This is a genomic window from Tsukamurella serpentis, from assembly GCF_054780975.1.
The window spans coordinates 740,229-795,705 of the sequence record NZ_BAAGVH010000002.1 but is presented as its reverse complement, the minus strand read 5'-3'; the positions used below and the strand labels follow the sequence as shown (position 1 = coordinate 795,705).

Annotated in this window: 57 protein-coding genes and 4 tRNA genes; 32 read left to right on the top strand and 29 right to left on the bottom strand. The window is 69.1% G+C overall.

Annotated elements, in window-relative coordinates; genetic code table 11:
- Positions 1-62 precede the first annotated feature (62 nt).
- Both purF and purM read left to right on the top strand, forming a co-directional pair.
- Positions 63-1,631, top strand: coding sequence for an amidophosphoribosyltransferase (gene purF, locus ACYVHG_RS06275; RefSeq protein ID WP_461166542.1), 1,569 nt, complete (start codon positions 63-65; stop codon positions 1,629-1,631).
- Positions 1,632-1,751: 120 nt separating this feature from the next.
- A complete protein-coding gene (purM, locus tag ACYVHG_RS06270) occupies positions 1,752-2,828 on the top strand; it encodes a phosphoribosylformylglycinamidine cyclo-ligase (protein ID WP_461166541.1) in 1,077 nt (358 codons plus the stop codon).
- Positions 2,829-2,940: 112 nt separating this feature from the next.
- On the opposite strand, the gene ACYVHG_RS06265 is transcribed toward purM, so the two are convergent.
- The 3 genes from ACYVHG_RS06265 to ygfZ form a co-directional block, all read right to left on the bottom strand.
- A complete protein-coding gene (locus tag ACYVHG_RS06265; RefSeq protein WP_461166540.1) occupies positions 2,941-3,144 on the bottom strand; it encodes a DUF3073 domain-containing protein in 204 nt (67 codons plus the stop codon).
- Positions 3,145-3,279: 135 nt separating this feature from the next.
- A complete protein-coding gene (locus ACYVHG_RS06260) occupies positions 3,280-3,912 on the bottom strand; it encodes an MOSC domain-containing protein (protein WP_461166937.1) in 633 nt (210 codons plus the stop codon).
- Positions 3,913-3,917: 5 nt separating this feature from the next.
- The gene (gene ygfZ / locus ACYVHG_RS06255; RefSeq protein ID WP_461166936.1) at positions 3,918-4,940 is read right to left on the bottom strand and encodes a CAF17-like 4Fe-4S cluster assembly/insertion protein YgfZ; all 1,023 of its coding nucleotides are present in this window, start codon (positions 4,938-4,940) and stop codon (positions 3,918-3,920) included.
- Between the two features lie 93 nt (positions 4,941-5,033).
- Between ygfZ and ACYVHG_RS06250 the strand changes: the two genes are divergently transcribed.
- The 5 genes from ACYVHG_RS06250 (at position 5,034) to cydC (ending at position 11,800) form a co-directional block, all read left to right on the top strand.
- Positions 5,034-5,897 carry an aminodeoxychorismate lyase gene (locus tag ACYVHG_RS06250; RefSeq protein ID WP_461166539.1) on the top strand — a complete coding sequence of 288 codons (864 nt, stop codon included), beginning with the start codon at positions 5,034-5,036 and terminating at the stop codon, positions 5,895-5,897.
- A 210-nt stretch (positions 5,898-6,107) separates the two neighbouring features.
- Entirely contained in the window at positions 6,108-7,610 is a 1,503-nt protein-coding gene (locus ACYVHG_RS06245; protein ID WP_461166538.1) for a cytochrome ubiquinol oxidase subunit I, read from the top strand.
- Positions 7,611-7,619: 9 nt separating this feature from the next.
- Entirely contained in the window at positions 7,620-8,651 is a 1,032-nt protein-coding gene (gene cydB, locus ACYVHG_RS06240) for a cytochrome d ubiquinol oxidase subunit II (protein ID WP_461166537.1), read from the top strand.
- Complete coding sequence (gene cydD / locus ACYVHG_RS06235) at positions 8,644-10,248, top strand: thiol reductant ABC exporter subunit CydD (RefSeq protein ID WP_461166536.1); 1,605 nt, start codon at positions 8,644-8,646, stop codon at positions 10,246-10,248. The genes cydB and cydD overlap by 8 nt, the downstream gene beginning before the upstream one ends.
- Positions 10,241-11,800 (top strand): thiol reductant ABC exporter subunit CydC, encoded by a 1,560-nt coding sequence (gene cydC, locus ACYVHG_RS06230; protein ID WP_461166535.1) that lies wholly within the window; start codon positions 10,241-10,243, stop codon positions 11,798-11,800. Before cydD ends, cydC begins: the two co-directional genes overlap by 8 nt.
- Here cydC and ACYVHG_RS06225 read toward each other — a convergent pair.
- Positions 11,790-12,362, bottom strand: a complete 573-nt coding sequence (locus tag ACYVHG_RS06225) for a TetR/AcrR family transcriptional regulator (RefSeq protein ID WP_461166534.1) — start codon at positions 12,360-12,362, stop codon at positions 11,790-11,792. The genes cydC and ACYVHG_RS06225 overlap by 11 nt on opposite strands.
- A 79-nt stretch (positions 12,363-12,441) precedes the next feature.
- Between ACYVHG_RS06225 and ACYVHG_RS06220 the strand changes: the two genes are divergently transcribed.
- A complete protein-coding gene (locus tag ACYVHG_RS06220) occupies positions 12,442-13,137 on the top strand; it encodes a DUF899 family protein (protein ID WP_461166533.1) in 696 nt (231 codons plus the stop codon).
- Between the two features lie 226 nt (positions 13,138-13,363).
- Here the strand turns inward: ACYVHG_RS06220 and ACYVHG_RS06215 are convergent, their stop codons facing one another.
- The 4 genes from ACYVHG_RS06215 to ACYVHG_RS06200 all read right to left on the bottom strand — a co-directional run bounded on the left by ACYVHG_RS06215 (position 13,364) and on the right by ACYVHG_RS06200 (position 16,458).
- Positions 13,364-14,032: a heme-binding beta-barrel domain-containing protein gene (locus tag ACYVHG_RS06215; protein ID WP_461166532.1), complete on the bottom strand. Its 669-nt coding sequence runs from the start codon at positions 14,030-14,032 to the stop codon at positions 13,364-13,366.
- A 203-nt stretch (positions 14,033-14,235) separates the two neighbouring features.
- A complete protein-coding gene (locus ACYVHG_RS06210; RefSeq protein ID WP_461166531.1) occupies positions 14,236-14,541 on the bottom strand; it encodes a DUF1416 domain-containing protein in 306 nt (101 codons plus the stop codon).
- 26 nt (positions 14,542-14,567) lie between these two features.
- Entirely contained in the window at positions 14,568-15,395 is an 828-nt protein-coding gene (locus ACYVHG_RS06205; protein ID WP_461166530.1) for a sulfurtransferase, read from the bottom strand.
- Positions 15,396-15,642: 247 nt separating this feature from the next.
- Positions 15,643-16,458: an LmeA family phospholipid-binding protein gene (locus ACYVHG_RS06200; RefSeq protein ID WP_461166529.1), complete on the bottom strand. Its 816-nt coding sequence runs from the start codon at positions 16,456-16,458 to the stop codon at positions 15,643-15,645.
- 104 nt (positions 16,459-16,562) lie between these two features.
- On the opposite strand from ACYVHG_RS06200, the gene ACYVHG_RS06195 reads away from it, so the two are divergent.
- The 7 genes from ACYVHG_RS06195 (at position 16,563) to ACYVHG_RS06165 (ending at position 23,515) form a co-directional block, all read left to right on the top strand.
- Complete coding sequence (locus tag ACYVHG_RS06195) at positions 16,563-17,306, top strand: winged helix-turn-helix transcriptional regulator (protein WP_461166528.1); 744 nt, start codon at positions 16,563-16,565, stop codon at positions 17,304-17,306.
- Positions 17,306-18,292 carry a mycothiol synthase gene (gene mshD, locus ACYVHG_RS06190; protein ID WP_461166527.1) on the top strand — a complete coding sequence of 329 codons (987 nt, stop codon included), beginning with the start codon at positions 17,306-17,308 and terminating at the stop codon, positions 18,290-18,292. Before ACYVHG_RS06195 ends, mshD begins: the two co-directional genes overlap by 1 nt.
- 102 nt (positions 18,293-18,394) lie before the next feature.
- On the top strand, positions 18,395-19,522 hold the full coding sequence (gene pstS, locus ACYVHG_RS06185; protein WP_461166526.1) for a phosphate ABC transporter substrate-binding protein PstS: 1,128 nt from the start codon (positions 18,395-18,397) through the stop codon (positions 19,520-19,522).
- Between the two features lie 220 nt (positions 19,523-19,742).
- Positions 19,743-20,651, top strand: coding sequence for a phosphate ABC transporter permease subunit PstC (gene pstC, locus ACYVHG_RS06180; RefSeq protein WP_461166935.1), 909 nt, complete (start codon positions 19,743-19,745; stop codon positions 20,649-20,651).
- Entirely contained in the window at positions 20,648-21,562 is a 915-nt protein-coding gene (gene pstA, locus ACYVHG_RS06175) for a phosphate ABC transporter permease PstA (protein ID WP_461166525.1), read from the top strand. The genes pstC and pstA overlap by 4 nt, the downstream gene beginning before the upstream one ends.
- 29 nt (positions 21,563-21,591) lie before the next feature.
- On the top strand, positions 21,592-22,368 hold the full coding sequence (gene pstB / locus ACYVHG_RS06170) for a phosphate ABC transporter ATP-binding protein PstB (protein WP_461166524.1): 777 nt from the start codon (positions 21,592-21,594) through the stop codon (positions 22,366-22,368).
- A 55-nt stretch (positions 22,369-22,423) separates the two neighbouring features.
- A complete protein-coding gene (locus ACYVHG_RS06165) occupies positions 22,424-23,515 on the top strand; it encodes an FHA domain-containing protein (protein WP_461166523.1) in 1,092 nt (363 codons plus the stop codon).
- A gap of 15 nt (positions 23,516-23,530) precedes the next feature.
- Here the strand turns inward: ACYVHG_RS06165 and phoU are convergent, their stop codons facing one another.
- The 9 genes from phoU to ACYVHG_RS06120 all read right to left on the bottom strand — a co-directional run bounded on the left by phoU (position 23,531) and on the right by ACYVHG_RS06120 (position 31,791).
- Positions 23,531-24,202: a phosphate signaling complex protein PhoU gene (gene phoU / locus ACYVHG_RS06160; RefSeq protein ID WP_461166522.1), complete on the bottom strand. Its 672-nt coding sequence runs from the start codon at positions 24,200-24,202 to the stop codon at positions 23,531-23,533.
- Positions 24,203-24,267: 65 nt separating this feature from the next.
- On the bottom strand, positions 24,268-25,482 hold the full coding sequence (dusB, locus tag ACYVHG_RS06155; protein ID WP_461166521.1) for a tRNA dihydrouridine synthase DusB: 1,215 nt from the start codon (positions 25,480-25,482) through the stop codon (positions 24,268-24,270).
- Positions 25,483-25,553: 71 nt separating this feature from the next.
- The gene (locus ACYVHG_RS06150) at positions 25,554-26,540 is read right to left on the bottom strand and encodes an acyl-ACP desaturase (protein WP_461166520.1); all 987 of its coding nucleotides are present in this window, start codon (positions 26,538-26,540) and stop codon (positions 25,554-25,556) included.
- A gap of 161 nt (positions 26,541-26,701) precedes the next feature.
- Positions 26,702-27,679 carry an acyl-ACP desaturase gene (locus ACYVHG_RS06145; RefSeq protein ID WP_461166519.1) on the bottom strand — a complete coding sequence of 326 codons (978 nt, stop codon included), beginning with the start codon at positions 27,677-27,679 and terminating at the stop codon, positions 26,702-26,704.
- Positions 27,680-27,883: 204 nt separating this feature from the next.
- On the bottom strand, positions 27,884-28,540 hold the full coding sequence (locus ACYVHG_RS06140) for a response regulator (RefSeq protein WP_461166518.1): 657 nt from the start codon (positions 28,538-28,540) through the stop codon (positions 27,884-27,886).
- Entirely contained in the window at positions 28,537-29,709 is a 1,173-nt protein-coding gene (locus ACYVHG_RS06135) for a sensor histidine kinase (RefSeq protein ID WP_461166517.1), read from the bottom strand. Before ACYVHG_RS06135 ends, ACYVHG_RS06140 begins: the two co-directional genes overlap by 4 nt.
- Entirely contained in the window at positions 29,706-30,581 is an 876-nt protein-coding gene (locus ACYVHG_RS06130) for an ABC transporter permease (protein WP_461166516.1), read from the bottom strand. The genes ACYVHG_RS06135 and ACYVHG_RS06130 overlap by 4 nt, the downstream gene beginning before the upstream one ends.
- On the bottom strand, positions 30,578-31,516 hold the full coding sequence (locus ACYVHG_RS06125) for an ABC transporter ATP-binding protein (RefSeq protein ID WP_461166515.1): 939 nt from the start codon (positions 31,514-31,516) through the stop codon (positions 30,578-30,580). The genes ACYVHG_RS06130 and ACYVHG_RS06125 overlap by 4 nt, the downstream gene beginning before the upstream one ends.
- A complete protein-coding gene (locus tag ACYVHG_RS06120; protein WP_461166514.1) occupies positions 31,513-31,791 on the bottom strand; it encodes a hypothetical protein in 279 nt (92 codons plus the stop codon). Before ACYVHG_RS06120 ends, ACYVHG_RS06125 begins: the two co-directional genes overlap by 4 nt.
- Before the next feature lie 182 nt (positions 31,792-31,973).
- Between ACYVHG_RS06120 and ACYVHG_RS06115 the strand changes: the two genes are divergently transcribed.
- The 4 genes from ACYVHG_RS06115 to ACYVHG_RS06100 all read left to right on the top strand — a co-directional run bounded on the left by ACYVHG_RS06115 (position 31,974) and on the right by ACYVHG_RS06100 (position 36,240).
- The gene (locus ACYVHG_RS06115; protein ID WP_461166513.1) at positions 31,974-32,906 is read left to right on the top strand and encodes a carbohydrate ABC transporter permease; all 933 of its coding nucleotides are present in this window, start codon (positions 31,974-31,976) and stop codon (positions 32,904-32,906) included.
- A gap of 23 nt (positions 32,907-32,929) precedes the next feature.
- The gene (locus ACYVHG_RS06110) at positions 32,930-33,733 is read left to right on the top strand and encodes a carbohydrate ABC transporter permease (RefSeq protein ID WP_461166934.1); all 804 of its coding nucleotides are present in this window, start codon (positions 32,930-32,932) and stop codon (positions 33,731-33,733) included.
- A gap of 66 nt (positions 33,734-33,799) precedes the next feature.
- Entirely contained in the window at positions 33,800-35,116 is a 1,317-nt protein-coding gene (locus ACYVHG_RS06105; protein WP_461166512.1) for an ABC transporter substrate-binding protein, read from the top strand.
- Between the two features lie 53 nt (positions 35,117-35,169).
- Positions 35,170-36,240, top strand: a complete 1,071-nt coding sequence (locus ACYVHG_RS06100) for an ABC transporter ATP-binding protein (RefSeq protein WP_461166511.1) — start codon at positions 35,170-35,172, stop codon at positions 36,238-36,240.
- On the opposite strand, the gene ACYVHG_RS06095 is transcribed toward ACYVHG_RS06100, so the two are convergent.
- Positions 36,154-37,380 carry a glycosyltransferase gene (locus ACYVHG_RS06095; protein WP_461166510.1) on the bottom strand — a complete coding sequence of 409 codons (1,227 nt, stop codon included), beginning with the start codon at positions 37,378-37,380 and terminating at the stop codon, positions 36,154-36,156. The genes ACYVHG_RS06100 and ACYVHG_RS06095 overlap by 87 nt on opposite strands.
- 101 nt (positions 37,381-37,481) lie before the next feature.
- Here ACYVHG_RS06095 and ACYVHG_RS06090 point away from each other — a divergent pair, with 101 nt between their 5' ends.
- The 6 genes from ACYVHG_RS06090 to ACYVHG_RS06065 all read left to right on the top strand — a co-directional run bounded on the left by ACYVHG_RS06090 (position 37,482) and on the right by ACYVHG_RS06065 (position 39,183).
- Positions 37,482-37,898 (top strand): VOC family protein, encoded by a 417-nt coding sequence (locus tag ACYVHG_RS06090; protein ID WP_461166509.1) that lies wholly within the window; start codon positions 37,482-37,484, stop codon positions 37,896-37,898.
- A 38-nt stretch (positions 37,899-37,936) separates the two neighbouring features.
- A tRNA-Lys gene (locus ACYVHG_RS06085) sits at positions 37,937-38,009 on the top strand.
- A gap of 270 nt (positions 38,010-38,279) precedes the next feature.
- Positions 38,280-38,352, top strand: a tRNA-Glu gene (locus tag ACYVHG_RS06080).
- Positions 38,353-38,376: 24 nt separating this feature from the next.
- A tRNA-Asp gene (locus ACYVHG_RS06075) sits at positions 38,377-38,453 on the top strand.
- Between the two features lie 46 nt (positions 38,454-38,499).
- Positions 38,500-38,576, top strand: a tRNA-Phe gene (locus ACYVHG_RS06070).
- 169 nt (positions 38,577-38,745) lie between these two features.
- Entirely contained in the window at positions 38,746-39,183 is a 438-nt protein-coding gene (locus tag ACYVHG_RS06065; RefSeq protein WP_461166508.1) for a B-4DMT family transporter, read from the top strand.
- On the opposite strand, the gene ACYVHG_RS06060 is transcribed toward ACYVHG_RS06065, so the two are convergent.
- From ACYVHG_RS06060 to ACYVHG_RS06015, 10 genes are read right to left on the bottom strand one after another with little or no spacing between them, the layout of a single operon-like run.
- A complete protein-coding gene (locus ACYVHG_RS06060) occupies positions 39,170-39,892 on the bottom strand; it encodes a hypothetical protein (protein WP_461166507.1) in 723 nt (240 codons plus the stop codon). The two genes, ACYVHG_RS06065 and ACYVHG_RS06060, sit on opposite strands and share 14 nt — an antisense overlap.
- Positions 39,889-40,572 carry a hypothetical protein gene (locus ACYVHG_RS06055; RefSeq protein ID WP_461166506.1) on the bottom strand — a complete coding sequence of 228 codons (684 nt, stop codon included), beginning with the start codon at positions 40,570-40,572 and terminating at the stop codon, positions 39,889-39,891. The genes ACYVHG_RS06060 and ACYVHG_RS06055 overlap by 4 nt, the downstream gene beginning before the upstream one ends.
- Positions 40,569-41,831, bottom strand: coding sequence for an MCE family protein (locus ACYVHG_RS06050; protein ID WP_461166505.1), 1,263 nt, complete (start codon positions 41,829-41,831; stop codon positions 40,569-40,571). The genes ACYVHG_RS06055 and ACYVHG_RS06050 overlap by 4 nt, the downstream gene beginning before the upstream one ends.
- Positions 41,828-43,045: an MCE family protein gene (locus ACYVHG_RS06045; protein WP_461166504.1), complete on the bottom strand. Its 1,218-nt coding sequence runs from the start codon at positions 43,043-43,045 to the stop codon at positions 41,828-41,830. The genes ACYVHG_RS06050 and ACYVHG_RS06045 overlap by 4 nt, the downstream gene beginning before the upstream one ends.
- Positions 43,042-44,409, bottom strand: a complete 1,368-nt coding sequence (locus tag ACYVHG_RS06040; protein WP_461166933.1) for an MCE family protein — start codon at positions 44,407-44,409, stop codon at positions 43,042-43,044. Before ACYVHG_RS06040 ends, ACYVHG_RS06045 begins: the two co-directional genes overlap by 4 nt.
- A 17-nt stretch (positions 44,410-44,426) precedes the next feature.
- Entirely contained in the window at positions 44,427-45,485 is a 1,059-nt protein-coding gene (locus ACYVHG_RS06035; protein WP_461166503.1) for an MlaD family protein, read from the bottom strand.
- Positions 45,482-46,573 carry an MCE family protein gene (locus ACYVHG_RS06030; protein WP_461166502.1) on the bottom strand — a complete coding sequence of 364 codons (1,092 nt, stop codon included), beginning with the start codon at positions 46,571-46,573 and terminating at the stop codon, positions 45,482-45,484. The genes ACYVHG_RS06035 and ACYVHG_RS06030 overlap by 4 nt, the downstream gene beginning before the upstream one ends.
- The gene (locus ACYVHG_RS06025; protein WP_461166501.1) at positions 46,570-47,901 is read right to left on the bottom strand and encodes an MCE family protein; all 1,332 of its coding nucleotides are present in this window, start codon (positions 47,899-47,901) and stop codon (positions 46,570-46,572) included. Before ACYVHG_RS06025 ends, ACYVHG_RS06030 begins: the two co-directional genes overlap by 4 nt.
- Positions 47,901-48,737, bottom strand: coding sequence for an MlaE family ABC transporter permease (locus ACYVHG_RS06020; RefSeq protein ID WP_461166500.1), 837 nt, complete (start codon positions 48,735-48,737; stop codon positions 47,901-47,903). Before ACYVHG_RS06020 ends, ACYVHG_RS06025 begins: the two co-directional genes overlap by 1 nt.
- A gap of 3 nt (positions 48,738-48,740) precedes the next feature.
- Positions 48,741-49,475 carry an MlaE family ABC transporter permease gene (locus ACYVHG_RS06015; RefSeq protein WP_461166932.1) on the bottom strand — a complete coding sequence of 245 codons (735 nt, stop codon included), beginning with the start codon at positions 49,473-49,475 and terminating at the stop codon, positions 48,741-48,743.
- Positions 49,476-50,053: 578 nt separating this feature from the next.
- Between ACYVHG_RS06015 and ACYVHG_RS06010 the strand changes: the two genes are divergently transcribed.
- Both ACYVHG_RS06010 and fdhD read left to right on the top strand, forming a co-directional pair.
- A complete protein-coding gene (locus ACYVHG_RS06010; protein WP_461166499.1) occupies positions 50,054-50,749 on the top strand; it encodes an LppP/LprE family lipoprotein in 696 nt (231 codons plus the stop codon).
- Positions 50,750-50,752: 3 nt separating this feature from the next.
- A complete protein-coding gene (gene fdhD / locus ACYVHG_RS06005) occupies positions 50,753-51,580 on the top strand; it encodes a formate dehydrogenase accessory sulfurtransferase FdhD (protein WP_461166498.1) in 828 nt (275 codons plus the stop codon).
- 67 nt (positions 51,581-51,647) lie between these two features.
- On the opposite strand, the gene ACYVHG_RS06000 is transcribed toward fdhD, so the two are convergent.
- On the bottom strand, positions 51,648-52,481 hold the full coding sequence (locus ACYVHG_RS06000; RefSeq protein WP_461166497.1) for an acyl-[acyl-carrier-protein] thioesterase: 834 nt from the start codon (positions 52,479-52,481) through the stop codon (positions 51,648-51,650).
- A gap of 86 nt (positions 52,482-52,567) precedes the next feature.
- On the opposite strand from ACYVHG_RS06000, the gene ACYVHG_RS05995 reads away from it, so the two are divergent.
- The 5 genes from ACYVHG_RS05995 (at position 52,568) to rpsG (ending at position 55,428) form a co-directional block, all read left to right on the top strand.
- Positions 52,568-52,837, top strand: coding sequence for a DUF2277 domain-containing protein (locus ACYVHG_RS05995; protein ID WP_461166496.1), 270 nt, complete (start codon positions 52,568-52,570; stop codon positions 52,835-52,837).
- Positions 52,838-52,951: 114 nt separating this feature from the next.
- Positions 52,952-53,341: a DUF5313 family protein gene (locus ACYVHG_RS05990; RefSeq protein ID WP_461166495.1), complete on the top strand. Its 390-nt coding sequence runs from the start codon at positions 52,952-52,954 to the stop codon at positions 53,339-53,341.
- Positions 53,342-53,359: 18 nt separating this feature from the next.
- A complete protein-coding gene (locus tag ACYVHG_RS05985) occupies positions 53,360-54,238 on the top strand; it encodes a DNA-3-methyladenine glycosylase family protein (RefSeq protein WP_461166494.1) in 879 nt (292 codons plus the stop codon).
- Positions 54,239-54,583: 345 nt separating this feature from the next.
- A complete protein-coding gene (rpsL, locus tag ACYVHG_RS05980; RefSeq protein WP_019202307.1) occupies positions 54,584-54,958 on the top strand; it encodes a 30S ribosomal protein S12 in 375 nt (124 codons plus the stop codon).
- The gene (gene rpsG / locus ACYVHG_RS05975) at positions 54,958-55,428 is read left to right on the top strand and encodes a 30S ribosomal protein S7 (protein ID WP_126196419.1); all 471 of its coding nucleotides are present in this window, start codon (positions 54,958-54,960) and stop codon (positions 55,426-55,428) included. The genes rpsL and rpsG overlap by 1 nt, the downstream gene beginning before the upstream one ends.
- The last annotated feature ends 49 nt before the right edge of the window (positions 55,429-55,477 follow it).

The following is a 55,477-nucleotide window of genomic DNA, read 5'->3' as shown; positions in this document are numbered from 1 at the left end:
TCGATCGCACCTACAATCGGGTACAGGTACAGGCCCGCCCCAGCCAGACCCAGGAGTCAGCCGTGCAGCAGCTTCCGCTCACCGTCGTCAATCCCACCGGCACCCCGCTCGATGACGGCGAGGAGAGCGAGCCCCGCGAGGAGTGCGGTGTCTTCGGCGTCTGGGCCACCGGTGAGGACGTCGCGAAACTGTCCTACTACGGCCTGTACGCCCTCCAGCACCGCGGCCAGGAGGCCGCCGGCATCGCCGTGGGCGACGGCCAGCAGGTGCTGGTGTTCAAGGACCTGGGCCTGGTCAGCCAGGTCTTCGACGAGCAGACGCTGAGCTCGATGTCCGGGCACGTGGCGATCGGGCACTGCCGGTACTCCACCACCGGGTCCACCACCTGGGAGAACAGCCAGCCGATCTTCCGCACCACCAGCGCCGGCAACGGCGTCGCGCTCGGTCACAACGGCAACCTGGTCAACACCGCGGAGCTGGCCGACCGCGCCGCGGAGCTGGGTGTCCCCGGTGCCCGCGCCAACGCCGCCACCTCCGATTCGGACATCGTCGGCGCCCTGCTCGCCCATGCGGCCGCCGACCGCACCCTGGAGCAGGCCGCGATGGAGCTGCTGCCCACCCTCCAGGGCGCGTTCTGCCTGACCTTCATGGACGAGCACACCCTGTACGCGGCGCGTGATCCGCACGGCGTGCGCCCACTGTCGCTGGGCCGCCTCGACCGCGGCTGGGTGGTCGCCTCGGAGACCGCCGCCTTCGATATCGTCGGCGCCTCCTTCGTCCGCGACATCGAGCCCGGTGAGCTGCTGGCGATCGACGAGGACGGTGTCCGGTCCACCCGGTTCGCCGAGCCCACCCCGAAGACCTGCATCTTCGAGTACGTGTACCTGGCCCGCCCGGACTCGGTGATCCACGGCCGTTCGGTGCACTCGACCCGCGTGGACATCGGCCGGCGACTCGCCCGTGAGCACCCCGCAGAGGGTGACCTGGTGATCCCGGTCCCCGAATCCGGCACCCCCGCTGCCGTGGGATACGCCCAGGAATCGGGCATCCCCTACGGGCAGGGCCTGATGAAGAACGCCTACGTGGGCCGCACCTTCATCCAGCCCAGCCAGACCATCCGGCAGCTCGGTATCCGGCTCAAGCTCAACCCGCTCAAAGAGGTGATCCGCGGCAAGAAGCTGGTGGTCGTCGACGATTCGATCGTCCGCGGCAACACCCAGCGGGCCCTGATCCGGATGCTCCGCGAGGCCGGTGCCGCCGAGATCCACGTGCGGATCGCCTCCTCGCCGGTGAAGTGGCCGTGCTTCTACGGCATCGACTTCGCCTCCCCGGCCGAACTGATCGCCAACGGCGGCGGTGTCGACTCGATGGAGGCCATGGTCGAATCGGTGCGCGCGGCGATCGGTGCCGACTCGCTGGGCTACATCTCGCTGGAGGAGATGACCGCGGCCACCGAGCACGCGGGGGAGTCGATGTGCCGGGCCTGCTTCGACGGTGTCTACCCGATCCCGCTGCCCGATTCCACGTCCATGGGTAAGGCGGTGCTGGAGAACATGCTCAAGGCCGGTCCGAGCACGGGCGATCCGCTGCGCGCGGAGAACGACAACGCCTCGGCGCTGCGCCGCCCCTGACGTCCGGCCCGCACGCCGCGGGCCCGGAACGTCCCCGGAACGGATCGGTCACGTCGTGCTCCGGTCGCGGTCCGGTCCGGCCGGGCCGCTGACGGGAGGGGTCCGGTAGCCTTACCAGTTGTGACGGATTCCAACTCCCACCCGCCGCAAGGCGCCTCCTACGCCGCTGCCGGAGTCGACATCGAGGCCGGTGACCGGGCCGTCGAACTCTTCAAGCCCCATGCCAAGCGCGCGACCCGCCCCGAGGTTCTCGGAGGCCTGGGCGGCTTCGCCGGCCTGTTCGCGCTCAAGAAGTACCGCGAGCCGGTGCTCGCCGCGTCGACCGACGGTGTGGGCACCAAGATCGCCGTGGCGCAGGCCATGGGCAAGCACGACACCGTCGGCATCGACCTGGTTGCGATGGTCGTCGACGATCTCGTCGTGACCGGCGCCGAGCCGCTGTTCCTGCAGGACTACATCGCGGTCGGCAAGGTGGTCCCGGAGACCGTCGCCGAGCTGGTCGGCGGCATCGCCGAGGGCTGCGTCCGGGCCGGCTGCGCCCTGCTGGGCGGCGAGACCGCCGAGCACCCGGGCCTGATGGCGGACGGCGAGTACGACCTGTCCGCGACCGGTGTCGGCGTGGTCGAGGCCGATGAGGTCCTGGGACCGGACAATGTGCGCGCGGGCGATGTGGTGATCGCCATGAAGAGCTCCGGCCTGCACAGCAACGGCTACAGCCTGGCCCGCAAGGTGCTGCTGGAGTGGGGGCACATGGACCTCGGCGGCTACGTCGAGGAGTTCGGCCGCACCCTCGGTGAGGAACTGCTCGAACCCACCGCGATCTACGCCCTGGACTGCCTGCGACTGGCGCAGGAGACGCAGGTGCGCACGTTCTGCCACGTGACCGGTGGCGGCCTGGAGGCCAACCTCGGACGCGTCATCCCGGAGGGTCTGGTCGCCGAACTCGACCGCGCCACCTGGAGCCCGTCGGCGGTGTTCTCGATGATCGCGCACCGCGGCCGCGTCGAGCAGGCCGAGATGGAGAAGACCTTCAACATGGGCGTCGGCATGGTGGCGATCGTGGCCCCGGAGGACGTCGACCGCGCTCTGGCCGTGCTCACCGCACGCCACATCGACAGCTGGGTGCTGGGATCGATCAAGAAGTCCGACGGTGCCGGGAACCGGGCCGTGCTCAGCGGCTCTCACCCGCGGTTCTGACGAACCGCCTCGTGCGAGACCGGGCCGGTGACCGGCTCCTGCGGTCTCGGCCCCGACGGGGCGCGGGAGACGCGCGTCAGCGCGGCGTCACCGCACCGGGGAGCGGGTCGCGTCAGGCGCGGCGCCACTCCTCGGTGCGGTACGACTCCTCCGAGTACACGTCACTCCACTCCGGGTGGGAGGCGAGGGCATCGGCCTCGTCCTTCTCACTACCCGTCAGCTCAGCTTGCAGGCTCTTGAAGTCAGTGGTCGGCGAGCTGTACTTGAGCTCACGTGCAACCTTGGTCTGCTTCGCCTTTGCCCGGCCGCGGCCCATGGGGGACCCCCTCGCGCAATGAAGGGGCGGCCAGCTACCGGATTCCCCGGCGGGTGGCGGCCCCTTTCTTCGTGTACAAATTCTTCCTGGTGCCCAGTTTAGCGTGCGATCGGCGATGGTGCTGCCGCCCGGGTGTCAGTTGGCGCGATTGAGGGCCCTTTGCGCATCCCGCGCGACCTTCGGTGGCAGGTCATCGACACTGAGCAGGGCCCGCAGCCGATCCGGTCGTGAGGATTGGAAAACATCTCGGACGGTTGCGCCGTGCTCCGGCACGAACACCGCGGTCAGCGCATCGCCGGCGGTGACCGGGCCCGGGCTGACCACCCGGAAGTAGGTGCCGGTATCGCCCCGCTCGGTGAACCGGCGCAGCCAGTTCTCGTGGCCCGACCACAGCGCGAAGGTCCGGCACGGGGTGCGGGGAATCGTGACTTCCAGTTCGAGTGTCGTACCGATCCGCAGCCGGGTTCCCACCACCAGGTCGGTGGTGTCACCGTCGATCCGCAGGTTCTCCCCGAACCAGCCGGCCGGCAGCTCGCACCCCAGTTCCCGGGCCCAGCGCTGCGCCTCGTGCTCGGAGTAGCCGTAGACGGCCTGCTCCGCGCCGCCGTGGTGCCGGGTGTCGCAGACGTGGTCGCCCCGCGGTCCCAGCAGGTCCACCTGGACCGGGCCGGACACCGAGCGCTTGTCGATCGCGGTGCTCCGGTCCGGCTTGCGCGGGTCGAGCCGGCGCTCCGCTGCGACCAGGCACACCGCGAGTACCCGACCCACCTCGGTCACCGGCCCCGCAGTCGGTCCACGGCCGAGCGTCCGGCCTGTTCGCCGGCGTCGGCTGCGGGCGTGACCCCGGTGTCGATCGCCGCAGCCGCACCGCCCGCTTCGAGCCGGGCGTCGTCGGGTACCGACCGTTTGATCAGCGCCAGGGCGAGCGGTCCGTAATCGGCGTGCTCGACCACGCTGCCGAGCCGTCCGACGGTGCGTCCGTCCACGGTGACCGGATCTCCGGTCCCGGGGCGGGTGTCGGCGGAACCGTCGAGGTGCAACAGCACCAGCCGGCGCGGCGGGCGTCCCAGGTTCTGCACCCGCGCGACAGTCTCCTGCCCCCGGTAGCAGCCCTTGTCCAGGTGCACCGCTGTGCGGATCCAGTCCACCTCGTGCGGGATGGTCTTCTCGTCGGTGTCCACGCCCTGGCGGGCGCGTGCGGCGGCCACCCGCCGGGCCTCGTAGGCCCAGGTGCCGGCCGGACGGGCGCCGGCGGCGACCAGTGCGCCGAAGCCGGCGGCGAGCTGCGCGCGCGGAACGATCAGGTTCACCTCACCGGGCGCGGTGCGCTGCACCCCGTCGATCTGCGCGGCGGTGATCGCGTCCTCGGCGCCCGGCCCGATCACGGTCAGTACCGCCAGATCCGGACGCGGCTGCACCTGGACGTCCGACCGGAAGACCATGCGCTGCAGGTAGGTGGCCAGGTCCGGACTCAGCGGCGCCTGCTTCGGCGCGAGTGCCGCGGGCTCGGTGTCGAGGTGGACGGTGCCGTCGACGTCGATCAGGTGGAAGTGGTCGAGCACCCGCCCGCTGCCGTCGAGGTTGAGCACCTCGGTGGGGGTGCGATCGGGGAGCCGGCTCAGGTGCTGCGAGGTGATCGAGTGCAGCCAGCTCAGCCGCTCCGGGCCGGTCAGGGTGATCACCCGCCGATGCGAGCGGTCGACCACCGCGGCACCGCTCTCTGCGGCCCGCTGTTCCCCGAACGGATCACCGTAATGCCAGGTCACGCCGGCATCCGGGGACTGATCGAGGTTCATGATGCCGGACTCGAAATGTTCAGCGTCGACCACGCTTCGAGCTTACGCCCGCTGCCCGCGCGGGCTCCGGGGGCGTCGCATACTGTTGCCGCCATGACTTCCGTGGTGGTCACTCTCGACGGTGCCGTGCATCCGGCCAACACGCCTCTGCTGTACGCGGACGACCTCGGCGCGGTGCGCGGCGACGGCTGCTTCGAGACGGTCCTGGTGCGCGACGGAGCTCCGCTGAAGGGACGTGCGCACCTGGACCGCCTGGCCCGGTCCGCCGCGGCACTGGGCCTGCCCGATCTCAACGACGGTGCCTGGTGGGCCGCGATGCAGCGCGCTGCGATGCTGTTCGGCGAGAAGGCCGGCGACGGAGAGGGTGCGCTGCGGCTGGTCTACTCCCGCGGCCGGGAGTCCGATCCGGCGACGCCGACCGCCTACGTCAGCGTGGCCCCGCTCCCGGAGCGGGCGATCGCCGCGCGGCGCGACGGGATCAGCGCGATCACGCTCAGCCGGGGGTACTCGACCGCCCTCGCGGATTCCGCGCCCTGGCTGTTGCTCGGAGCCAAGACCCTCTCGTACGCGGTGAACATGGCCGCGGCCCGGTACGCGGCCGAACAGGGTGCCGACGATGTGATCTTCACCTCCAGTGAGGGGCGGGTGCTCGAGGCCCCGCGCGCCACCGTCGTGATCGCCCGTGGGCGCACGCTGGTGACGCCTCCGGACGATCAGGGCATCCTGCCCGGGACCACCGTCCGTGCGTTGTTCGACGCCGCCGAGGACAAGGGGATCGACACCGCGATCGAGCCGATTTTCCCCGCTGACCTGGTGATGAACGACGGTGTCTGGCTGGTCTCGTCGATCACGCTGTGCGCTCGGGTGCACACCCTCGACGGCCGCTCGTTGCCCGACTCCCCGATGGATCAGACGGTGCGTTCGCTGATCGACGTGGGCATCGCGAACACCCCCTGACGCGAATCCCGTCTTCACCACGGTGCGGATTCCGCGCGCTGTGCGGTGCCGATTCCTCTGGTTGACATGTGCCGTTGACCAAATGTGCTTAATGTCTTTGTTTGGGATCACGCACCGCATCTACTACTATCGGTAGTAACTACTACGGGTGATAGTAGACAGACGATCGGCGCCTGCGCCGATGACGCCCTCGGCCCAGGGAGTGGACACATGAGCGCACTCGACATCGCGCGCTGGCAGTTCGGAATGACCACGGTGATGCACTTCATCCTGGTCCCGCTGACCATCGGCCTCGCTCCGATGATCGCGATCATGCAGACGTTGTGGCTGGTCACCGGCAAGAACGCCTGGCTGCGCGCCACGCAGTTCTTCGGCAAGCTGTTCCTCATCAACTTCGCCCTGGGCGTCGCCACCGGCATCGTCCAGGAGTTCCAGTTCGGCATGGCCTGGAGCGAGTACAGCAAGTTCGTCGGCGACGTCTTCGGCGCTCCGCTCGCGTTGGAGGGCCTGATCGCCTTCTTCATGGAGTCCACGTTCCTCGGACTGTGGATCTTCGGATGGTCCAGGCTGCCGAAGATCGTTCACCTGGCGTGTCTGTGGATGGTGGTGATCGGCGTCAACGCCTCGGCGTACTTCATCATCGCCGCGAACTCGTGGATGCAGCACCCGGTGGGTGCCACCTACAACCCCGAGACCAAACGTGCTGAGCTCACCAGCATCTGGGAGGTGCTCACCAACTCGACCACGTTGGCCGCGTTCCCGCACACCGTCTTCGGGGCCTGGCTCACGGCCGGGACGTTCGTCGCGGCGATCGGGGGATGGTGGATGGTGCGCGGTATGCGCAAGGGCGATCCGGACGCGATCGAACTGGCGCAGATGTTCCGTCCCGTCACCCGGTTCGGCCTGGGTGTGATGATGGTCTCGGCGATCGGACTGGCCATCACCGGCGACTTCCAGGCCAAGCTGATGTTCCAGCAGCAGCCGATGAAGATGGCCTCTGCGGAATCGCTCTGCCACACCGAGACCGGTGCCGACTTCTCACTGCTCACCGTGGGTACGCACAACGACTGCGAATCGGTCAAGCACGTGCTCTCGATCCCCAACCTGACCTCGTTCCTGGCCACCAACGACCCGAACGCGACTCTGCAGGGTGTCACCGAGCTGCAGTCCGAGTACGTCGGGAAGTTCGGACCGGGCGACTACCGCCCGAACCTGTTCGTCTCGTACTGGTCCTTCCGGTTCATGATGGGCTGGTCCATCGGCTCCGGGCTACTCGCACTGGCCGGCCTGTGGGTCACCCGCCGCGGACGAATACCGTCGGCGACCTGGTTCAGCAGACTCTGCCTGATAGCGCTGCCCACGCCGTTCCTGGCCAACAGTTCCGGCTGGGTGTTCACCGAGATGGGACGTCAGCCCTGGGTGGTGGCACCGAACCCCGAGGGCGACCCGAACATCCGGCTCACCGTGGGGCAGGCCGTCTCCGGACACTCGACCACCATGATGGCGTTCTCCATAGTCACCTTCGCCGCCGTCTACGGCGGGCTGTACCTGCTGTGGTTCGCGCTGCTGCGGCGCTACGTCATCGAGGGGCCCTCCATCCACAAGGACGACGGTCCGCCGGACGGTGAGAATCCGCCGGACGGCGACGGCACCCCCGACGGTGACGGCACCGCCCGCAAGGCCCCGTCCGAACAGCTCTCGTTCGCGTACTAGGAGTCGACCATGGCACTGCCTGAATACTGGTACCTCGCAATCGCTTTCCTGTTCACCGGTTACTTCGTGCTGGAGGGCTTCGACTACGGCGTCGGTATGCTCATGCCGATCCTGGGCAGGCGCAGCTACCCCGACAGCGATGAGCGCCGCCGGGTGCTGCTCAACACCATCGGACCCGTCTGGGACGGCAACGAGGTGTGGCTGATCACCGCTGGCGCAGCGATGTTCGCCGCCTTCCCGGTGTGGTACGCGGAGGTCTTCTCCGGCTTCTACCTCCTCCTGCTGGCGCTGCTGGTGGGCCTGATCACCCGCGTCTGCGCGATCGAATGGCGCGGCAAGATCAACGATCCGCGCTGGCGCGCCTGGGCCGACGTGGGCATCGGCCTGGGCTCCTGGATCCCCGCCTTCGGCCTGGGCGTGCTGTTCTCGAACGTTGTCCGTGGTGTCGACATCGACGCCCAGGGGTCGATGACCAGTGACCTGTGGGACCTGCTCAATCCGTACGGACTGCTCGGCGGTATCACGCTGCTGGGAGCGTTCATGCTGCACGGTGCGATCTTCGTGGCCCTCAAGTCCGACGGTGACGTCCGGGTGGATGCTCGCAGGTTCGCCGCGCTGATCTGGCTGCCGGTCACCGTGGTCGGCGGTGTCTTCGCGGTGTGGACCCAGCTCGCCCACGGCAAGCCGTGGACCTGGGCGATGGTGGCGCTGGCCGCCGTCGGACTGGTGCTGGCCGGACTGCTGATCCGCGCCGACCGGGAGCTCGCGGCCTTCGGATCCACCTGCCTGGCCATCGTCGCGGTCGCCGCGCTGCTGTTCGGTTCGCTGTTCCCGAACGTGCTCAACGCCACCGATCCCGAGCGTGCCATCACCATCGCCGCGGCCTCGTCGTCGCATTACACGCTCGTGGTGATGTCCTGGTGCCTGGTGGTGCTCATGCCTCTGGTGCTGATCTACCAGGCGTGGACGTACTGGGTGTTCCGCCAGCGGATCTCGACCGCGCACATCCCGCCGTCGATCGGCCTGCGCCCGCGTGCCTGAGAGCCGGGCACCGGTCGACCCCCGACTGCTGCGCACCGCCGGCAGCTCGCGGGTCCTGATCGGAGCCGTGATCGGCTGCGGCGTGATCGAGACGGCCGCGGTGATCGTGCTCGCCTACGCCGTGGCCACCGCCCTCTCCGGTCTGGTGACCGGGGATGCGGTGGTGCGGCTGCCGCTACTGCTGGCGGTCGGTGCGATCGTGGTCCGAGTCGCGGTGGTCTACCTGCGTTCCCGGATCGAGCGCCGCGCCGCGGATGCGGTGGTCTCCGAACTGCGCTCGGCCGCACTGCGTGCGGTCGGCCCGGGACGGCTGCCGGTGGAGCGGGAGGAACTGCGCACCGCGCTGACCCGCGGGCTGAACGATCTACCGCCGTACCTCACCGGGTACGTACCGGCGTTGGCGCTGAGCGTGATCGCGACACCGGCCCTGGTGATCGCGATGTTCATCGCCGACCCGATCTCCGGAGCGATCGCGCTGGGCACACTGCCGCTGTTGCCGGTGTTCATGGTGCTCATCGGGCTGCTCACCCGCGATCGCACCCGCCGCAGGTTGCAAGCGATGACCCGGCTGTCGTCACGGCTGCTGGACCTGGTCGCCGGGCTGCCCACGCTGCGGGCACTGGGCCGCCAGCGCGGCCCGGAGCGCACCGTCCGCGAACTCGGTGAGCGCAACGAGACCGAGACGATGGGTGCCCTGCGCATCGCCTTCCTCTCGTCGATGGCGCTGGAACTGCTCGCCACACTGTGCGTGGCGCTGGTGGCCGTGAGTATCGGACTGCGCCTGGTGTTCGGTGAGATGACCCTGTTCGCCGGAGCTTTCGCGCTGGTTCTGGCCCCGGAGGTGTATCAGCCGCTGCGCGCGATCGGCGCCCAGTTCCACGCCGCCGAGCAGGGCATCGAGGCCACCGCCCGGGTGTTCGCGCTGCTCGACGCGCCGCAGCCGGTCACCGCCGCCGGCACCGCCCGGACCGGCCGGATCGAGGCTCGGGGGGTCCGGGTGGACGGGCGCGACGGCGCAGCACCGTCGGGCTTCGACGGTGTCTTCGCGCCCGGAGAGATCACCGCCCTCACCGGTGCGAACGGCTCCGGTAAGTCCACCCTGCTGACCGTGCTCGCCGGACTGGCGTCCCCGGACGCGGGCACCGTCACCGTCGGCGGTGCCCCGCTCACCGGCGGCCCGGATTGGTGGCGGCACGTGGCCTGGTGCCCGCAGCACCCGTACCTCGAACCGGGCTCCCTGGAACACAACTTCACCGTGCTCGGTGCCCCTGCTCCGAGCACGGTCCCGGATGTGCTGAGCGCCACCGGACTCGACGAGGTGGTCGCCGAACGCGGCTGGCAGCGACCCGTCGGCGCGGCCGGAGCCGGCCTCTCGGCCGGGCAGCGACAGCGGCTCGCGCTGGCCCGCACCCTGGCCCTGCGGCGGGAGGTGCTGCTGTTCGACGAACCCACCGCGCATCTCGACGCCGATCTCGCCGCCCGGGTGCTCGGCGCCCTGCGCGCGCGGGCCGACGAGGGCGCCGTCGTGGTGATCGTGGCGCACGACGCCGACGTGCTCGCCGCCGCCGATCAGGTACTGGAGGTCGAACGTGCGTGATCTATTGATCTGCCTGCGCGCGATGCGGACTCGGCCGCTCGCGGTCCTCGGCGCGATCGGGGCCGGTGTGCTGACGTCCGGCAGCGCCCTCGCACTCGCCGGGCTGTCGGCGTGGCTGATCACCAAGGCGTGGACGATGCCGCCGGTGCTCGCACTGTCGCTGGCGGTGACCTCCGTGCGTGCCCTGGGCATCACCCGCGGTGTGATGCGCTACGTCGAGCGACTGGCCACGCACCGGGTCGCGCTCGGGGGCCTCACCGACCTGCGGGTGGCCGTGTACACCGCGCTGTCCCGGGCCGACGCCGCCGAGTCGGTGCGACTGTCCGACGGTGAACTGCTCGCGCGCACCGGAGCCGATGTCGACGCCGTCGGGGAAGCGGTGGTGCGCACCCTGATCCCCGCCGCAGCGGCCGCGACCGTCTCCGCCGCCGCCGTGGGATGGATGTGGTTCGTCGATCCGCGGGCCGGTGCCGTTCTGATGGCCTGCCTGCTGATCGCCGGTGTCGCCGTCCCCGCCCTGGTGGCCCGGGCGACCCGCGAGCGCGCCGCCGCGGAGGCGGCGAGCGGTGAGGAGTTCGGCGCGGCCGCCTCGGCGATCCTGGACCACAACGGGGAACTGGCCGTGGCCGGACGGCTCGATGAGGTGCGCCGGCGCGCCGAGTGCGCCGAAAACCGGCGCCGCGCCGCCGTCGACGGTTCCGCACGGATCGGCGCGCTCGCCGATGCCGCCGTACCACTGGCTGTGGGGCTGGCCCTGATCGCGGCCCTCCTGCTCGGCGCCGAACGTGCCGGAGCCGTGGAGGCCACTACGCTGGGCATCCTGATCCTGCTGCCGCTCAGTGCCTTCGAAGCGGTATCCACCTTGCCCGAGGCGGCGCGGCAGTACGTCCGCTCCACCGACGCCGCCGCTCGCATCGCGCGGCTCCTGCGCCTGGAAGCCGTCCCGGAGGGCACCAGGGAGGTGCCCGCACACCCGGTGCTGACGCTGGGGGACCTCACCGTTGAGCCCGGTGAACGGCTGCTGGTACGCGGGGACTCCGGCTCGGGGAAGACCACACTGCTGCTGGCCCTGGCCGGGCTCGACCGGCGCGGTGGAACCGCCGCCCTGAACGGGACCCCCGTCGCCGAGTTCGCCGACGTCCCCTCGGTGGTCGGCTTCTTCGGCGAGGCGGCGCACGTCTTCGCCACCAGTGTGGCGGAGAACTGCCGGGTGGCCCGCGGATCCGCCACCGACGCCGAGATCGAGACGGCGCTGCGGCGGGTCGGACTCGGGCCGTGGCTCGACGAGTTGCCGTCCGGGGTGCACACCGATCTCGACCGCGGTGCGGATTCGCTGTCCGGTGGCCAGCGCCGGCGGCTGCTACTGGCTCGCGCCCTGCTCAGCGAGGTCACCGTCGTGCTGCTCGACGAGCCGACCGAACACCTGGACCGGGACGATGCCGCCCGGCTACTGGAGCAGATCCTGGACCCGGCGGGGCTGTTCGCCGGCCGAACCGTGGTGGTCGCCGGGCACGCTCGACCGACGCTGCCGGTGCGGACGATCAGCTGCTGATACCGCGGATCGCGGCGTCCACGGCCGCCTCCGCCAGGGGCCATTGCTGCTTACCGGGCAGATGGTGCAGCGGACCGCGCAGCGCCATCTCGGCGAAGCCGTGCACCATCGACCAGCACGACCAGGTGGCCGACTCGCGCCGATCGGCGTCGAGCAGCCCGGCGTGCACCATCAGGTCCAGCGAGTCCGAGAGCGCGATGTAGGGCGGGATGGTGGCCAGCTCATCCGGCGGGGGAGCCTCGTCGCCGAAGAAGCACACCGAGAACCAGCCGGGCTCGGCCAGCGCGAAACCGATGTAGCCCAGGCCGACCGCTCGCAGGCGTTCGACGGGGCCCTGGCCGGCGTGGACCGGCATGGCGTCGGCCATGCGCTGTTCGATCGCCGCGCTCACCGCCCGCAACAGCGCCAGACGATCCGGGAAGTGCCGGTAGGCGGCGTTCGGACTCACGCCGGCCCGGCGGGTCACCTCGCGCACCGTCAATGCCGACGGTCCACCGGTGCGGGTGACCTCTAAACCGGCGGTGACCAGCGCCTGCGCCAGATCGCCGTGGTGATACGCCATTACCTTGTGTCTCCTGCCACCCAAGTGTACGGTGTGAACATATCAGATGTGTACGCCGTGAACATGACGAGGAGCAGCCATGACCGCCATTCCGACCGCCATTCCACCCGTCGTCGACCGCGAGACCTGGCAACAACGGATCGACGAGCTGCGCATCCGGGAGAAGTCCGCCACCCGCGAGCTCGACGCGATCGCCGCACAGCGTCGCCGCCTGCCCGCGGTCGAGCTGCCCGAGTACCGGCTCACCGCCGAGGACGGTTCCCGGGTGAGCCTCGCCGAGGTCTTCGCCGGGCGCAGCCAACTGCTGACCTACCACCACATGTGGACCGACGGGAACCGGTGGCAGTGCGCCGGATGCACCGGATTCACCTCGCAGTTCACCCGACTCGACGCACTGGACGCCTGGGACGCCCGCTTCGTGATCGTCACCAACGGGCCGATGGACGAGGTCCTCGCCTACAAGCAGCGCGTCGGCAACACCATGACCTGGTACTCCAGCGCCGGCAGCGAGTTCGGCGCCGATATGGGCGCCGCACCCGGGGAGGGCTTCGCGCTCAACACCTTCCTGCGCGACGGGCACACCGTCTACCGGGTGTGGACCACCGCCAGCCGCGGCACCGAGCAGCTCAGCTACCTGTTCGGCATCCTCGACGCCCTGCCCTACGGACGGCAGGAGGCCTGGCAGGACGTCCCCGAGGGGTGGCCGCAGGGCCCGACCTACGCCCGCTGGGCATCGTCGGAGACCATCGCCCGGCTGTACGGCACACCGTCCTGACCCGCGCTTCCGGAGCACCGGAAAATCCGTTGCCGCCCCCGTACGCCGGGCGTAACGTCGCAGGCGTCAACGAAAGGAGGTGGTCCGAGAAATGGTGAATTTCAGGATCGAGGAGGTGGCCGCCGCCTGACGGCGGTCGCCCACCTGGAATGACGGAGCCCCCTGCGGCGAGTGAGGTTCACTCTCCCAGGGGGCTCTCGTCGGTCGACGCCGCGCCGGGCGGACGTCAGCCGGCGTAGCGGTTGAGCTTGGCCGACAGCCGGGGCACGAGATCACCGTCGGGATCGATCCGCTCCTCGACGTAGGCCAGTGCACCGCCCTGCTCGACCAGCCCGTACAACCGCTTCGCGGCACCGGCCAGGGGAGAGGACTTGGCGCGGATCACCACATCGGTCTGCAGCTCCCACGCGGTCTGCGAGACCGGCTTGCCGTAGTACAGCTCGACGATGCCGCTGGCGTGGGTGAGCACGAACTCGATCTCGTCGTCCTCGCCGATCCGCCAGAAACCGGCCTCCCGCAGATCCGGCTCGGAGAACTCGCCCTCGCCGTTCAGCTTCCACGAGCGTGACTGCCAGGACAGGAAGTTCTGACCGTCGTGACTGACGATGATCTGCTGGCCGAAGTGGTAATCGCCGGATTCGTCGTGCCCCTCACCCTCACCGCGCCACACCCCGACCAGCGGCAGCAGGCCCAGCAGGCCCGGGTGCAGATCCGGCCCCTGCCGCAGGTTCGCGGTCTCATCGGCCAGCGGCAGCCCGGGGAGGTTGGAGACATTGCGCGAGGAGGTGCTCTCGGCACGCTCGATCGCCGCGTCCAGCGCCTCCTGGCCGGAACCGGCGGCAGCGCCGCCGGACTCGGAGGATGCCGCCGACGCGGGGGTGCCCTCGTCGCTCATCGTGGCGACTTACTGGCCGTCGGTGAGGACGCGGTACATCACGAACACGGCGAACGCGAAGATCGCGACCGACGCCACCGCCATCAGGATCTCGAAGAAGATGACCATGCTCCGAGTCTAGCGTCCGCCGCGCAGTGCCCTGCAACCGCACGAGGCGCGCACCCGTCGCGGGTGCGCGCCTCGTGTGCTCGGGCCGGGTGCGACTACTTGGAGACGGTGATGTCCTGGTTGTAGACACCGTTCGTCTCCGGCGAGACCTCGACGTCGCCGTTTCCCACGGGCGAGAGGGCGCGCAGCGTCCAGGTGCCCGGTGCGGCGAAGAAGCGGAAGTCGCCGGTGCCCGAGGCCACGACCTCGGCGGTGAACTCGCCGGTGCCGTCCAGCAGGCGCACGAAGGCGCCGGCCACAGGATTACCGGAGCCGTCGAGGACCGAGCCGGTAAGCACGGTCTCCTTCTCGACGTCGACGCCGGCGGGCAGGGTCTGGCCCTGCTTGGGTGCTCCACACATAATGGGTTTCCTTCTGGGAGTAGTTCTTAGATCTCGATCGGAGCGCCGACGAGGGAGCCGTACTCGACCCAGCTGCCGTCGTAGTTCTTCACGTTGTCCTTGCCGAGGATCTCCTGCAGCACGAACCAGGTGTGCGAGCTGCGCTCGCCGATCCGGCAGTACGCGATGGTCCCCTTCGAATCGTCGAAGCCCTTCTCCGCGTACAGCGCGGTGAGATCCTCGTCGGACTTGAAGGTGCCGTCCTCGTTGGCGGTGCTCGACCACGGGATGTTGATCGCACCGGGGACGTGGCCGCGCTGCTGCGCCTGCTCCTGCGGCAGGTGCGCCGGGGCGGCGATCTTGCCGGAGAACTCGTCGGGCGAACGCACGTCGACCAGGTTCTTCTTGCCGATCGAGTCGATCACCTCGTCGCGGAAGGCGCGGATCGACAGGTCGGCCGGCTTGGCCTGGTAGTTCGCCGCCGGGCGGGTCGCGGCCTCGGTGGAGAGCGGACGGCCGTCGAGCTCCCACTTCTTGCGGCCACCGTCGAGCAGCTTGACGTCCTGGTGGCCGTACAGCTTGAAGTACCAGTAGGCGTAGGCGGCGAACCAGTTGTTGTTGCCGCCGTAGAGCACCACGGTGTCGTCGTTACCGATACCGCGCTCGGACAGCAGCGCCGAGAACTTCTCCTGGTCGAGGAAGTCGCGGCGGACCGGATCCTGCAGGTCCTTGCGCCAATCCAGGCGCACGGCGCCCTCGATGTGGTTGTCGTCGTAGATCGACGTGTCTTCGTCGACCTCGACGAAGACGACACCCTGCGTGCCGAGATTCTGCTCAGCCCAGTCTGCGGAGACCAGGACGTCGGAGCGAGCCATGAGGATCCCTTTCGTTGATTCCATGGACGTGAAATATGAAGGCGCGAACGCTACTTCGAGAGGGTGCGCGGATGCGCTGGAAGGGCGGAGGGGTGCACGGGATGCACCCGTGCCCGCCGGGGGGAACGGGACTAGCCCAGACAGCGACAACCGGCCATACGGCACAGATCGACCGCCAGTCGGCGGGTGAGCAGCAGCTCACAGCGGTTGCGCATGGAATCGAGACTACCGAACGCCGGCGGTTCCGTCACGGCAGGGGCCGGTAGAACGCACCGGGGGTGACCGTGACCCCGTCGGCCTCGCCGAGCAGCACCACATCGGCGTTCTCGCCCCGCGCCGCGGTGGGCCGGATGCCGAAGGGCAACGCCATCGCCGGCAGGTTCCGGGTGAACGCCGCGAGCACCGCCGGCTCCTCGCCGGGTAGCAGATCCGCCTCGGCGTGATCCTCGGGCCCGGAGTAGATGCCGGTGGCCCGGATGGAGACGGCGTCACCGGCCGCCGAGAAGTCCGCCGCCACCGAGATCAGCACCGTGCGCTTCGGGTCGGTGGGGGTGGGCAGCGCGACCGTGCCGGTGAGCACGATCCCGTTGGACGCCTTGACGTAGCCGTCGGCCGGGCTGCCGGCGCCGGGCCGCTTCGGAGCCGGCGTGTGCACCTGGAGGTCCACGATGCCCATGTACCGGCCCACCGTCTTCTGGTCCAGCCGCACCCGCGACTCCACGTGCCCCGCGACGATCGGGGTGTCCGGGCCGAACGAGGGCAGCACCCCGCCGATCACGGCCACCCCGCGCAGTTCCGCCTCGAGCCGGGCGATGTGCCCGCGGACCTGCGCCGGAACCGCGATCGTCAGCTTCGGATGGTCGCCACCGGAGAGCAGATAGGGGAATCCGCCGACGGTGACCTCGGGATCGGCGGTCAGTTCCGCCGCCGCCCGCAACTCCCGCGACAGCCGGTACTCGGCGGTCGCCGCGGTACCGGTCTCGGCGAGGAATCCGACCGCCAGGAGCACCGCCAGGGCCACCAGGCACCGCCGCAGCCATGCCCGCCCACGCCCTCCGGTCACACCGATTCCTCTCTTTACTGCAGCGCCGTCACACACGGCTCACTGGCCACCGCTATTCTGACATTCGTTCTTCACAGATAAGACCGCCGCTCACCGGGAGGACCGTGGATCTCATTCTGCTGACGTCCGACTCGGATCCGGATCGGGTCCTGCCGGCTCTGTCATTGCTGGCGCACGCGGTGCGACCCCTGCCCGCGGACGTGTCTTCGCTGCTCGAAGTGGGTTCTGCGGACGTCGCCCTGGTGGATGCACGCACCGATCTGGTGGCCGCACGGGGGCTGTGCCGGCTGCTCGGTACCACCGGCGGCGGGCAGATCCCGGTGGTCGCGGTGCTCACCGAGGGCGGGCTGGTGGCCGCCAGCGCCGACTGGGGACTCGACGACTTCCTGCTGCCCGCGATCGGCCCCGCCGAGATCGACGCCCGGCTGCGCCTGGTGGTCGCCCGCCACTCCGGCGGCGGTGAGGACGAGGTGGCCGACAAGATCACCCTCGGTGAGTTGCTCATCGACGAGGGCACCTACACCGCGCGGCTGCGCGGCAAACCGCTCGACCTCACCTACAAGGAGTTCGAACTGCTGAAGTTCCTGGCGCAGAACGTGGGAAGGGTCTTCACCCGCGCGCAGCTGCTCCAGGAGGTCTGGGGATACGACTTCTTCGGTGGCACCCGCACCGTCGACGTGCACGTGCGGCGCCTGCGGGCCAAACTCGGCGCCGAGCACGAGTCGATGATCGGCACCGTCCGCAACGTCGGCTACAAGGCGGTGCGCCCGGTGCGCGGCAAGACCGAGCGGCCCGCGCTCGACGACACCGTCGACCTGGAGCCGGACGAGGACCTCGAGGAGGCCTGATGGCCGAGGTGCTGCACGGCCCCGTCGGTGACCGAGCGGCGGTCGCGGCGATCACCGGGATCGCCGAGCAGGCACGGGCCGTGGACGCGATCGCGCCGCTGTCCGAACAGTTCCTGCTGGGCCTGCGCGGTCCCGGCCCGCACCTGATGGCCTCGGGAGGTTACGCCGGCATCGTGGTCCCGCCCGCCGGGGGGCCGGGCTCGGCCGAGGTGGTGGTCGCACCCGGGCACCGCGGTCGAGGTCTCGGCCGCGAACTGGTGGCGCAGGCGCTGACCCTGCTCGGTGACGGCGGAACCGTCTGGGCGCACGGCGACCTCCCCGCCGCCCGCGCCGTGGCCGCGCACCTGGACCTCGCCCCGGTCCGGACCCTGCTCAACCTCAGCCGAGGTCTCGACCCGGAGGCGGGGGCGCCGGCCGGCGTACCGGATCCGCCGCGCCTACCCGAAGGGGTGCGCCTGCGCGGATACGCCGGACCGGAGGACGACGCCGCGATCCTGGCGGTCAACAACGCCGCCTTCGCCACCCATCCGGAACAGGGCGGATGGACACAGCAGCAGATCGACGAGCGCACCGGTGCCGACTGGTTCGACCCGGACGGCCTGATCCTCGCCGTCGACGCCGACGATGCGCTGCTGGGCCTGCACTGGACCAAGGTCCCCGTTTCGGCCACCCAGCCCGCCACCCAGCCCGCCACCCAGCCGGGTGCTCAGGGCGCGGTCCCGGCGGGGGAGTCGGCGGGGGAGTCGGAGGGCGAGGTGTACATCGTGGCGGTGGCCCCGCAGGGCCAGGGCCGCGGGCTGGGCAGGGTGCTCACCGCCGCCGGGCTGCGTCACCTCGCGGGCCGGGGGGTGACCCGGGTGCAGTTGTACGTCGAGGGCGACAACCTCCCCGCCCTGCGCACCTACGCCCGCGCGGGCTTTACGGAACGCGAAAGACATGTCGCGTACGGACAACGGACGGCCACTCGACCGGTGGAGTTTCCCTAGCGTTAACCGAGGACCCCCAATCCGGACACCCGGCGACTTTAGGTTGCTCGATGACACCCGTTACGGCGGTGTACCAGTCCGACCAGACCCGGAGGAATCTCGGTGAACTTCAAGCGTGGATCCGTTGCGGCCGTCGCCGCAGTAGCAGCACTTTCTCTGACCCTCTCGGCGTGTGGCAGCGAGGAGTCCACCGGCGGCGCCGGCTCCAGCGGTGCCTCCGCCGGTGGCTCCGGCGTCAAGTGTGACGGCAAGCTGCAGCTCAAGGGCAGTGGCTCGACGGCGCAGGCCAACGCCATGACCGTGTTCAAGAACGCCTTCTCGCAGGACTGCAGCGGCGCGAACGTGGACTACACCGGTAACGGCTCCGGTCAGGGCATCACCGAGTTCACCTCCGGGCTGACCAACTTCGGTGGCTCGGACTCGCCGCTCAACGCCGATCAGGCCAAGAAGGCCGAGGAGAAGTGCACCGCTCCCGCGCTGAACCTGCCGCTGGTCTTCGGCCCGATCGCGGTCGCCTACAAGCTGCCCGGCGACGTCTCCGTGAACCTCTCGGCCCCGACCCTGGCCAAGATCTTCACCGGCGCCGTCACCAAGTGGAACGCCCCCGAGATCGCCGGCGAGAACAAGGGCGCGAACCTGCCGGACCTTCCGATCACCGTCGTCTTCCGTTCCGACGAGTCGGGCACCACCGAGAACTTCCAGAAGTACCTGGCCTCGGCCGCTCCGGCCGAGTGGTCCGCCGATAAGAAGGGCAAGGCCTTCAAGGGCGGCGTCGGCCAGGGCGCCAGCGGCAACTCGCAGGTGGCGGCCACGGTCAACAAGGCCGAGGGCACCGTGACCTACACCGAGTGGAGCTTCGCCAAGGCGCAGAAGCTGCAGATCGCGAACATCATCACCTCGGCCGGCCCCGAGGCCGTGAAGCTGAGCGCCGAGTCGGTCGCCAAGACCATCGAGACCGCGAAGTTCAAGACCCCGGGCAGCAAGGACCTGGTCATCGACACTGAGGGCTTCTACAAGCCGTCCGCCACCGGTGCCTACCCGATCGTGCTCGCGACCTACGAGATCGTGTGCTCGAAGTACACCGACGCCGAGGTCGGCAAGGGCCTGAAGACCTTCCTGAAGGTCGCGGCCGGTAAGCCCGCGCAGGATCAGCTCGCGGACAAGGGCTACGCCCCGATCCCCGATTCGTTCCGCGCCACGCTGAACGAGTCGATCGACTCCATCAAGTAAGACACACCTGCGATGCCGGGCGGCGTGCGCACCTCGCGCACGCCGCCCGGCAAGCCGGAAGGAATGCCACACGATGGCTCAACAACGGGGAAACATGGCGACTGAGGATTCGATCGAACGAGCCGCCGGCTCCGATGGCGCGGAAGCGGTAGTAGCCGTACCCGTCGATCCGGACAAGTCGATCGAGGCGTCGACGGTCTTCGCCGCGCGGCACGACCGCATGGAGAAGACCTTCAAGTGGACCGCGTACGCAGCGGGCATGCTGCTGGTGGTGGTCATCGGCCTCATCTTCGCCCAGCTCGTCGTCCAGGCGATTCCGGCACTGACCAAGAACAACGCGAACTTCTTCACCAGCTCCGAGTGGAGCACCACCCCGTCGAACATGCGCTTCGGCATCCTGGAGTTGCTCAAGATCACGGTGCTCTCCTCAGTGATGGCCCTGATCATCGCCGTGCCGGTGGCCGTCGGCATCGCCACCTTCCTGGTGCAGTACGTCCCGGCTCGGCTCTCCCGCCCGCTGAGCGCGGTGATCGACCTGCTGGCCGCGGTCCCGTCGATCATCTACGGCCTGTGGGGCATCTTCGTGCTCGCACCGTTCCTGGTGCCGATGCAGGAGTGGCTGAACCGGAACCTGGGCTGGTTCTTCCTGTTCAAGACCGGCAACGTCTCGCTGTCGCTCGGCGCCACCGTGTTCACCGCCGGCATCGTGCTGGCGATCATGATCCTGCCGATCATCACCTCCATCACCCGGGAGTCGCTGCGGCAGACCCCGGTCGCGCACCAGGAGGCCGCCCTGGCTCTCGGAGCCACCAAGTGGGAGGTCATCCGGCTGACGGTGTTCCCGTACGGACGCTCGGGCATCGTGGCCGGCTCCATGCTGGCGCTCGGTCGCGCACTCGGTGAGACCATCGCGGTGCTGATCATCCTGTTCGCCGCCACCAGCAACTCCATCTGGTCGCTGTTCGACAGCGGCTACACCTTCGCTTCGAAGATCGCTTCCGCTGCCGCTGAGTTCGACAACGTCGACCAGCGCGGCGCCTACATCGCCGCCGGCCTCGTGCTGTTCCTGCTCACCTTCGTGGTGAACGCGGTCGCACGGTGGATCGGCGGAGGACGGGTGAACGGATGACCGCCGCAGATTTCGACACCGTCGCCAAGAGCGGCACCGTCTTCCACCGGACCTCGGTCTCGCGCCGACTCCGCAACAACGCCGCGGCGATCATCTTCGGCGCCTGCTTCCTGCTGGCCCTCGCACCGCTGATCTCGCTGCTCTACATGGTGATCGCGAACGGCCTGCCGGCCATCATCGACCCGGAGTGGTGGACCAAGTCCATGGCCAGGGTGGCGCCGGATTCGTATGCCGGCGGTATCCGGCACGCGCTCTACGGCACTCTGGTGCAGGCCGCGATCGCCACCCTGTTCTCCGTGCCGATCGGCGTGATGGTGGGCATCTACCTCGTCGAGTACGCCGAGGGGACCCGCCTGGGCAAGATCACCACCTTCATGGTGGACGTGCTCGCCGGCATCCCGTCGATCGTGGCCGCGCTGTTCGTCTTCGGCGTCTGGATCACCACCCTCGGCCTGCAGCAGTCCGCCTTCGCGGTGAGCCTGGCCCTGATCCTGCTGATGGTTCCGGTGGTGGTGCGCTCGACCGAGGAGATGCTCAAACTGGTGCCCGACGAGTTGCGGGAGGCCTCCTACGCGCTGGGGGTGCCCAAGTGGAAGACCATCCTGCGGATCGTGCTCCCCACCGCGGCCTCCGGCATGGTCTCCGGCGTCTTCCTGGCGATCGCCCGCGTGGTCGGTGAGACCGCGCCGGTGCTGCTGCTCGTCGGTAGCAGTGACCGCCTGAACTACAACATCTTCGACGGCAGCATGTCGTCGTTGCCGCTGTTCATCTTCGACCAGTACCGCAACAACCCGGGTGCGGTCGGGGAGTACCGGGCCTGGGGTGCAGCTCTGACCCTGGTGATCCTGGTGGCCATCGCCAGCGGTCTCGCGGCGCTGATGTCCCGCCTGCTCGCCCCCAAGACCAAGTGATTCTCGGGTAAGGAACAAGGAGAACCGTCATGGCGAAGCGCCTCGACATCAAAGACCTGAACATCTACTACGGCGCCTTCCACGCGGTGAAGGACGTGACCCTCTCGGTTCCGCCGAACTCGGTGACGGCGTTCATCGGACCGTCCGGCTGTGGCAAGTCGACGGTGCTGCGGTCGATCAACCGCATGCACGAGGTCACCCCGGGTGCCCGGGTCGACGGGCACATCACCCTCGACGGTGCCGACATCTACGGTGCCGGTGTCGACCCGGTGGGTGTGCGCAAGACCATCGGCATGGTCTTCCAGCGCCCGAACCCGTTCCCCACCATGTCCATCCGGGACAACGTGGTGGCCGGTCTGAAGCTGCAGGGTATCCGCAGCAAGTCCAAGCTCGACGAGATCGCCGAGTCCTCGCTGCGCGGCGCGAACCTGTGGGACGAGGTCAAGGACCGCCTGAGCAAGCCCGGCGGTGGCCTCTCCGGTGGCCAGCAGCAGCGTCTGTGCATCGCCCGCGCGATCGCGGTCAGCCCGGACGTTCTGCTGATGGACGAGCCCTGCTCGGCGCTCGACCCCATCTCGACCCTCGCGATCGAGGACCTGATCGGCGAGCTCAAGCAGCAGTACACGATCGTGATCGTCACGCACAACATGCAGCAGGCGGCGCGGGTGTCCGATCAGACCGCCTTCTTCAACCTCGAGGCCACCGGCAAGCCCGGCCAGCTGATCGAGATCAACCCCACCGAGAAGATGTTCTCGAACCCGGACGAGAAGGCCACCGAGGACTACATCTCGGGCCGGTTCGGCTGATCCGGTGCTACCGCCGCGGTCCGGCTCCGCCGGGCTGCGGCGGTAGGCTCGAACAATGAGCGAACGGCCGGGGGACGGGGTCCAGACGGGCGGACGGCACTCCACCGTGCTGCCCGGTGACCGCGTGGTCGCCCGGGTCCGCAGCGCGATCCTGGTGGTCGACGCGCCGGCCCTGGACGCCGCCGAGGCGGCGGAACTGGCGGCGGCGATCGACGTCCCCGGTGATCTGGCGCCGGTACTGGCGGCACACACCGGGGTGCCCTTCGCGGTGGTGGAGGTCACCGAGAGTACGGCCCGGGCGATGCTCCGCGGCCTGCCCGAGACCGCACCCGACCAGGCGCTCACCGTCGCGATCTTCACCTCGGCCTCGGCGGCGACGCCGCTGCACGTGCTCACCGCCGAGGCCGGTTTCATCGAGCGGGTGGCGCCGTTGGAGCCGGGTGCGGTGGTCACCGTCACCGTCGGCCCGCCACCGTCACCGGGACCGGTGTGCGGCCCGACCGCCCTGCACCTGCTCCGCGGCGCGGTACCCGGCGCCGGAGCGGTGCTGTGGACCGAGGAGTCGGTGGCGCCGAATCAGGCGGACATCGTCACCGAGACCACCGACGGCGAGACCCTCGCCGAGGTCCGCGCCGAAGCCCGCGTCGTCGACGGTGCCGTCCGGGTGGAGGGCAAGCGCTGCGCCTTCGGGCACCTCAACGCCCCGCACCTGGCGTACTGCGCGCGCTGCGGCGCGCTGGTGGACCGGCGCGCGCCGGTCGAGGTGGGCCCTCGGCCGGCGCTGGCCACCCTGATCGCCGAGGACGGCACGAGCTTCCCGGTCCAGACCGACCTGGTGATCGGGCGGGACCCTGCGGGCTACGTGGCACAGCGCGCGGGACGCTCCTTCGACGGTGCCGGTGGCCTGCTGCCGATCACCCTGCAGGACCGGACCGGAGCACTCTCACGGGTGCACCTGGAGATCCGGGTCGACGGCTGGCAGTTGCTGGCGGTGGACGCCGGATCGGCGAACGGGACCTGGATCCGGCCCCCGTCGGCTGCGGCGCCACTGCGCCTGTTCCCGGGCCGGCCGGTCCCGGTGGCCCCTGGGACCGAGATCCACCTGGGCGGCCGCATCCTGCGCCTACAGGAGTTCGTGCACGGCTAGCCGGGAAACCGCAGGTCAGGCGCGGTCGGTCGTGACGTCCGCGGTGGGATCCGGAGCGCCGGTGGCCTGGAAGATCACCCGGCGGCCGATCTCGACGGCGTGGTCGGCGAAACGCTCGTAGTAGCGGCCCAGCAGGGTCACGTCGACGGCCGCGGCCACACCGTGCTTCCAGTCCCGGTCCATGAGGACGGTGAACAGGTGCCGGTGCAGATCGTCCATCGCATCGTCCTGCTCCTCGATCTCCGCGGCCTGCGTCGGGTCCTGGCTGATCAGGACCTCGCGGGCGGAGGTCGCGAGCTCGACGGCGAGCCGGCCCATCTCGGCGAAGTAGCCGTTGACCTCCTCCGGGAGGGTCTTGTTCGGGAACCGGCGGCGGGTCACCTTGGCGACGTGCAGCGCGAGGGCACCCATCCGGTCGACATCGGCGACGATCTGGAATCCGGAGACCACCACGCGCAGGTCACCGGCGACGGGAGCCTGCAGCGCGAGCAGCGAGAAGGCCTCCTCCTCGGCGCGACGGCTGAGCTGCACGATCGCGTCGTGCTCGCTGATGACCTCCTCGGCGAGGGCGAGATCGGCCTGCAGCAGGGCATTGGTGGCCTTCTCCATGGCCACACCCGACTTGCCACAGATGTCGCCGAGGATGTCATTGAACGCAGCCATCTGCTGCGTGTACGCGGTACGCATATGCCGAGTATATCGACCGATTCTTACGCATCTGCACCACCGGATGAACCTGAGGTGAACGGAACCTAGCCGCCGCTGTTGTCGGATTCGGCGCCCGGCATCGCCGCGGCGTCCGCTTCCCAGGGATCGTCGAGCCAGCCCTCCGGAAGCACCACCTTGCCCGGGGTGCCCTGCCGCCCGCGTGGGCCCTCCGCATCCTTGGGGAAGGGAACCCGCGGGTCCAGGGTGTCGAGCAGGGCGCGCAGATCCGCGAGGGTCTTGACGGTGGCAAGGCGGGTGCGCAGCTCACCGCCGGCGGGGAAACCGCGCAGGTACCAGGCGACGTGCTTGCGGATCTCCCGCATGCCCTTGTCCTCACCGTGGTGCGCCGCCAGCAGCTCACCGTGCCGGTACATGATCTCGCTGACCTCACCGAGATCGGGAGGGACCGGCATCGGGGTGCCGTTCAGCGCGGCGGCGAGCTCGGAAAACAGCCACGGCCGGCCCAGGCAGCCACGGCCCACCACGACGCCGTCGCAGCCGGTGCGCTCCATCATGGTGACCGCGTCCTGCGCGGCGAAGATGTCACCGTTGCCGAGCACCGGCACGGTGTCGCCGAAATGGTGGTGGATGTGCTCCTTGAGCCGGGTGATCTCGTCCCAGTCGGCCTGTCCGGAGTACCGCTGGGCCGCGGTCCGCGCGTGCAGGGCGACGGCGACCGCGCCCTGTTCGGCGGCGATCCGGCCGGCGTCGAGGTGGGTGTGGTGCTCGTCGTCGATGCCGACGCGGAACTTCACCGTCACCGGGATCCGCGCATCCGCTGCGACACCTGCACTGCCGTCGGCGATGCCGCGGACCGCGGCGTCGACGATGGAGGCGAACAGGTTCCGCTTGTAGGGCAGGGCGGAACCGCCGCCGCGGCGGGTGACCTTGGGGACGGGGCAGCCGAAGTTCATGTCCAGGTGATCGGCCAGGCCCTCCTCGGCGATCATCCGGGCCGCCTCGTAGGTCCACTTGGCGTCCACCGTGTACAGCTGCAGGCTGCGCGGGTCCTCGTCGGGCGCGAAGGTGGTCATGTGCATGGTGACCGGGTGGCGCTCGACCAGCGCCCGCGCGGTGACCATCTCGCACACGTACAGTCCGGATGCCGCGTTCCCAGCGCCGGTGCGCGCCCGTTCCAGCTCGCGGCACAGACTGCGGAAGGCGACGTTCGTGACACCCGCCATCGGTGCCAGCACGACGGGCGATTCCAGCTCGAAGCGCCCGATGTGCAACGTGGGTGCGGCCGTCGTGGCGGTCATGTGAGATCTCCGGTCAGAGCAGAACCCGCCGTGCGACCAGGCGCGCGGCGGGTTCCGGGGTCGAATCGCGGTCAGACGGCCAGGCCGGCCTTCTCGCGCTTGGCGGCCTCGCGGGCCAGGGAACGGTCGCGCATCTCCTCGAACTTGACCGCGGCGGCCTCGAGCTCGTCGAGGAAGGCGGCGAGTTCCTCGCGGGTCTTCTCGCCCTCGGGGCCGAAGTCCTCACGCTCGAAGATCTTCCACTTGCGCAGCACCGGCATGACCACCTCGTCCTTGTGCTGGCGCAGGTCGTAGATGCCGTGCTTGGCCATCAGCACACCGTTGCGGCGGAAGTCGGGCATACCGGCGCCCGGCATCTCGAAGTGCTTGATGGTGTCGGTGATCGACCGGATGGCCTGGTCCGGGACCAGATCCAGGCCGGCGCCGGAGATGTTGCGGTAGAAGATCATGTGCAGGTTCTCGTCCGCCGCGACGCGCTGCAGCAGCTTGTCGGCGATCGGGTCCTGACAGACCTTGCCGGTGTTGCGGTGGCTCACCCGGGTGGCCAGCTCCTGGAAGGTCACGTAGGCGACCGAGTGGAGCATGGTCATTTTCTCTTCGGTGTGCTGAGCCACCTTGCCCTGCGGATCCCAGCCGCTGGTCATGTGGGTCATGCGGGCCTGCTCCAGCTTGACCGGGTCCACACCGCGGGTGACCACGAGGTAGTCGCGCATGACGATGCTGTGCCGGTTCTCCTCGGCGGTCCAGCGACCCACCCAGTGACCCCAGGCGTCGTCCATCGAGAAGTTCGCGGCGATCTCCCGGTGGTAGGTGGGGAGGTTGTCCTCGGTGAGCAGGTTGGTGATCATCGCCGCCTTGGCGACGTCATCGAGCTGGCTCTCCTCGGGGGCGTAGTCGTGACCGCCGAGCGCGGAGAAGTTCTGGCCGTCCGCCCACGGGATGTAGTCGTGCGGACTCCAATCCTTCGTCATCGCGAGGTGGCGGTTGACGTTGTCCTCAGCAACGCCAGAGAGCTCTTGAAGGAGCTCGAGCTGGGTGAGTTGACGGGTCGACATCATTCCTCTTCCGACGTTTGGATTTGTTCCAGATTATCCTTGAAGTCTACGCACTCGGACCCCACTACTCAATGTGAGCGCGCCAAGAGTGACGATATCCGCCCGGCCTCCCGGTTTCCGGCCGTCGCTGTTACAGGTTCGCACGACCGCGCGTGCCTGTCATGTCAGACGGCCAGGCCGGCCTTCTCCCGCTTGGCGGCCTCGCGGGCCAGGGAACGGTCGCGCATCTCCTCGAACTTGACCGCGGCGGCCTCGAGTTCGTCGAGGAAGGCGGCGAGTTCCTCGCGGGTCTTCTCACCCTCGGGGCCGAAGTCCTCACGCTCGAAGACGTTCCATTTGCGCAGCACCGGCATGACCACCTCGTCCTTGTGCTGGCGCAGGTCGTAGATGCCGTGCTTGGCCATCAGCACACCGTTGCGGCGGAAGTCTGGCATACCCACGCCGGGCATCTGGAAACCGGTCACGATGTCGGTGACCGCGCGCAGCACCTGGTCCGGAGCCAGATCCAGGGCCGCGCCGCAGATGTTGCGGTAGAAGATCATGTGCAGGTTCTCGTCCGCCGCGATCCGCTGCAGCAGCTTGTCGGCGACCGGATCGTTGCAGGCCTTGCCGGTGTTGCGGTGGCTGACCCGGGTGGCGAGCTCCTGGAAGGTGACGTACGAGACCAGGTGCAGGATGCTGCGCTGCCCGGTCTCGGCACCGGTGTGGTTCTCCGAGGTGGCGCCGTGACCCATGTGGGTCATCCGGAACTCCTCCAGTTTCACCGGGTCCACGGCGCGGGTGACCAGCAGGTAGTCGCGCATCGCGATGCTGTGCCGGTTCTCCTCGGCGGTCCAGCGACCCACCCAGTGGCCCCAGGCGTGATCCATCGAGAAGTTGTCCGAGATCTCCCGGTGGTAGCTCGGCAGGTTGTCCTCGGTGAGCAGGTTGGTGATCATCGCGGCGCGGGCGACGTCCGAGAGCTGCGACTGCGACGGATCCCAGTCCTGGCCGCCGAGCGCGGCGTAGTTGCGGCCGTCGTCCCACGGGACGTAGTCGTGCGGATTCCAGTCGCGGGTCATCGCGAGGTGCCGGTTGACGTTCTGCTCGGCAACGCCCGAGAGCTCGTGCAGGAGCTCGATCTGGGTGAGTTTGCGCCGCATGATCCTTCTTTCGCCGCCGACCACGGTGATGCCATCGCTGCGCCCCGTCCTCGGCGGTGACGGGGTGTGCGCCCGGAGCAGGTCTCGCCCGGAACTTTCCCGACGTTACGGACCATCAGGACCGCAAGACACCCTCCGACCGGCGGTTTTCGGCGTCCGCCCAGGATGCGATCGAAAATGGGGACATCTGTCTGGGGACATCGGTCACAGGATCCAGCCGTGTTCACGGGCGCGTACCGCGGCCTCGTACCGGTTCGAGACCCCCAGCTTCGCCATCGCCGACGACAGGTAGTTGCGGGTGGTGCCCGGACTGAGGTGCGCCCGCTTGGCGATCTCCTCGATCGAGGCACCGTCGACCGCGAACTCCAGGACGTCGGCCTCCCGGGCGGTGAGCGGTGAATCACCGGCACTGATCGCCTCCGCCGCCAGTTCCGGGTCGACGTACCGCCCGCCGGCGTCGACGGTGCGGATCACCTGCGCCAGGGTGGCGGCGGGCACCGTCTTGGGCAGGAAGCCGCGGACGCCGGTGGCCAGCGCGCGTTTGAGGTAGCCGGGCCGGCCGTGGCTGGTGACGATCATCGTCGCCGCGCCGGGGGTGCGTTCGAGCAGATGCGCTGCGGTGTCGATGCCGTCCGGGCCGGGCATCTGCAGGTCGATCACGGCGACCGCGGGCGGGCGACCCTCGGCGATCCGCCGGTCCCACAGCGCGATCAGCTCGGTGCCGGAGGCGGCCTCGGCGGCGACGGTGATGTCCGGTTCCAGCTCCAGCAGTGCGGCCACCGCGGTGCGGATCAGGTGCTCGTCGTCGGCGATCACCACCTCGATGACAGGGGGCGGAGGAATCGCATCACCACTGGTCATCGGGCATCCTCCCAGGTCGCGGACAGGGTGAACTCGGACCCGTCACGGGCCGTGGCGAGTGCGGCGCCCGGGGCGCCCGGGGCACACAGCCGCCCGCGCAGGCCCTCGATCCCCGAGCCGGCCCCCGACGCCGGGCCGTCCCGGAGGGGGACACCGTCGTTGCGCAGAACCAGGCCGGTGCCGCTGAGGGTGAGCACGGCCTGGGAGGCGGAGGAGTGTTTGACGATGTTCGTGGTGCCCTCGCGGACCACCCACGCGGCGGCCTCGTGCAACGCGGCCGGAACGTCCGTGGGTTCGCCGATCACCCGCAGCTCGCACCCGGCGGCCGCGAGCAGCGACCGGGCACCGGCCACCTCGGTGGTCAGATCGATCCCGCGGTAGCCGCGGACCAGTGCGCGGGCGTCCTCCATGGAGCTGACCGCCAGCGCGTGCACCTCGTCCATCTCGGCGGCGGCGCGGTCGGCGGCTCCGGACCTGGTCAGGGTGGCGGCCAGTTCGCTCTTGACCGCGATCGCGGAGAACGCACGGCCCACCACGTCGTGCAGGTCACGGGAGAACCGCAGGCGCTCCTGGGCCACCTCGAGTTCGGCGGCGGCGCGTTTGCCGTCCTCCAGTTCGGCGAGCACCCGCATACCCCAGGCGGTGCTGCGGGTGGTCCACAGCAAGAACGTGCCCAGCGCGATGAGGACGATCAGCACCCGCGGTGCGAAGCCGCCGTGGGTCGCCGCGCTGGTGGCGATCGCGCCGGCGATCAGGATGATCCAGCGGCCGGGGAGGAACGGGATCACCCCGACCGAGGCCATCAGGAACGTGGTGGAGGCGGCGACCGCCGCGTCCTGTCCGGTCTCGGGATCGGCGACCTGCGCCACGATCACCGAGGTCAGCCAGACGGTGACGGCGCCGGCCACGGCGAACCGCCACGCCAGACGGCGCTGCGCGGCCGAGGCCAGGAGGGCGAGATCGGGTTGCGCCTCGATCCCCGCGATCGCCGCCAGGCCGGCGACGATCACTCCGATGGTGGGCCAGGTCCGGGCTCCGCCGATGAACACCATCACGACCACGAAGATCAGCACGCTCTGCAGGATCAGCCGGGTGTAGAGACGGTACTTGTCGGGGCCGGACATCGTCCGCCACCCGCGGGCGGCCCGCTGGACGGGCGCGGGGATCACCCGCGATCGTCCCAGCGGAACCACCGCTTGGCGAGGATGAGCGCGATCACCGTCCATACCGCCAGTGTGGCAAGCGGACGGCCCACCTCGGTGAAGGTGGCGGCGAAGTCGAGCGGCGCGGCGTCGTCGGGGGAGGTGGGGGCCAGCCCCGCCTGCCCGAGCCGGATGAGATCGGAGACCGCCGCGAAAGGGGTCAGATCGGCCAGCGTTCCGAGACGATCGGGCATGAGCTGGCGCAGGTTCGCCATACCCGCCATGGACAGCACCATCACCGGCATCGAGGTGATCTGCGCCGCTTCGGCGTTCTTGGTCATGGCACTGGTGGCCAGCGCCAGCAGCGTGAAGATCGCCAGGCCCGCGAGGAGGGCCGCGACCATCAGCAGGGGATTGACCGGCAGCGGGCCGCCCGAGCCGTAGATCACCGCGCACACCACCACCGCGCCGATCAGGGTCAACATCACACCGGGCACCGCGGGTGCGGCGAGGATCTGCAGATCCGACGACTCCCCGGTGCGCAGGCGCTTGAGCACCCCCTCGGAGCGCCGGGTGGTGACCATCGACAGGACCGAGTAGTACTGCACCATCAGCAGCGCCATCAGGGCGAACGTCTCCAGTGTGATCGCCACGCCCAGCGGTTTCGGGGCACCGTCGCCACGGGCGACGAAGAACAGCAGCATCGGCATCCCGATCGGGAAGACGGTGCCCATGAACAGCAGCGTCTTGTTGCGCCGGAACTGCAGGTACTCGGCGCGGGCCAGGGCCCGAAGGCGGCGGCGCCCGTATCCGGCGACGGGTGCCGGTGCGGTGTCGGGGGCCGGGGTGGCCATCGCGGGCTCCGGGGTATGCGTGGCCTTCGCGGTCTTCGGGGTCACTGTGCTGCTCCGATCGGCTCGGGGGAATCGGAATGGGCCTCGTCCGCGACGGACAGGAAGACCGATTCCAGGGAGGGGTGCTCGGCGGAGAGTCCGGAGAGCGCGAGTCCGCGTCCGGCGGCCCAGTCGAGCAGGGCGTGCAGGTCCGCCTGCAGACGGTGCGTGCGCAGCACCACCCGCCCGTCGGTGCCGGTGTCCCACGGTGAGGAGAGCTGCGGCAGCGGGACGGCCGGATCGTCGAGCGCGATCTGCGCGGGATGGCCCTCGACGATCTCGCGCAGTGTGCCGAGCCGGGCGACGGTGCCGCGGTGCATGATCGCGATCCGGTCGGCGAGGGCCTCGGCCTCGTCGAGGTAGTGCGTGGTGAGCACCATCGTCACGCCCTCGCGTTTGAGGTCGGCGAGCAGGCGCCAGGTGGCGCGCCGGCTCTCCGGGTCCAGGCCGGTGGTGGGCTCGTCCAGGAACAGCAGTCGCGGCTGCCCGATCAGGGCACAGGCCAGGTCGACACGGCGCTGCTCACCGCCGGAGAGGGCCCGCACCCGCACATCCGCCCGGTCGGTCAGCCGCACTCGGTCCAGTACGGCATCGGTGGTGGTGGGGTTCGTGCAGGTGCCCCGCCACATGTCCAGGGTCTCGCGGACGGTGAGCTCGGCCGGCAGTCCGCCGGACTGCAGCATGATCCCGCACAGCGGCCGCACCCGGCGGCGCTGTGTGCGCGGGTCCAGACCGAAGACGGCGAGCTCGCCGCCGCTGGGCTCGGCGAGCCCTTCGAGCAGGTCCAGGGTGGACGTCTTACCGGCGCCGTTGGTGCCCAGTAGGGCGAAGACCTCGCCGGCCTCGACCCGCAGGTCGATCCCGCGGACCGCTTCGAAGGCGCCCGCCCCCGATCCGTAGCTGCGACGCAGGCCGGTGGCCTCGATCACCGGGCCGGTCATCGCCGGCTCCACCTGCGCCGGCCGAGCACCAGTCGGACGACCAGTTGCAGGGCGATCGCGGCGATGACGATCGCCACCAGGACCGGTGGCGGCTGCAGCAGGAACATCGCCAGCGCCACGATGACGACGGTCGCGATCTGGACCGCGCGCTCGCGGGCGGCGGTGGGTGCCGGACCGAACCGCAGGGAGTCGACCAGGAAGTCGTGCAGTCCGCCCTTCGACGGTGCCGGAGATCGCTGTGGTGGATGGCCGGAGTGCAGGTCGTTGACGTTCATGCTTCGAGCTTCGCGTGGCTTCCGGCCCGGCTGTAGTGCCCGCTGTCAGCTCTTGCGGAGCGGTTGTCATCAGCGGCCGGTGACATTTGTCATACCCGTGATACCCGTGACATCACGAACTCGTTACCGGATTTTTGCCGAATTTTCGTGCGCCGGACGCGCGAGTGCAGCACGCTACGGCAGTGACCGCCGCGACCGAACGGGTGGAGCCTTCACCCAAGACGGGGCTGGCCGCCAATCTGGTACCCAAGGACAATCTGCTGTTCCTGCTGTTCGTGGTGCCGAACCTGGTGTTGCTGGCCGTCTTCACCTACCGTCCACTGCTCGACAACGTGTGGCTGAGCCTCAACGACTGGTCGTTGGCCAGTTCGGAGCCGGCGAAGTGGATCGGGCTGGACAACTACCGCGAGTTCTTCTCCAAGGCGGAGAGCTGGCAGGTGGTCACCGTGACCCTGATCTTCACGATCAGCGCGGTGATCCTCTCCATGGTCCTGGGGCTGGCGCTGGCAATGTTGCTCGATCAGAACCTCAAGGGCCGCAACCTGGTCCGGTCGGCGGTGTTCGCGCCCTTCGTGATCTCCGGTGCCGCGATCGGCGCCGCCTTCTACTTCGTGTTCAACCCGCAGTTCGGTGCCGCCGCCTCGATCCTCGGTTGGTTCGGGATCGAGAGCCCGGACTTCTACCAGCAGCCGGGCTGGGCGCTGTTCCTGGTGACCTTCACCTACATCTGGAAGAACCTGGGCTACACCTTCGTGATCTACCTCGCCGCGCTGCAGGGCCTGAACAAGGATCTCGACGAGGCCGCCGCGATCGACGGGACGCCCGCCTGGCGCAAGTTCTGGCGGGTGACGCTGCCGCAGTTGCGGCCGGCGACCTACTTCCTGTCGATCACCGTGCTGCTCAACAGCCTCCAGGTCTTCGACATCCTCAACATCATGTTCCCCGACGGTGGCCCGCAGGGCGGCACCACCACTCTGGTCTTCGACATCTACTGGCAGACCTTCCGCAATCAGCGCGCCGGTTACGGAGCCACGATCGCCACCATCATGTTCCTGGTACTGCTGATCGTGACCGTGGTGCAGGTGCGGATGATGGACCGGGGGGACGACAAGTGAGCGCAGCGCATTCCGGCAGCGGTATGAGGATCCTCGGCTACCTCGGCATGGTGGCGACGGTGCTGCTGGTGGCGGTACCGGTGTACTTCATCTTCATCACCTCGTTCAAGGACCGGCCGGACATCTTCATCTCGCCGGCCACCTGGTGGCCGCCGAGCTGGTACCCGGACAACTACAGCTATGTGACGCAGGAGATCCCGTACTGGCGGTACCTGCGGAACTCGGCGATCATCACCCTGGTCACCGGATCGATCAAGTTCGTCCTGGGTGTGAGCACCGCGTACGCACTGGTCTTCCTGCGCTTCCCGCTGAAGAGGTTGCTGTTCCTGGTGGTCATCTCGGCGCTGATGGTGCCCAACCAGATCACCGTCATCTCGAATTACGCGTTGATGGCCGACTACCGGAACACCTTCTTCGGCATCATCGTTCCGCTCGCGGGCGTGGCCTTCGGCACCTTCCTGATGCGCAACCACTTCCTCTCGCTGCCCAAGGAGATCGTGGAGGCGGCCCGGATGGACGGCGCCGGTCACCTGCGGCTGCTGTTCCGGGTGATCCTGCCGATCTCCATCCCCACCATGGTGGCCTTCGCGGTGATCACGCTGGTCAACGAATGGAACGAGTACCTGTGGCCGTTCCTGATGTCCGACAACGCGGCCGTCGCCCCGCTGCCGGTGGGCCTGACCCTGCTGCAGAACACCGAGCAGGGCGTGAACTGGGGGCCGGTCATGGCGGCCACCCTGCTCACCGCGCTGCCGATGCTCATCGTCTTCCTGATCCTGCAGCGGCAGATGATCAAGGGCCTCACCTCCGGCGCAGTCAAGGGCTGACCGGGACCGCAACTCATCACACCGTCGTTCTGAACACTGAAACTCGAAATCCCAAGGGAGAAAACAATGGCCGACTTCACTAGACGCGGATTCCTCGCGACCGGACTCGCCGCCACCGCGGCGCTGGCGGCCGCCTGCTCGGGCTCCGGCAGCTCGGGCAGCGGCTCGTCGAACTCCGCAGGTGGGGGTGGCGGCGACATCACGCTGCGGTTCCTGTCCAACCACCCGGGTAGCTCCAAGGCGATCGAGCAGGAGCTGATCGACGCCTTCCAGAAGGCCAACTCCGGCATCAAGGTCGAACTGCTCGACGGCGGTAAGGACTACGAGGAGGTGGCGCAGAAGTTCCAGACCGCGCTCTCCGGTGGCGCCAAGCCCGACATCATCGTGGTCTCCGACGTCACCTGGTTCAACTTCGCGCTGAACAAGCAGATCGCCCCGCTCGACGACCTGTTCTCCGGTGCCGGACTCAAGCCCGCCGACTACGTCGATTCGCTGCTCGCCGACACCAAGTTCGACGGCAAGCACTACGCCGTGCCGTACGCCCGGTCGACGCCGCTGTTCTACTACAACAAGGACGTGTGGAAGAAGGCCGGACTCGAGGACCGCGGCCCCAAGGACTGGGACGAGTTCGTCACCTGGGCCCCGAAGATCCAGGAGGCGATCGGCGGCGATAAGAAGGCGATCGTGCTCGCCGACTCGGCGAACTACATCGACTGGGTCTTCGAGGGCTGGAACTGGTCCAAGGGTGGCGCCTACTCCGACGGCTGGGACCTGAAGTTCACCACGCCGGAGTCGATCGGGGCGGCGAACCAGCTCAAGGAGGTCATCGGCAAGTGGGGCCGGCTGACCAGCAAGCCGGAGAACGACTTCGGTGCGGGCCTGGCGGCGGTCACGCTGCAGTCCACCGGTTCGCTCAAGACCATCAGCACCACCGCGAAGTTCGAGCTGGGCACCGCCTTCCTGCCCGGCCCCCAGGGCAAGTCCTGCCCCACCGGCGGTGCCGGTGTGGCGGTGGCCGCCGACATCTCCGAGGATCGCAAGAAGGCCGCGGTGAAGTTCATCGAGTTCCTCACCAACACCGCGAACACCTCGAAGTTCTCCCAGGGCACCGGGTACATGCCGGTCCGTAAGGGCGCTGCCGAGGACCCGTCGATGAAGGCCTTCATCGAGAAGAACCCGAACTTCGGCACCGCGGTCAAGCAGCTGCCGCACACCCGGGTCCAGGACAACGCCCGCGTCTTCGTGCCCGGCGGTGGCCGTGACATCGGCCAGGCGTTGCAGCAGATCGCGACCGGTGGTGACGCCGCAGCCGTGCTCGGGGCACTGCAGAAGACGATCCAGGGCAAGATCGACTCGCAGATCAAGCCGAAGCTGCCGAAGTAGCACCCGCGGTATCGGTTTCGTAGGAACCACGAGTCAGGGAAGACGGGAAGATCATGGCAACGGTGCGTTTCGACGGTGCGTCGGTGCAGTACCCGGGGACGGACCGTCCCTCGGTGTCGGCACTCGATCTGGACATCGCCGACGGTGAGTTCGTGGTTCTGGTGGGGCCTTCCGGTTGCGGGAAGTCCACCAGCCTGCGGGCCCTCGCGGGGCTGGAGGCGGTGACCGACGGCCGCATCCTGATCGACGGCGTCGACGTGACCTCGGTCTCGCCGAAGAAGCGTGACGTTGCCATGGTCTTCCAGAACTACGCGCTGTACCCGAACATGACGGTGGCGCAGAACATGGGCTTCGCGCTGCGCAATGCCGGTGTGTCCAAGGACGACACGGCCAAGCAGGTGGCGGAGGCGGCCGCCATGCTGGAGCTCGAACCGCTGCTCGACCGCAAGCCCGCGCGGCTGTCCGGCGGGCAGCGGCAGCGGGTGGCGATGGGGCGGGCCATCGTCCGCCATCCCAAGGTCTTCGCGATGGACGAGCCGCTGTCGAACCTCGATGCGCGACTGCGGGTCTCGACCCGATCGCAGATCTCCGCCCTGCAGCGCAGGCTCGGGGTGACCACGCTGTACGTCACCCACGATCAGGTCGAGGCGATGACCATGGGTGATCGGGTGGCGGTGCTCAAAGACGGTCTGCTGCAGCAGGTCGCGGCACCGCGTGAGCTCTACGACGATCCGGTGAACACCTTCGTGGCGGGCTTCCTCGGATCACCCGGGATGAACCTGCTGACGGTGCGCCGCACCGACGCCGGTGCGCAGCTCGCCGGTGCGGTGGTGCCGGTGCCGCGCACCGTCGAGACCGGGGAGACGGTCACCGTCGGCCTGCGCCCCGAGGCGTTGGACGTGGCCCCGCCGCAGACGCCGGGCGCCGTGGCGGGCACCGTGGTCCTGGTGGAGGAGCTCGGCGCGGAGGCGCTGGTGTACCTGACCGTGGACGGGCAGGACAAGCCCGTCGTGGCGCGGGTGGACCGGGCGACCGAGCTACGAGCCGGCGAGGAGGCCGGCCTGGTCCCGGCGGCGTCGCAGGCGCTGTTCTTCCACGCGGAGTCGGGAGACCGGCTGCGCTGAGCGGCCACCGCGCAGGAACCAGCGCCGCTGCGCGGTGCGCCGGTGCAGCTCCAGCATGGTCTGCACCGCACGGTCCCAGGTGTACTGCTCGGCGCAGGCGCGGGCCGCGGCGGCGTAGTCACCGTGGGCCAGCACCGCGCGTACCGCGGTCGCGAACGCGGAACCGGTATCGGCCGCGGGGAGACCGCAATCGGCGCGGGTGACCTCGGCGAGGGCGCTGTTGCGGGAGACCACGATCGGGGTGCCCGAGGCCAGCGCCTCCATCGCGCTCAGTCCGAAGGTCTCGTGCGGCCCGGGGCAGATCGCGACGTCGGCGCAGGCCAGGAGATCGGCGAGCGCGCCGCGGTCGGTGACGTGCCCGGTGAAGGTGACCGGCAGGCCGGCGGCCTGCCGCTTGAGCTCGTCGGACATGGCGCCGCCGCCGGCGACCACCAGGTGAGCCCGGACGCCGTCGGCCAGGAGCGCCCGCAGGACCTCGATCCCGCGGGCCGGGTGCTTCTCCATCGACAGCCGGCAGGACTGGACCAGCAGAACGTCTGCGCCGCGTGCCCAGCGGCTGCGCGCGGCGTCGGTGGCGCGCGCCGGGCGGAAGGTGTCGAGATCGACGCCGAGCGGCACCGTCGCCACGTTCGGTGCCTGGACCCGGGCGAACTCCTCGCCGGCGAAGGCCGTGGTGCAGACGACGGTGTCGTAACTGCGGGCGGTGCCCAGGTTCGCCACGTCCGAGGCCCAGGTGGCGACGGCGGGTGGTGCGCCCAACTCGATCATCCGGTCCAGACGTTCATGGCTGATCATGATCGAACCGATGCCGTGCGCTCGGGCCCACGGCCCCATACCGCGCAGGGTCAGTCGGTCCGAGACCTCCAGGCTGTCGGCGGCGAGTTGGGGGAGCAGGCGCCGGATGAGGAAGGGGCTCACCGCCCGGTAGCCCTCGACGCGGAAGAAGCGGCGCCCCGGGACGGTGATCCGGCGGACCCCGGAGGAGAGCACCTCGTCGGCGTGCTCGCGACCGGCGACCACCAGGGTGGCGGAGTGTCCGTGTGCCACGTAGCCCGCGCCCAGCTGATCGACGGCGGTGCGCAGACCGCCGGAGCGGGGCCCGTAGAAGTTCGCGAGCTGGACGATGTGCATGGACTGCATCCCGTCAGGCTGCCTGCGGGGGAGGTCGCGACGGTGAACAGGCGGAGTCGGTTGGGCGAACTGTGTGTACTCGTCGGTGCCGAGGAGCACAATCGTCAGGTATGACCGTTCGCCTGAACCCGTACATCAGCTTCGCCGACAACGCCCGTGAAGCGCTCGAGTTCTACCGTGAGGTCTTCGGCGGTGAGCTGGAGATCTCCACCTTCGAGGGCATGCCCGAGCACATGCTCACCGACCCGGCCGATGTCACCAAGGTGATGCACGGCTTCCTCTCCACCCCCGACGGGCTCTCCCTGATGGCCGCCGACACCCCCGCCGGGATGCCGCGCACCGTCGGTGACGACGTCTCCATCTCGCTCTCCGGTGACGATCTCGACAAGCTCACCGGCTGGTGGGAGAAGCTCTCCGGTAGCGGCACCGTGACGGTGCCGTTCGCCAAGGCGCCCTGGGGTGACACCTTCGGCATGTGCGTCGACGGCTTCGGCGTGCACTGGATGGTCAACGCCACGGCGCCGTAGTGGTTGGCGGGGTTGGCCGCTGCTAGGATTTCCGCGGCGCCCCCCTAGCTCAATTGGCAGAGCATCGGACTTTTAATCCGCTGGTTGTGGGTTCGAGTCCCACGGGGGGTACAAAACCTTCCTGATGCGCCGGTGAACTGTCGACCCGCGCGTTCCCGCGATCACTTCCGACTCCTCATGTCGTTGCAACGTTATGAACTGTCAGAACTGATCGCGGAAACCGGTGGTGAGCGTCCGGTGCCGACAGCGTCGCGCACTGGTCCCGGTTTCCGGGGTCTGACCAGGCGATTTGGGAGTTCGGGGGGATGTGCCATAAGCTATCCCAGCTCCCAACGGAACACGGAAGCGGTGCGGAGAGCGGCTTCGAGTCGCCCGAAGCGAGCCCCCTTCGTTTAGTGGCCTAGGACGCCGCCCTTTCAAGGCGGTAGCGCGGGTTCGAATCCCGTAGGGGGTACGTCGTAAGACGACAATTTTATATGGCCCTGTGGCGCAGTTGGTTAGCGCGCCGCCCTGTCACGGCGGAGGTCGCGGGTTCGAGTCCCGTCAGGGTCGCCATCCGAGTTGTCTCAACTCGGCGGTGACGGCAGCGCCGGCACCGGTCGGCCAGGTAGCTCAGTTGGTACGAGCGTCCGCCTGAAAAGCGGAAGGTCGCCGGTTCGATCCCGGCCCTGGCCACCAGAAACCCCCAGTCCGCTGGGGGTTTTCTTGTCTTCGCATCAGGTGCGGTCCGGCCTGTGGTCCGGCTGGGGCCCGCAGGTAGGACCCGAGACGAGCAGGCCGGTGTCGTGGTCCGCGACGCTGCGACGCGAGTGCGGGGATGCACCGGGGCGTGGGTAGGATTCCCTCCATGAAACCCTGGCTCATTCGCGGCGTGATCCTCGCAGTCGTGCAGGTCATCGTGCGCTGCGCACTGGCCTGGGGCATCGTCGCCCACCCGATGTCCGGCACCGCGCAGCGGTTCGGCGCCGTCGCCGTCGTGGTGGCGGTAGCGGCCTTCTTCGGCGGCTTCGACGGGCTGACAGACGCTCGTCGCTACCCCGTCGCCGACCAGGGGATCGACCTGGTGGGCCGCTGGTTCAAGGCGGCCGTGTTCGCCGGAGTGCTCTCCGGCGCGATCTGCTGGGCACTGGGCACCTGGGCGCTCCCCGGCATCGGACAGAGCTCACTGCCCTTCGAGCTGGTGATCGGAGCCTGCTTCAGCACCCTGCTGGTGATCGTCCCCGCAGCCGCGGGCACCGTGGTGGGGCGTCGGATCGGAGCCAAGCGCGCCGCTACAGCGGCGTGATCGAGGAGATCTTCCAGACACCGTCGAAACGGTCCAGGACGAACTTCATCGGTGACTGCGAGGTGGCCACCGGCACGCCCTGCGCCGTCGCCTGCTGAGTGATGTTGAGCAGCACCTCGGCGTGATCGGCACGGGCCAGCGACACCCCGGCGGTGAGGTCGGCATCGTCGACCTTGACCTTGACGTCCTTGAGTGCGCCCGCGGCCTGCGTGATCGCGGTACCGAGCTTCTTCGCCTCGTCCACCATGCCGGGGGTGAGTACGTCGCCGAGCTTGCGCTCCCACGGCCCCAGATCGTTCATGTCGATCGTGTAGATCTGCTTCGCGGCCTGCCGGGCGACGGAGGTCACCTGGGAGGTCAGCTCGGTATCGACATAGGCCCGGTTGTCCACCGGGCCGACCACGAAGCGCAGCACGCCGCCCACGATCGCCAGTATCGCCAGCAGCGCCGCAGCCGCCAGGATCCCGATCCGCAGCCGGTCACCCCGGCCCGACGGTGCCTCTGCGCGGGCGTCCCCCTCAGCGCCCTCAGCGCCCTCAGCGGGCTCGGCGGCCTCCCGGGCACTTCCCGGGGACTCCGGCAGGTCGGTCTTCTCCGAGCGGTCCGCATCACCGGACGCCGGACGGCGCAGGGAGGTGCCGCGCGCCACGGGTCGCCGCTTGACGGTCTTGTCCTCGTCGGTGTTCTCGGGTTTCGCCTCGTCGGTCACGGCGTGCCTCCCTCAGTCGGTGCCGGTGCCGGTGCCGGTGCCGGTGCCGGTGCCGGTGCCGGAGCCGGTGCCGGAGCCGGTGCGGGCTCGGGGGCCGGCCCGGCGGTGGGCGCGGGAGCGGAGCCCGGCTGCGCCGGATCGGCGGATCCCACCTTGCCGCCCTCCTGCAGCGGGGTCATCGCCGACGCCTTCCACCGGCCGTCCACCTCGGACATCGTCATCAGGTAGGTCCAGCGGTAGGCGTCCTTGTTCTCCTTGCCGCCGATGAAGAACTTCTGAACCATGTAGACCAGCACCTTCACGGTGCCGGCGGAGGTATCGACCTCGGTGGGGGAACTGGCCACCACGATCGGCTCGGTGCGGAACCCGGCTTCGCTGCGCTCCTTCATCCGATCCTCGGTGAAAGCGCGATCCTGATCGTCCCACTGCTTGCGCAGGTCGCCGGTCATCGCGGAACCGATCCGGTTCAGTGTGCCCTCGATGTTCGCGGTGTCGAAGGTCTGGACATCCACGATCGCCTGCCGGGCACCGTCGACCGCGGCGTCCCGGGAGGCGGCACGCGAACGCTCCGAATACTGATTCCAGCACAGCACGCCGACCACGATCGCGGCGATCAGGGCCACCGCGAGGGCGATCAGTGGCAGTGCCAACCGCGACGTCGATCTCGAACGGATACTCACTTCGGGTGACCTCCCAGGATGGTCGCCGCAGCCTTGGCCACCGGCCCCAGGTCCAGCCGGTCCGGCGCCCCGACCTTGGGCTTGGAGTCCCACGGCTGGGACACCCGCGGGTCCGCGTACCGGGCGCGGTCGGCGCTGCGCACCCCGGTCGGGTTGCCCTGCGGAACGTCACAGCCGACCTCGGTGTTGAACGGGAACGGATCACGGGTGACGTCGAAATCCGGTTTCTGCTTCTTGATCTCGTCGATCATCTTCTGCGTCGACTCGTAGCCGACGGTGCACGCCGGCGGGTTGTTCACTTCGAGGACCACACCGTAGTGCAGCAGGCCGTCGCCCGGCGAGGTGGCGAACGCCCCGGCCGCGATCATCGGGAACAGGATCAGGATCTGCTTGAGATTCGGCGCTACCGGATCCACTGCGGTCAGTTGCGCCGCCAGATCGTGCACCACCTTCGTCACATCGCCGCCGGCCTGTTGGACCAGAGCACTGAGCTGCGTCGACGAGAGGTTGCCGGTCTGCAGCAGGCGCCGCACATCGGCGTCGCTGCCGGCCAGCGTGGCGGTCACCACCTTGAGGCTGTCCGCCCACTGCCGGATCGCCGAGGACTGCTGCGCCTGTGTCGCCAGCGCGGTACGACCGTTGCTGATCAGCGACACCGTCGGGTCCAGGGTCTCAGTGCCGGTCTGCGCCAGCCGCGACAGCGACTCGATCAGTGCCCGCAGGTTCTGGCCGTTCCCGCCGAGCGCCACCGACAGTTCGGTGACCACGGTCTTGAGCTTCGCCGGGTCCACCGATTCACTGAGCACCGTGACGTGCTTGAGGAAGTCCTCGATCGGTTCCTGCGTGCGCGCATCTCGGATCGTGGAACCGTCCCTGAGGACCTGGTTCGACGGTGCCCCGCCCTCGGGGAGCTTCCTGGGCACCAGGTCCATGTACTGCTCACCGATCGACGAGCGCTCCGCGACGACGGCCTGTACGTCGTCCGGCACCGTCGGGCGGCTGGAGTCCATCTGCAGATCGACCTGCACCCCTTCAGGCACCAGGCGCAGTTGCCCGACCCGCCCGACCGGGGTGCCCCGATAGGTGACCTCGGCATTGGTGAAGATGCCGCCGGAGTCCTTGAGCATCACCTTCACGGTGTACACACCGAATCCGAGCATCTTGTCGATCCGGGCGTACTGCGCACCGACGAAGGCGATGCCCACCACGGCCAGCACCGCGAAGGCGAGCAACTGGCGGCGTTGCAGAGTGGGGATCATCGGGAACCTCCCTGTGCCGGCGCCGGTGCCGACGTGCGCGCTGAAGCCGGAGCTGAAGCAGGCGCCGACGCCGGAGCTGAAGCCCGCGCCGACGGCGGTGCAGAAGCCGCCGCCGAGGTGGGGGAGCCCGCCGGCCGGCCCGCACCGGGCCCGTACTTCGGGGCCACCGGGACCTTCGGGCCGGCGCCCGCGCCGAGCGCCTCCAATTGGTTGATCAGGCGGGTGTCCAGGGAGATGAACAGGTTCATCGAATCGCCCTTGATCGCGTCGACACCGGCGTCCGGGAACGGGAAAGTGGCGACGAACGGCAGCGCGGTGACGATGTCGTCCGCCGCGCCGGCCAGCGCCCGCAACGTCGGACGCAGCGCCAGCAGGTTCTCGATCAGTTCCCGCTGCGACTTCGACAGCACCTCGGTACCGACCTTGCCGAGCCGGTCGAGCTGGCGGACCATCTCGATGATCTGCGGCCGCTGCTCATTGAGGATCGCGGTGCCCCGGGGCAACTCCGCCAGGATCCGGCTGATCTGCGTGGTCTGCCCGGCGGCCCGCTCGGACAGCCTGGCCACCCCGTCGATCGCGGCCGTGATGTCCGAACGCTGCTTGTTCAGGCCCTCGATCAGGCGATCGGTCTGGGTGATCAGCGAGCGCACCTGCTGCGGATTGGCCAGCGTGGTGTTCAGCTCGTCGACGATCGGCTTGAGCTGCCCGACGCCACCGTCGTTGAGCACCAGCGACAGCACCCCGAGCACCTGCTCGACGGACGCATTGGTCTTGTTCGATGCCGCCCGGACGGTCGCGCCGCTCTGCATGGCCGCGCCCTCGGATCCCCCCGAGGAGACCAGGGTGACGTACTTCTCGCCGAGCAGGTTCGACTGCTCGATCACGGCGCGGGTGTCCACTGGGACCTTCACACCGTCGCGCACCTTGACCACCACGTCGGCGGTCCAGCCGTCATCGGCCAAGCCGATCGACTCGACCTTCCCGACGGTGGCGCCACCGATCCGCACCGACGATTCGGGCACCAGGTCCATCACATTCGCGAACTGCAGGTGCAGCGTGGTCGGGCGGTCACCGAGCGACGGTCCGCCGGGCAGCGGGATCGAGTAGATCCCCCCGCAGGCACTGAGCAGGACCGAGCTCATGGCCAGCGCACCGGCGGCCAGCAGCCTGCGCTTCGCCGGGGTCGCCCGGGTCGCTGGGGGCATCGGGGTCATCGGGCACCTCCTGAGGTCGACGGTGCCGCGGACCGAACCGGTGCCGACGGCTGCGCGCCGGCTGATGCCGAAGGCCGCGCCGACGGTGCCGCCGAGGGCTCCGGAGCACTACCCGCTCCCGCCGGCGTGGGCGGCAACACACCGTCGACCGACGGGGCCGTGCGACCGGGCACCGTCCCGGGGACCGGGGCGCGCTGCAGGTTGGTGCCGGAGAGAATGCCCAGCGGCAGGTTCAGCGTGGGGGTGCGGACACCGTCGGTGATCTGCTTCGCCAGATTCGAGCACTGCGCGAGCAGGGGGCCCAGGGTGAGGCTGATCTGCGCGAACTGCGGATTGCCCGGCATCAGCTTGCCGAGATCGGCCATCTTGCACATGGTGCCCAGCGGGTCCTGCAGATCCGGCAGATTCGGCCGCAGGTTCAGGGTGCCGGTCTCGCCGTCGTAGGCCTGGTTGAGGTTGCTCGCAGCGACCGGCAGGTACGACAGGATCTGCGCCTGCGCGGTCTTGGTGTCGTTGAGCACCTTGGTCACCTCGGTCAGACCGCGCACGTTCGAGCTCAGGGACTCCCGGTTGTCGCGGACGAAGGCGCCCACATCACCGAGTGCGGTGGCCAGCAGGTTCAGTGCCTTGCTGAAGTCCTCCCGCTCACCGGCGAGGTACTTGGTGAGATCGGCCAGTTGGGTGTTGAAGGTGCGCACCTGCTTGTCGTTCTCGGCCAGCATGGTGACGAAGGTGTTCAGGCCCTTGACGGTGGCGGCGATGTTGCCGCGCGAGTTCGACAGGGTGGTACTCGCCTTGGACAGCCCGGCGATCGCATCGGCCATGGCCTGTCCGTTGCCGGCCAGGTTCTGCGCCGAGACGTCGAGCAGTTCGGTGAGCGCACCGTCCTCGCCGGGTTTGGCCCTGTTCGCACCGTCGGGCCCGAGGGCCTTGGCCAGAGTGCTGATCGAGGCGTACACCTGGTCGATCTCGACGGGGGTCATGGTGCGGTCCTGCCCGAGGATCGCACCGCTGCTGGTGGTGGGACCACCGGTGTAGGCGGGCAGCAACTGGACGTAGCGGTCCGAGATCACCGACGGGGTGACCTGCGCGGCCCACAGGTCCTTGGGCAGCTGCACGCCGCGGTCGACGCTCAGCTGCACCCGCACCCGATCCCGCTCGGGGGTGACCTCGTCGATCTCTCCGACCTTGACGCCGAGGATCCGCACGTCGGAGCCGGCGTAGATGCCCACGCCGCGGTCGAAGTAGGCGGTCACCCGGGTCGCGCCCAGCGACCGCGCCAGCCACCAGCCGCCGCTCGCGATCACCACCACCGCCACCAGCAGGGCGGCGAGGATCGCGACCCGGCGCGGGTTCAGTCCCATGATCCGGTTCTGGAGGGTCACCTGCGGCCTCCGTTCGTCAGGAAGTCGCCCCGGATCGGGGCGCGGCTACCGGGGATCACCGGCAGGCCGGGCGGGGTGAGGTTGGTGACCACCGACTCCTGCCAGCGGCCGTTGCCGAAGACATTGCTGTACACCTTGTAGAACGGCGCGAGCAGTGTGATCGTGCTCTGCAGGCTCTGCTTGTTGTCCTGTAGCAACTGCACCACCTGGCGCAGCGAGGTCAGCGCCGGGCCGATCTGCTGCTCGTTGTCCCGCACGATCCCGGTCAGGGTGGTCGAGAGCGACTGCACCGTGTCCAGCAGGCGGGTGATGTCGTCCTGCCGCTGGTTCAGCGTGCTCAGCAGCGCACCGGCGTCGGAGATCAGTTTGCGGAAGTTCTCGGTCCGGTCGGCCAGCAGTTTCGAGGTCTTGCCGGTCTCGGTGAGCAGGCGCTGCAGATCCTCGTCGCGCTTGTTGATCGTCTCCGACAGGCGGGTGATCCCGGTCAGCGATTCACGCACGTTCGGCGGGGTCTGCCGGAAGGCGTCGGCGAGCGACTGCATCGACTGCGCCAGACGCTTGGTGTCGGTCTTGTCGATCGTGGAGCTGGCATCGGAGACCGCGGCCACCACGTCGTAGGGCGAGGTGGTGTCGGTGATCGGCTTCTTCGGGTCCAGGCGCTGCGTCCCCCGCGGTTCGAGAGCGAGGAACTTCTGGCCCAGCACCGTCTTGATCTGAATGCTGGCCGAGGTGTTCTCGCCGAGCCACACGTCCTTGGTCCGGAAGGTGACCCGGGCCTTCGCGGCCTGCAGGTCCAGATCGACGTCCTCGACGGTGCCCACCTTGACCCCGGCGACCCGCACCTCGTTGTCCGGGAGCAGGCCCGCGGCCTCACTGAACAGGGCCGTGTAGGTGGTGCCGGCGCCGATCAGCGGCAGCCGGTCGATGAAGAACGCGGACGCGGTGGCCATCAACAGCAGCACCATGCCCAGTGCGCCGGTCTGCAACGGCGAGCGGTGCTGCCCGCGGCGCCGCTCCCCGGAACCGGTGCTGTGCTCGGAGGTGGATTCGGTCATCGCGGGTTCCCGTCCCGGTAGCACCGCGTGGCGGTGTTGGTGTACACCGGCTGGTTCACCGACGGGATGTCGATCGCCAGCGCCAGGTTGTCGCCCTTACCGGTACCGGCCACCAGGTCCACCCCGCACAGGTAGAACTGGAACCAGCCGCCGAAGGAGGCCAGCCGGCCCACCGCCTCGATCTTCTCCGGCAGGAAGTTCAGCGTCTGCTTGACCTCGGCGCTGCGGCCGTTGAGTTTGTCGGTGAGCTGCTTGAGTGCGGCGACGTCGTCCTTGATCGCGCCGCGCGTGGGCGTGAGGATCGATTCGGTCACCGTCGTCAGGCTCGCCAGGGAGCCGAGCGACGATCCGATCGCGCCGCGGTCCTGCGACAGACCGGAGATCAGCTGCTGGGTGGTGGTCAGCAGTGCGGTGAACTGCTCGTCGCGTTCGTTGATCGTGCCGAGCACCTTGGTCAGGTTGGTGATCAGCTCACCGATCACGCGGTCCTTGTCGGCGATGGTGTTGGTCAGCGAGGAGGTGTTGACCAGCAGATCGTTGACGGTGCCGCCCTGTCCCTGGAAGACGGTGATGATCTGGTTCGAGAGCTTGTTCACGTCGTCGGCGGTGAGCTGTTTGAACAGCGGCCGGAAGCCGTTGAACAGGTCGGTCAGGTTCACCGCGGGACGGGTCCGCTCGATGCCGATGGTGTCGCCCGGGCGGTACGGGGACGTGCGCGCGCCGCCCCGGACGGGCTCTTCCTCGGTGGGCGCCTGCATCAGCTCCAGGTACCGCTGCCCGACCAGGTTCTTCAGCCGCAGCGCGGCGGTCGCGGTGGCCGGGAGGGAGTCGCGGTCGGTGAGGTTGAAGGCGACGTCGGCCTGCCCGCGCTCGTGCACGGTGACACCGGTGACCTGGCCGACGCGCACTCCGGCGATCCGCACCTCGTCGCCGGACTGCACCATCGTCGCGTCCGAGAAGATCGCGTGGTAGGAGCGGGCGAAGGAGAAGTCGAACTGGGCGATCGACGCGCCCAGCAGGCCGGTCGCGGTGGCGGTGATCACCGCGAAGGCGATCAGTTTGAGCAGTGGTCCGGTGAGCGGCTTCATCGGATCTCCACCTCCTTACCCACCAGGGCGGGGATGAATGCGGCGGTCAGCCATTCGGGCACGTCGTTGCCGTTCATCCCGGACGCGGCGCCGAACGCGGCGCGGGTGGCGCGGGAGTTCTGCGCGGCGACCGACGCGGTGGGCATCGGCGACGGTGCGGAGATGTTCGGTTCGGGCAGTTGGAAGCGGTCGTCCTGGGGGCCGGGGTTGCTCGACGGCGGCGAGAACGCGCCGCCGGCGTACGGACCCCCGGCGTAGCCCGGCGACGGCTTGATGGGGCTGGTGTAGCAGGCCGGGCCGCGGTCGTCGAACCAGCGCGGCTCATCCTGATTGGGCAGGTACCGGCCACGGGAGTTGGCGATGATCATCGAGATGCGGGCACCGGGCTGGTTGGTGTTCTGGCCGACGATGCGGTTGGCCTCGGGCAGGAGCGTCGCGAAGCGCTCGAAGGTGCAGCCGAACTCGGGGGAGTAGCGGGCCAGAATGCTCAGCGTGGTGTGCGACTTGTTGGCCACGGTGACCAGCTCGGACCGGTTCGCCTCCAGCAGGCCCGCGGTGCGCCCGGCACCGTCGGCGACCGAGGTCCAGAAGGCGTGGAAGGCCTGCTTGCCGGAGACCACCGTGTTGTTGGTGGTGCGGAAGGTGTCGAGCGCGGTGATCAGATCGGGCAGCGCATCGGAATAGGTGTCGGTGACGGTGGCCAGCGAGCGCAGTGAGGACTGCAGATCGGGCATCACCGCGTTGACCCGGGTGAAGATGGTGTCGAACTGCGCCAGCGTGGTGTTGAGTTTCTGGCCGTTGCCGGACAGTGCGTTCGACAGCGCACCCAGGGTGGCGTTGAGATCCTCAGGCGGGACCGCGCGCAGCAACGGCAGCAGCTTGTCGAAAAGTTGGTTGAGCTCGGTCGCATTGCCCGAGGTGTCGGTCCTGATGGTGGCACCGTCACGCAGCGAGGACGCCGCCGCTGTGCCGGTACCGCCCTGTCCGGCGGGCACCTGCAGCGCCACGTAACGCTGGCCGAACAGGGTCTTGGGCAGGATCCGGGCGGTCACCTCACCCGGGATCTGACGGGCCTGCTCGGGCTTGAGGCCCATCCGGATCACGGTCCGGCCGTCCCGGACCGAGACCTCGCGCACCGTCCCCACCTCGACGCCGCGGGCCCGGACCTCGGAGTTGACGGGCAGTGACGCGCCGGCGGTGTCGGTCGCCAGATCGACCCAGGTGAAGGTCTCGAAACGCTGCTGGTACTTGCCGATGGTGACGAACAGGAACAGGGCGCACACACCGAAGAAGGCCAGTCCCAGCAGGCGGCGTTTGAGCGTGCGCATCAGGCGATCTTCACCGTGGTCGTGGTGCCCCAGATGGCGAGGCTGAGGAAGAAGTCGAGGAGCGCGATCGCCACCAGGGAGGTACGCACCGCGCGCCCCACCGCCACACCGACACCGGCCGGACCGCCGGAGGCGTGGTAGCCGTAATAGCAGTGCACCAGGACCAGCACGAACGCGAAGACCAGCACCTTGCCGAAGGACCACAACACGTCCGCTGGTGAGAGGAACAGGTTGAAGTAGTGGTCGTAGGTGCCGGTCGATTGCCCGAGCAGGGTGGTGTTGACGAACCTCGTCATCATGTACGAGGCGAGTAGGCCCACGATGTACAGCGGGATCACGGCGATGAAGCCGGCGATCACGCGGGTCGCGGTGAGGAAGGCGATCGACGGGATCGCCATCGCTTCGAGGGCGTCGACCTCCTCGGAGATGCGCATGGCTCCGAGCTGCGCGGTGAAACCGCAGCCGACGGTCGCCGACATCGCCAGAGCGGCGACCAGCGGAGTCAGCTCACGGGTGTTGACGTACGCGGAGAGGAAGCCGGTCATCACCGACGCGCCGAGTTGCTGTAGTGCGGCATTGCCCTGCAGGCCGACCACGACGCCGGTGAAACCGCACAGCATCAGGACCACGCCGACGGTGCCGGCGATCACGGCCAGGGCGCCGCTGCCGAAGGCAACCTCGGCCAGGACCCGCCCGACCTCCTTCGGGTAGCGCCGCAGTGACTGCGGGATGAAGCCGATCGAGCGCGCGTAGAACGACATCTGCTCGCCGGCACCGTCGAGCACCTTGAGGGGGGCCTGCGCGGCGCGGCGGGCACGGTAGGTGAAGTTCGCCATGGTCTACGAGCCCTTCGCCGGGACGATCTGCAGGTACACCGCGGTGAGGATGATGTTCGCGAAGAACAGCAGCAGGAAGGTGATCACCACGGACTGGTTCACCGCGTCGCCCACGCCCTTGGGGCCGCCACCCGGATGCAGGCCCTTGTACGCGGCGACGACACCGGCGATCAGGCCGAAGACCAGCGCCTTGAGTTCGCCGACCAGCAGGTCCGGGAGCTGGGCCAGGGCCGAGAAGGACGCCAGGTAGGCGCCGGGGGTGCCGTGCTGGAGGACCACGTTGAAGAAGTAGCCGCCGACCACACCGACCACGGACACCAGACCGTTGAGGAAGGCGCTGACCAGCATCATTCCCAGGACACGGGGAACCACCAGGCGATGTACCGGATCGATGCCGAGCACCTCCATCGCGGCGATCTCCTCACGGACCGTGCGGGCGCCCAGATCGGCGCAGACGGCGCTACCGGCGGCGCCCGCCACCAGCAGTGCGGTCACGACGGGGGCGCCCTGCTGGACCACCGCGAGCACACTGGCCGCGCCGGTGAAACTCTCGGCGCCGAGCTGGCCGATCAGGGATCCGGTCTGCAGCGAGACGATCGCGCCGAACGGGACCGCGACCAGGGCGGTGGGAAGGATGGTGACGCTCGCGATGAACCAGGACTGCTCGATGAACTCGCGGAACTGGAACGGGCGGCGGAAGGTGTTGCGGACGATGCTCGCGAACAGCTGGAAGATCATGCCGACCTGGGTCAGTCCCGAGAGACTGCCCTGCGCGACCTTGGCGACGCCGGATTGAATGATCGACACGGACCCTCACACTGCTGTCTGCACGGTGACGCCGCGAGGCGTCGTTGCCGTACCCCGAGCCTCCTCGGAGCATGGGTAGATTAGCGGTAGGTGAGCCTTAACCACACGTTCGCTGAGGATCGCCGGCCACCGGTTCGGATTCGCGACCGCAACGACCGTGCCGCGGCCGGGACGATGTCGATGCATCTGCAATCGCAGGTGCTGTGAACGCCCGCGTCCCGGAAACTGTACGTGAACTGCCCGGAGTGTCCGCCGTGTTCGGCGCGGGGTCCGTCGGGCCCGTCGGTCGCGATGGCGTTCGCGGCGCCGGTGAGCCCGGTCACGCCGGTTGTGATGCAGCTCATGCATGTTCTTTACTTGTGAGTAACGTCTCTCTGTGGTGGCCCCCTCTCAGGGGGCTCCGTTCGTCGAGTCGCTGGAGCTGTCCCGGGCGTAACACAGGTGCGAGGATCGACGACGTCGTCGAGTAGAGGCCCGAGACCGGTGCCGACAGTTCTTCGGAGGGTGCAGTGGCCAGGACACCGATAGTCATCGCAGTCGCCGCTGTCGCGGCTCTGCTCAGCGCGTGCGGCGAGGGGACGACGGTGGACGGTACGCCGTCACCGGTCAGCCAGACGGGGGCAACCGCCCCGGGCGGGGTATCGGAAGGGGTGCGGTCCCCACAGCCGGCCCGGCCGACCGGTTCGGCCACGGCCACCGCAGCAGGCGGCGCCGGTGCCGACCGTCCGGCGACAGCGGGACAGGGCCTGTGCCTCGACCTCGCTTCCCCGGTGGTGCGGGCCGCGGTCGCGAAACTGCCGGCGTTCTACGGACGGGGTTACGTCGCGCGCGGCGGCACCGATGCGAAGCTCGGGAGCTGCCCGCAGCTGCTGTGGGCGAAGGCGGAGCTGGCCGGTGGCACCGCGAGTTCCCCGGAGTGGGTGCTGTTCTTCGACCGCCGCGGCTACCTCGGCACCGCTACCAGCAGACCCACCGCGTTCACCGGCGTCGTGGGAAGCACGGACAGTACTGTCGCCGTCTCCTACCGCTGGCTGAACCCCGGGGACACCACGGCGGGACGGTCCGGAGGGCCGGTCGTGGTCACCTACACCCTGGCAGGTGGTGCGGTGACTCCCGACCGTGACGTTCCGCGGCAGGCCTTCGGGGACACCGATGCGCCCGCCTCGCCCGGTGCCCCGTCGGCCTCGTCCACCGCGCCCCGCTGACGTATGGGCCGGATCACCGTGCGGCGGGCCATGCAGCGGGTCACTGTCGGGCAGCCGACGCAGCGCCGGATCGACACGCTGGCCGCGGAGGAACCCCTGGAGATCCGGATCGCGGGCGCCCCGCTGGCGATCACCATGCGCACCCCCGGTCACGATGTGGAACTCGCCGCCGGGTTCCTGGTCTCCGAAGGCGTGGTCGGGGGCGCTGAGGACTTCCGTTCCGCGATCCACTGCGGAGGTCCCGACGGGCAGGTCAACGAGTACAACGTGCTCGACGTGACCCTGGGGCCGGCCGCCGCCCCGCTCCCGCCCGGGGCTGCGCGTACCTTCTACACCACCAGTTCCTGCGGGATGTGCGGCAAGACCAGCATCGACGCCGTCCGCACCGTCGCCCGCCACGAGGTCCGGGAGGATCCGGTCACCGTCGGTGCCCAGCAGATCTCCGAATTCCCCGGCCGGCTGCGCGCCCAGCAGCGCGTCTTCGACAAGACCGGCGGCCTGCACGCGGCCGCACTGTTCGACGCCGCGACCGGCGAACTCCTGGTGCTGCGGGAGGACGTGGGCCGGCACAACGCCGTCGACAAGGTGATCGGCTGGGCCCTGCTCGCCGACCGCCTGCCGCTGCGCGGGACGGTGCTGCAGGTCTCGGGTCGGGCCAGTTTCGAACTGGTGCAGAAGGCGGTCATGGCCGCGATCCCGGTGCTCTCCGCCGTCTCGGCACCGTCGTCGCTGGCGGCGGACCTGGCCGAGGAGACCGGACTGACCCTGATCGGTTTCGTACGCGACGACCACATGAACGTCTACACCCGCGCCGACCGGGTCCGGGACTGAGGACTCGGAGGCTCGGGGGCTCCTGGGCAGTGGGTCTCGGGGGCTCGGGGTCTCGGGGGCTCGGGGGTTACGCCTTCCAGTCGATCCGCTCGACCTGCTCGGGCGGCCACGGCGCGGGCGGGCCGAAGGGCTCACCGGGCAGCGGGACGACGGTGACGGTCGCCGCCGGCTTGGCGTCCGGGGCACCGTCGTCGTCGAGACGGTGCAGCCACATCCGGTAGCCGGTGTCGTCGCGCCGGGTGCGCAATTGCACGCGCGAGCCGATCGGAAGCGGCGCGAGGTACTCGATGATCGCGCGGTGCGGCGCCGCGAGCAGATCGGCCTCGGCCAGATCGTCCTCGACCAGCTGCCAGTAGGCGGCGTTGTTGAGGTGCCGGAACGGGTCGTAGTCGGTGGCGCGCAGCGCGAACTCGCGATCGTCGCTCGACGGGGGCGGGGTCGGCTCGGTGTTGAGCGCCTTCCAGCGCAGACGGGTCTCGGCGACGTACCGCTGCAGGTACTCCATACCGCCGTCGCTGATGTGCGTGGGCATGCCGCTGTCCGCGGAGAACCTGATCCAGAAGGCCTCCGTCTCGACGTGCCCACCGGCGGTGTCGCGCAGCGTGACGCGCATGTTGCACCAGCGTGAGCTGGTCGATTCGCACCAGCGCAGCAGGGTCACATCCGCGGGCCAGGTGAGCGGCCGATGCACGTCGATGATGGTGCGGCGCACCAGCCAGTACGGATCGGTGGCGTCGAATCCGCGGTGGAACATCTCGTCGTTGGCCATGTCCTGCAGGTATCGGGCGATACCGTCGAGGCGGACCCGGCGCTCGGGGTTCACATCCCCGGTGCGGACGGGCCAGGTGCGCTCGAACGACGGGCCGGGTGGTTCGGACTGGAGGAACTCGTAGTCGCTCACAGCGCGACCCTATCGAGGTCGGCGGTGCCGCGCGTCCGAACGTGCAGGCCCTGGCCGCGGCGAGCTCGCGGACGTACCGTTGATTCATGTGCCGGAACATCACTGAACTGCGGGGACTCGAACCCGCCGCTACCGACGAGGAGATCGAGGCTGCGGCGCGACAGTACGTGCGCAAGGTCTCGGGCATCCAGAAACTGAGCGACGCCAACCGCGAACCCTTCGAGAAGGCCGTCGCCGCAGTGACCGCTGCGACCGAGGAACTGCTTGACGCGCTGCCCGTACGTCGCCAGCCACCGAAGACGGTCCCGCCGCTGCGCCGGCCGGAGGTCCAAGCAAGGATCGCCACTCGCCTGTGAAATGTGCGGTTTTCTGCCCGATGAAGCCGGATCTGGCTTTATGGGCCAGAAATCCGCAGGTTTCACAGAGCAATGCCGATTGTGACCTGAATCACACGGGCGTACGCTCGGAGTATGTCCACGTCAACCGTCCGAACCACGCCGAACCTCTGGCAGCGGGTGCAGTACCTGATGGGCAGGCGCCTACCGGATTCCATGCGCGATTGGGTGGTGCGCGATGCCACCGGCCCCGGCCACAACCGTCGCTTCTTCATCCGCGGGGCGCTGATGTTCCTGCCTTTCGTGGTGGTCGCCCTGCTGCTTCCCTCGCCGCTGTGGGTCAAGCTCGCGATGGTCGCCATGATGCTGCTCCCGGCGATCGTCTTCGTCGGCGGCCTCCGCTCGATCTACCTGCAGGAACTGCTCGTCGACAATGGCATCGATCCGCACACCGAGAGCGGCGCCCAGCTTCAGGAGCACCGTCGTCGTGCCGCCGAGTACGACCGCAAGTACCGCGCGGCGTGAATCGGTAGCCTCGCCCGAGTGACGGCGGAACGATCATGGCTGCCCGGATACCCGCTCGACCTGCACGGCACCGTCGGCGTGCTCCGCCGTGGCGCCGGTGATCCGACCTACGCCCGTACCTCCGACGGTGCCCTCTGGCGTGCGGTCGCCACCCCAGACGGGCCCGGAACCCTCCGGTTGCGCTACACCGGCGCCGAGGTGCAGGCCCGCGCCTGGGGGAGCGGCGCCCAGTGGCTGCTGGACCATGCGCCCGCGCTGACCGGCGCCGACGACGACCCCTCCCTGCTGCTCCCGCGGCACGCCGTGGTCGCGAAGGCCGTCGCCGCCTCACCCGGTCTGCGGCTGACCAGCTCCCACCGGGTGTGGGAGGCCCTCGTGCCGGCGATCCTGGAGCAGAAGGTGGTCGGCGCCGAGGCCTGGCGCGCCTGGCGCTACCTGGTTCGCAAGTACGGCACCGCCGCACCCGGACCGGACTGGGCCCCGCCGCTGTGGGCGCCACCCGAGCGCGCCGCGTGGGCGCAGATCCCCAGCTGGGACTGGCATCGCGCCGGGGTCGAGCCCGTCCGGATGCGCACCGTCGTCGGGGCGAGCGCGGTCGCCGTGGAACACCGTGCCGGGCGGCTGGCCGCCCTCCCTGGTGTCGGGGAGTGGACGGTGGCCGAGGTGCTCGGCCGGGCGCACGGTGATCCCGACGCCGTGCCGGTCGGTGACTACCACCTGCCGCGGATCGTGGGCCACGCCCTCGCCGGAACCGAGCTCGACGACGCCGGGATGCTCGACGTTCTGGCCCCTTACGCCGGGCAGCGGGGACGGGTGATCCGCCTGCTGGTGCGGGCCGGGGTGGACCGTGAGCGAAGGGGGCCGCGGGTTCCGGTCCGGGACTACCGAGCCCTGTGAGAACCCGGTTTTGACCAGCGTGAGTTCAGCCGGGTAGGCTTGGTCGCCGTGCCTGGTGTTCCAGGACGATTTTCACGTGTTCATGGTCAGGCCGGACATCCGGAACCGCCCACGGATGCGCGACACGCCCGACCTCGGGGTACGTGCGAGGCGGGTAGCTACTTCCCGGCGACGGGACTGACCAGCGGAAACAGTGCGAACTGGTGAACCTGGTGGGGCCGCGCTGCGGAAGTCGTGCGCTCTCGTAAGGGGAGCGCGGGACTTGCCCGGAGCTACAACCGCAGCAGCTACGGTGCCGGCCGGATGGCCGGCATCAGCCGAAACGAAGAAGGAAACAGCGCTTCCATGCCAACTATCAACCAGCTGGTCCGCAAGGGCCGCCGGGACAAGGCGGCCAAGACGAAGACGGCGGCCCTCAAGGGCTCGCCGCAGCGTCGCGGCGTCTGCACCCGCGTTTACACCACGACCCCGAAGAAGCCGAACTCGGCTCTGCGTAAGGTCGCCCGCGTCCGTCTCACCAGCTCGGTCGAGGTCACCGCGTACATCCCCGGCGAAGGCCACAACCTTCAGGAGCACTCGATGGTGCTCGTCCGTGGCGGTCGTGTGAAGGACCTCCCGGGTGTCCGCTACAAGATCATCCGCGGCTCGCTCGACACCCAGGGTGTCAAGAACCGCAAGCAGGCGCGTAGCCGCTACGGCGCGAAGAAGGAGAAGGGCTGATGCCTCGTAAGGGACCGGCGCCCAAGCGCCCCGTCGTCAACGACCCCGTCTACGGCTCGCCCGTGGTCACCCAGCTCGTGAACAAGGTGCTCCTGGACGGTAAGAAGTCCACCGCCGAGCGCATCGTCTACGGCGCCCTGGAGGCCACCCGTGAGAAGACCGGCACCGATCCGGTTCTCACGCTGAAGAAGGCGCTCGACAACGTCCGTCCGTCGCTCGAGGTGAAGAGCCGCCGCGTCGGTGGCGCCACCTACCAGGTGCCCGTCGAGGTGAAGGCCGGTCGTGCCAACACCCTCGCGCTGCGCTGGCTGGTGACCTTCACCCGGCAGCGTCGTGAGAAGACCATGATCGAGCGGCTCGCCAACGAGATCCTCGATGCGAGCAACGGTCTGGGCGCTTCGGTGAAGCGTCGCGAGGACACCCACAAGATGGCCGAGGCCAACCGGGCGTTCGCGCACTACCGCTGGTGATCTGATCCCGCGGGCCGGTTCGCCGGCCCGCGGATCACCGGAAGTACAT

Bases quoted from the DNA above. Each gene is read 5' to 3' on its own strand.
- ACYVHG_RS06245 (WP_461166538.1), top strand. From the start codon at position 6,108: ATGAGCGCACTCGACATCGCGCGCTGGCAGTTCGGAATGACCACGGTG.
- ACYVHG_RS06090 (WP_461166509.1), top strand. From the start codon at position 37,482: ATGACCGTTCGCCTGAACCCGTACATCAGCTTCGCCGACAACGCCCGT.
- ACYVHG_RS06025 (WP_461166501.1), bottom strand. From the start codon at position 47,901: ATGCGCACGCTCAAACGCCGCCTGCTGGGACTGGCCTTCTTCGGTGTG.
- phoU (WP_461166522.1), bottom strand. From the start codon at position 24,202: ATGCGTACCGCGTACACGCAGCAGATGGCTGCGTTCAATGACATCCTC.
- ACYVHG_RS06140 (WP_461166518.1), bottom strand. From the start codon at position 28,540: ATGACCAGTGGTGATGCGATTCCTCCGCCCCCTGTCATCGAGGTGGTG.
- ACYVHG_RS06120 (WP_461166514.1), bottom strand. From the start codon at position 31,791: ATGAACGTCAACGACCTGCACTCCGGCCATCCACCACAGCGATCTCCG.
- pstA (WP_461166525.1), top strand. From the start codon at position 20,648: ATGACCGCCGCAGATTTCGACACCGTCGCCAAGAGCGGCACCGTCTTC.
- rpsL (WP_019202307.1), top strand. From the start codon at position 54,584: ATGCCAACTATCAACCAGCTGGTCCGCAAGGGCCGCCGGGACAAGGCG.
- ACYVHG_RS06215 (WP_461166532.1), bottom strand. From the start codon at position 14,032: ATGAGCGACGAGGGCACCCCCGCGTCGGCGGCATCCTCCGAGTCCGGC.
- ACYVHG_RS06165 (WP_461166523.1), top strand. From the start codon at position 22,424: ATGAGCGAACGGCCGGGGGACGGGGTCCAGACGGGCGGACGGCACTCC.
- ACYVHG_RS06100 (WP_461166511.1), top strand. From the start codon at position 35,170: ATGGCAACGGTGCGTTTCGACGGTGCGTCGGTGCAGTACCCGGGGACG.
- ACYVHG_RS06050 (WP_461166505.1), bottom strand. From the start codon at position 41,831: ATGATCCCCACTCTGCAACGCCGCCAGTTGCTCGCCTTCGCGGTGCTG.
- ACYVHG_RS06145 (WP_461166519.1), bottom strand. From the start codon at position 27,679: ATGCGGCGCAAACTCACCCAGATCGAGCTCCTGCACGAGCTCTCGGGC.
- fdhD (WP_461166498.1), top strand. From the start codon at position 50,753: ATGGGCCGGATCACCGTGCGGCGGGCCATGCAGCGGGTCACTGTCGGG.
- ACYVHG_RS06105 (WP_461166512.1), top strand. From the start codon at position 33,800: ATGGCCGACTTCACTAGACGCGGATTCCTCGCGACCGGACTCGCCGCC.
- ACYVHG_RS06250 (WP_461166539.1), top strand. From the start codon at position 5,034: ATGACTTCCGTGGTGGTCACTCTCGACGGTGCCGTGCATCCGGCCAAC.
- ACYVHG_RS06045 (WP_461166504.1), bottom strand. From the start codon at position 43,045: ATGACCCCGATGCCCCCAGCGACCCGGGCGACCCCGGCGAAGCGCAGG.
- ACYVHG_RS06205 (WP_461166530.1), bottom strand. From the start codon at position 15,395: ATGGCTCGCTCCGACGTCCTGGTCTCCGCAGACTGGGCTGAGCAGAAT.
- ACYVHG_RS06220 (WP_461166533.1), top strand. From the start codon at position 12,442: ATGACCGCCATTCCGACCGCCATTCCACCCGTCGTCGACCGCGAGACC.
- pstB (WP_461166524.1), top strand. From the start codon at position 21,592: ATGGCGAAGCGCCTCGACATCAAAGACCTGAACATCTACTACGGCGCC.
- ACYVHG_RS06150 (WP_461166520.1), bottom strand. From the start codon at position 26,540: ATGATGTCGACCCGTCAACTCACCCAGCTCGAGCTCCTTCAAGAGCTC.
- ACYVHG_RS06095 (WP_461166510.1), bottom strand. From the start codon at position 37,380: ATGCAGTCCATGCACATCGTCCAGCTCGCGAACTTCTACGGGCCCCGC.
- ACYVHG_RS06210 (WP_461166531.1), bottom strand. From the start codon at position 14,541: ATGTGTGGAGCACCCAAGCAGGGCCAGACCCTGCCCGCCGGCGTCGAC.
- ACYVHG_RS06125 (WP_461166515.1), bottom strand. From the start codon at position 31,516: ATGACCGGCCCGGTGATCGAGGCCACCGGCCTGCGTCGCAGCTACGGA.
- ACYVHG_RS06035 (WP_461166503.1), bottom strand. From the start codon at position 45,485: ATGACCGAATCCACCTCCGAGCACAGCACCGGTTCCGGGGAGCGGCGC.
- ACYVHG_RS06015 (WP_461166932.1), bottom strand. From the start codon at position 49,475: ATGATCTTCCAGCTGTTCGCGAGCATCGTCCGCAACACCTTCCGCCGC.
- ygfZ (WP_461166936.1), bottom strand. From the start codon at position 4,940: ATGAACCTCGATCAGTCCCCGGATGCCGGCGTGACCTGGCATTACGGT.
- ACYVHG_RS06065 (WP_461166508.1), top strand. From the start codon at position 38,746: ATGAAACCCTGGCTCATTCGCGGCGTGATCCTCGCAGTCGTGCAGGTC.
- ACYVHG_RS06110 (WP_461166934.1), top strand. From the start codon at position 32,930: ATGAGGATCCTCGGCTACCTCGGCATGGTGGCGACGGTGCTGCTGGTG.
- ACYVHG_RS06040 (WP_461166933.1), bottom strand. From the start codon at position 44,409: ATGGGACTGAACCCGCGCCGGGTCGCGATCCTCGCCGCCCTGCTGGTG.
- pstC (WP_461166935.1), top strand. From the start codon at position 19,743: ATGGAGAAGACCTTCAAGTGGACCGCGTACGCAGCGGGCATGCTGCTG.
- ACYVHG_RS06225 (WP_461166534.1), bottom strand. From the start codon at position 12,362: ATGGCGTATCACCACGGCGATCTGGCGCAGGCGCTGGTCACCGCCGGT.
- ACYVHG_RS05990 (WP_461166495.1), top strand. From the start codon at position 52,952: ATGTCCACGTCAACCGTCCGAACCACGCCGAACCTCTGGCAGCGGGTG.
- rpsG (WP_126196419.1), top strand. From the start codon at position 54,958: ATGCCTCGTAAGGGACCGGCGCCCAAGCGCCCCGTCGTCAACGACCCC.
- ACYVHG_RS05995 (WP_461166496.1), top strand. From the start codon at position 52,568: ATGTGCCGGAACATCACTGAACTGCGGGGACTCGAACCCGCCGCTACC.
- ACYVHG_RS06030 (WP_461166502.1), bottom strand. From the start codon at position 46,573: ATGAAGCCGCTCACCGGACCACTGCTCAAACTGATCGCCTTCGCGGTG.
- cydB (WP_461166537.1), top strand. From the start codon at position 7,620: ATGGCACTGCCTGAATACTGGTACCTCGCAATCGCTTTCCTGTTCACC.
- mshD (WP_461166527.1), top strand. From the start codon at position 17,306: ATGGCCGAGGTGCTGCACGGCCCCGTCGGTGACCGAGCGGCGGTCGCG.
- ACYVHG_RS06020 (WP_461166500.1), bottom strand. From the start codon at position 48,737: ATGGCGAACTTCACCTACCGTGCCCGCCGCGCCGCGCAGGCCCCCCTC.
- ACYVHG_RS06265 (WP_461166540.1), bottom strand. From the start codon at position 3,144: ATGGGCCGCGGCCGGGCAAAGGCGAAGCAGACCAAGGTTGCACGTGAG.
- dusB (WP_461166521.1), bottom strand. From the start codon at position 25,482: ATGACCGCCACGACGGCCGCACCCACGTTGCACATCGGGCGCTTCGAG.